Genomic DNA, 57671 nt, shown 5'->3' on the forward strand with positions numbered 1-57671 from the left:
AGAAGAAAAAAAATTGCTATTTGTTCTAGGAACAATTACCCCCACTAGTTTACTTTTTCCACTTCTAAGAGCACTTGCTAGGTGATTTGGTTGGTAGTTTAGGTTTTTTGCAACTTGTCTAACGGCTTTTTTTGTTTTCTCACTTATTCGAGAATCGTTATGTAATGCCTTAGAAACAGCTGCTGGAGAGATGTTTAAAACACTTGCAATATCTTTTATGGTAGTTTTCTTTTTGATAATACTTTTTTTTATATATTTGCTTAATCGATTAAGCAAATGTAATTCGATATTTAATATAATCAAAACGATAGTTCATTTCTTTCCTTTTGATTTTATTTTGAAACATTGCTTAAACGTTTAACCAATTAACTATAATATTAAAAAAAGGATTAAAATGGCAAAAGTAGTAACATTTGGAGAGATCATGTTAAGATTAGCTCCTCAAGGATTTCTAAGATTTTCACAAGCAAATAATTTTGATGCAGTTTACGGAGGTGGAGAATCTAATGTAGCAGTATCATTAGCAAACTACGGAATTGATGTAGATTTTGTAACGCGTTTACCAAAAAATGATATTGGTGAGTGTGCAATGATGGAAATGCGTAAAAGAGGTGTTGGTGTAGATAAGATTGTTTATGGAGGAGACCGTTTAGGAATTTATTTCTTAGAAACTGGAGCTGTATCTAGAGGATCTAAAGTGGTTTATGATAGAGCGCATTCTGCTATTGCAGAAGTAGAGTCTGGAATGATCGATTGGGATGCAGTTTTTGAAGGATGTGAATGGTTTCATTGGACAGGTATTATCCCTGCAATTTCTCAAGGTGCAGCAGATGTAACTTTAGAAGCTTTAAAAGCAGCTAGTGCAAAAGGAATTACTATTTCTACAGATTTAAACTACCGTGCAAAATTATGGAATTTCTGTGATGATGCTCATAGAGAGTCTATTATGACTGAATTAACTTCTTACTGTGATATCGTTTTAGGAAATGAAGAAGATGCAGAAATGCATTTCGGAATTAAGCCTGATGGAGCGGCAGTTCAAACAGCAGGACATGATGTAAAAGCAGAAGCTTTCTTATCTGTTTGTAAGCAAATGATGGAGAAATTTCCAAGAGCTAAAAAAGTAATTACTACTTTAAGAGGTTCTATTTCTGCATCTCACAATACTTGGGCAGGAGTTTTATATGATGGAAATGAAATGTTACAAACGCGTCAATACCAAATTACAGATATCGTTGATAGAGTAGGTGGTGGAGATTCTTTTATGGGAGGTTTAATCTACGGATTATTAACATACCCAGATAACGATCAAAATGCATTAGACTTTGCAGTTGCTGCATCTTGTTTAAAACACACTATTAAAGGTGATGCAAACTTAGTTACAGTTGCAGAAGTAAATAAACTTATGGGTGGTGATGCATCTGGAAGAGTAGCTAGATAAATCTAGTTTTTTGTTTAACTGTTAAGTAGTTTACACTATTTAACAGTTAAATAAATTTATAACTGTACATATACTAACTTTAAAATCAACGATATAATATGAAGAAATCTATAGCTATAATGTGTGGAGGTGGTCCTGCTCCAGGAATTAATACAGTAATTAGTACTGTTGCTAAAACCTTTATGAAAGATGGTTATGAAGTTATTGGTGTTCATCATGGATATCAAGGATTGCTTTCGGAAAACCCTGAATTGGAGATTTTTGATTTTCATCGTGCAGATCGTATTTTTAGTAGAGGTGGTTCTAGTCTTATAATGAGTAGATTTAAACCTAAAGACAGTGATTTTAAAGCAGATTTTTTTAAGAAAAATAACGTAAAATTATTGGTTACTATTGGAGGAGATGATACTGCTTCTACTGCAAATAGATTAACCAAATATTTAAAAAGTGAAGCATTAGACGTTAGACATATCCATGTTCCAAAAACAATAGATAACGATTTACCTTTGCCAGATAGAAACCCAACATTTGGTTTTCATACAGCAAAAGATGAAGGTGTTCGTATTGGAAATACCGTTTATGAAGATGCTAGAACCAGTCAAAACTGGTTTGTAATGTCTGCAATGGGACGTTCTGCAGGACATTTGGCGTTTGGAATTGCTTCGGCATGTCATTTTCAAATGGTGATTATTCCAGAAATGTTTAACAAAACAACGATTACATTTGAGAAGTTAATCAATATGATTATTTCTTCTATTATAAAATGTAAGGTTATGGGGGTAGAATACGGTGTCGCTTTAATTAGCGAAGGTGTTTTTCACTTTATGGAAGAGAAAGAAATTATCAATTCAGGGATTAACTTTACTTATGATGATCACGGACATCCAGAATTAGGAAACGTAAGTAAATCGCATATATTTAATTACTTACTGCAAGTTAAATTAAAAGAAATAGGATTAAATATTAAATCTAGACCAGTAGAATTGGGATATGAATTAAGATGTTGCAATCCTATAGCGTTCGATTTAACCTTATGTACTTTGCTTGGTATTGGAGTTAAAAAATTATTTGATCAAGGTGTTACAGGTTGTATTGTAAGTGCTAATTCTAATGGAGATATTTCACCTTTATATCTAAAAGATTTTGAAGATGAAAATGGTAAAATTCCACCAAGATTAGTAGATATCAATTCTGATATGGCACAATTATTCATACAAAACTTATTCTTTTTAAAAGAAAAAGACTATGAAAATGCGAAAAAATATGTTACCAATCCGGAAGCATACGATTTCAAAAAAATATTAAACTGGGTATAATATTTAATTCGTGTAATTGTTTAATTGTTAAATTAATTGCAATTTTAAATTACGTAATTAAACAATAACCAAGTAAAGGATTAAACAAACAGTTAAAAAAACACAAAATAAAATGGCACAATTTTCAAGATTAGAAGTAGCGCAAGTAATGAAAGAAACAGGAATGATTCCTTTATTTTTTCATAACGATATAGAATTAAGTAAAAAAGTATTAAAAGCATGTTACGATGGTGGGGCTCGTTTAATGGAGTTTACAGCACGTGGAGATTTCGCTCACGAAGTTTTTGGAGCGTTAACTAAATACGCTATTGCAGAATTACCAGGTATGATTATGGGAGTTGGATCTGTAACAGATGCAGGAGCAGCATCTTTATACATGGCTTTAGGAGCAAACTTTATTGTAACTCCGGTTTTAAGAGAAGATATTGCAATTGCTTGTAACCGTAAAAAAGTATTATGGTCTCCTGGTTGTGGTACTTTAACAGAAATTACTAGAGCAGAAGAATTAGGATGTGAAATCGTAAAATTATTTCCTGGTGATATTTATGGACCACAATTTGTTAAAGGAGTAAAAGGGCCTCAACCTTGGACTAGCTTAATGCCAACAGGTGGAGTTTCTCCAACGGAAGAAAATTTAAAAGGTTGGTTTGATGCAGGTGTAACTTGTGTTGGAATGGGATCTAAATTAATTTCAAAAGAAATTATTGCAAATAAAGATTATGCTAAATTAGAAAAAGATGTGAGAGCAGCTTTAGCTATTGTAAAAGCAGTAAGAAAATAGTCTAAACTATTTAATACAAAAAGCTCCAGCTGAAAAGTTGGAGCTTTTTTGTTTTTACAATTAAATGTGGTCTATACTTTTTTGCATTTCGTCGATACTTTAACATTCCTGACCAACCACCTAAATAATGCTCAATTAAATTATCTTAGATTTGTATACATAAATTAAAAACCTCTGAAATGTCTAAGACCTTAAAAATATTATTAATTGAAGATAATCTAATTGAAATAATGAAAATGAAAAGAACACTTTCATTATTAAAATTAGAACATACAATTCAAGAAGCTAAAAATGGTGAGGAAGCATTAAAAATTTTAGAAGATAAAAGTAATTTTCCTGATTTAATTTTATTAGATTTAAACATGCCAAAAATGAGTGGTATAGAATTTTTATCTATTCTAAAAAAGGATGAAAGTATACAGCATATTCCTACTGTAATTTTAACCACATCAGATAATCAAAGAGATTTAGACCAATGTTATAAAATTGGGGTTTCTGGTTATATTTTAAAACCGTTAAAATATGATGATTATGTTCATAAAATTGAAAAAGTTTTATCCTATTGGAGTACAAATGAATTAAAAAAATATTAAAGATGAAGGGGATAGTTTTTACAGAGTTTTTAGATTTAGTTGAGGAAAAGTTTGGTTTAGAAATGGTTGATAAAATTATTTCTCAATCAGAATTAGCCTCTGAAGGAGTGTACACATCTATAGGAACCTATAGTTTTTCTGAAATGTTACAATTGGTAACTAACTTAAGTGGTAATACAGGTATCTCTACAGATGATTTACTTTTGGTTTATGCAGAACATTTTTTTTCCGTTATAAAAACGAGTTATCCTGGTCTTTTAGAAACATATAAAGACCCAATAGAAATGTTAGCTTCTATAGAAAATCATATACATGTAGAAGTTCAAAAAATATATCCAGATGCAGAACTACCAACATTTGTTGTAGAAGAAAAAACAGATAACTCTATTACAATGCTTTATAAATCTAGCAGAGCAATGCATCACTTTGGATTAGGTTTAATGAACAAAACTTTTGAACATTTTAATGCAAAGGCATCTATTGTTTTAGAGAAAATTAAAGAAGACGGAACAGAAGTAAGGTTTATTGTCCACAAAATTTAAAAAAGGTTTTATTTATATCAGAATTTTTTATGAGCTAAAAATAAATTAAATTTAAGAGCTATATTATAAAAGAAATATAAAATGAATACCCCTTTAAAAGAAAATCAAGACCAAATAGGAATATTACAGCGCGCTCTAAAACGCGAAAAAGCAGCAAGGAAAGCTGCCGAAAAAATTCTTGAAGATAAGTCTAGAGAATTATATTCTAAATCTGAAGAGTTAACAGAACTTTTAAACGAGAAATCATCTACACTAGAAGGAGTTTTTAAAAACATTAATGATGCATATTTAGTTATGGATTTATATGGAAATGTTTTAAAGATGAATGAAGTTGCTGTAGAAGTTTTTGGCTATGATATAAATAAAGAGGCATTTAATCTTTCGAAAATTGTTTATAAAGAAGATTTAGAATATACCGCTAAATCTTTTAATAAATTATACACAGAGGGTTCTTTTAATGATTATACCGCAAGAATTGTTGATAAGAATAATAATCTAAAGTGGATAGAAGTAAATTGTTCTTTAATTTATAATAAAGAAAATAAACCAATTGCTGCCCAAGGTATTATTAGAGATGTTAGCGAATGGGTAAGGATGAAAAAGCAATTAGAAGATCAAAAACACCAATTAAGTATTATTATTAATAACTCTCCTATTGGTATTACTTTATCTAGAAATGATCAAAAAGGATTATTATTAATAAATAATTCTTTAAAAGAAATGTTAGGTTATTCTTCAGAAGAATTTGATAATATTAAAGTTGGAGACTTAACACACCCAGATGATATAGAAAAATCTAAAAAACTAACAGATCAACTTTATAAGGGAGTAATAAGTACTTACAATTTAGAAAAAAGATATATAAAAAAGAATGGCGATGTTTTATGGGCAAAAGTTACAGTTACTGCCGTAAAAGATGACAATAATATTATTAACTATAATGTAGTTACCGTAGAAGATATTGAGAAAGAAAGATTAGATAAAGAAAAAATTATAGAATCAGAAAATAGATTATCTGCGCTTGTTTTAAATTTAAATAGTGGTATTATTTTAGAAGATGAAAATAGAAAGATAGTTTTATCAAATACCAAATTTTGTCAACTATTTAATATAGATGTACAACCAACTGATTTAATAGGTATGGATTGTAGAGAAGCATCTGAACAGAATAAAGTGTTATTTAAAGACTCTTCTAATTTTGTTCAAAGAATGAATGAAATTGTAGAAAATAAAGTAGCTGTTTTTGGTGAAGAACTAGAAATGGTTGATGGTAAAATTTTAGAACGAAATTATACACCTGTTATTGTTAACGGTAAAATAAAAGGTTATTTATGGGCATTTAGTGATGTAACCTTAGAGAAGAAATACAACTTAAGTTTAGAGGTAGAAAAAGAAAAATACAGCAATATTATAGCTAATATGAATTTAGGATTGCTAGAGATTGATATAGATGATCAAATTTCGATGGTAAACCAAAGTTTTTTAGAAATGTCTGGTTATGCCAAAGAAGAATTATTAGGAAAAGTAGGTCGTGATATTTTTACATTAAAAGGTAGTCCGGAGGTTTTAAAAAATCAAAAAGAAAAACGACTTAGAGGTGAGTCTACTTCTTATGAAATTAAAACGGAAAATAAAAAAGGAGAAACTAAATATTGGTTGGTAAGTGCTGCTCCTAATTACAATTTATTTGGAGAAAATATTGGGTCTATTGCCTTGAGTCTTGATATTACAGAAATTAAAAAATTAGAATTACAAAAAGAACAAATTTTAAAAGAATTAGAAAACAGTAATGAACATTTGCATGAATACGCACATATTGTTTCTCATGATTTAAAATCTCCGCTTAGAAGTTTAGAAGCTTTAATTTCTTGGATTAAAACAGATAATGAAGGAAAATTTGATGAAATAACACTTCAAAATTTTGACCTTTTAGAAACGACACTAGAAACTATGGAAAAATTAATTTCTGATGTTTTAGAGTATTCGAGTGCAGGTTCTATTACACAAGAAGATGAAGAGGTAGATTTAAATACTACGCTATGCGATTTACAAAAGGTTTTATTTATACCAGAAAATATTTCTGTTAATGTCTTAAAAATATTACCGATAATAAAAGGAGATAAAACAAAATTTCAGCAGTTATTTCAAAATTTTATAAGTAATGCAATTAAATTTTGTGACAAAGAAATAGGGATTGTAGAAGTAGATTATATAGAAGATACTACTTTCCATCAATTTTCTATAAGAGACAATGGTATTGGAATTGAAAAGAAATATCATGATAAAATTTTTGAAGTTTTTACCTCTTTAAATAAAAGAGAAGATTCAACAGGAATAGGGTTGTCAATTGTAAAAAAAATAATTGACTTACATGAGGGAGCTATTTGGTTAGAAAGTGAACCAAATAAGGGAACTACTTTTTATTTCACCATTAAAAAAACTTAAATGAAAACCGTACAACTTAAAAAACATAAAAATGCTGATTGGAAATACTTATCGGAAAATATAACTTTAAAAGCACCGTTAGTACTTGTATTTGGAAATAGATATTTATTAGAAGATGAAATTATTTTTGAAGAAATTAGAGACAAATTTAAAGACGGACATATAGTTTTTGGTTCGGCTTGTGGAGATATTTCATCAGAATCTATTGATGATGAAAGTATTACTATTACAGCTATAGAGTTTGAAAAAAGTAATTTTATTATTAAAACTACAAATGTTTTAAATGCTGCTTCTGATGCTAAAGTAGATAGTTTTAAAGTTGGAAAGGATTTAATTAGCCAATTTTCTGAAGAAGGTCTAAAGCACATTTTTGTAGTTTCTGAAGGTAGTTTTATAAACGGTAGTCAATTAACAGAAGGCATGAATTCGGCTACAGATAATAACTTATTAATTACTGGAGCTTTGTGTGGTGATGATGCTAGATTTGAAAAAACAATAGCTTCTTATAACGAAAAACCAAAACCAGGAGAAATAGTTGCCATTGGTTTGTATGGAGAATCTTTGGAAATAACATTTTCTATTAATGGAGGTTGGACTCCTTTTGGACCAGAACGAATTGTAACAAAATCTGAAGGAAATACGTTATATGAATTAGATAACTTACCAGCATTAGATTTATACAAAAAATATTTAGGAGAAAAATCTAAAGAATTGCCAGGAGCAGCCTTATTGTATCCATTAAATGTAAAAACAGAAAATGGACACAATACGATTGTAAGAAGTATTTTAAATATAAACGAAGCTGAAAATTCTATGATTTTGGCTGGTGATATCTTAGAGAATTCTAAAGTACAATTAATGATGACCAATGTAGATAATATTGTAAATGCAGCAGAAAAAGCGGCTAAAAGTGCGCTAGAGTTTAGAAATAAAAAACCAGAATTAGCAATTTTAGTAAGTTGTATTGGTAGAAAATTGGTTTTAGACCAAAGAGTAGAGGAAGAGGTAGAAGAAGTGATAGAAGTTGTAGGATATACAACAACAATAACAGGCTTGTATTCTTATGGAGAAATTGCTCCTTTTATTGGAGAAAATAGTTGTCAACTTCATAACCAAACCATGACAGTTACACTAATAAGCGAATAATGAATTCTTTATTAAAAAGACAAATAAGAAAGTATCTACCCCAGGAATTGCAATCTAATGAAGATTTAGAGCGGTTCTTAGATGCTGTTGATAAATCTTATACTACTTCAGAAGAGCAGTTTTTAATGCTTCAGAGAGCTACTAAATTTAGTTCTGAGGAGCTATTTTGTGCAAATGAGCAACTTAGAGAAGAATCTGATTCTCAGAAAAAAGTAATCTCAAAATTAGAAAGTGTCATAGACAAATTACAGTTTTATGATTTAAAAAATAACCGTCCTAAAGAAAGCGTAGATTCTTTAAAATTGGTTGACTTTATTGATGATCAAACTAAAGAAATCATTAAAATTAATCAGCAAAAAGATAAACTTTTAAGAAATTTAGAACGCCAAAATCAGGAATTAAATGATTATGCTCACATGGTTTCTCATGATTTAAAATCTCCTCTACAAAGCATTGAAGCTTTGACTGCATGGGTCTTAGAAGATTATTCTGGGGTGTTAGATGCTGCCGGAAAGGAAAATTTACAATTTATTAGAGACAATGTAGAGAAAATGGATACACTTGTAAAAGGAATTTTAGAATACTCTACAATCGGTAGAATGGAAAAAGATATTTATGATGTAAATTTAAATGATTTAGTAAATAACTTAAAAAAGAAAGAAGAAAAATTAAATAGCGCTACTTATATAATTCCTGAAAGATTACCTACCATCAAAGGTGATAAATTTAGATTAGAGCAATTATTTTTACATTTATTAGATAATGCTGTCAAATTTAATGATAAAAAAGAACCTACGGTAGAAATAGGTTTTACTGAAGATTCTGATTTTTGGAAATTTTACATAGAGGATAATGGAAATGGAATTGATAACAAATATTTTGATAAAATATTTGTTGCATTTCAAAAATTAGAAGATGATTATAAATCTACTGGAATAGGATTGTCTATCGTAAAAAAAATTGTTGAAGTATATAATGGAGAAATTTATTTAAAATCTGAGCAAAATGTGGGTTCTACTTTTTACTTTAGCATAAAAAAATAAAGATGGAACAACCAAACTTAATATATATAGAACAATTAGCAAGAGGAGATGAATCTATTAGAACAGAGCTTATTGGGGTGATTAAAACAGAGTTTCCTGAAGAAAAGAAAGAATACCATAATAGCTTAGAGCATAAACAATTTAAAAAAATTGAAGAAAATGTTCATAAGATTAAACATAAAATTAGTATTTTGGGACTTGAAAAGAGTTACGAAATGGCAAATAAGTTTGAACATAATCTTAGAGAACAAAGTTTAGAAGGTCAGGAAGATTTTGATAAAATTTTAAAAGCAATTTCAGACTATATAGAAACTATATAAGTTTTATGAATTGTATTATTATTGATGATGAAAAAATGGCAAGGGCTATTATAAAAACCCTTTGTAATGAAGTTAAGTCGTTAAACGTTGTTGAAGAGTTTTCTGGAGCTATTGAAGCCATGAAATATTTGATAGAAAATACGGTAGATTTAATTTTCTTAGATATCCATATGCCTGGTTTTAGTGGATTAGACTTTATAAAAACTTTAAAAAACCCACCTAAAATTATCTTAACAACTTCAGATCCTAAGTTTGCCATTGAAGCTTTTGAGTATGATTTTATTATAGATTATTTATTGAAACCGTTAGAATTTCCTCGATTTAAGAAAGCTATTCTTAAAGCAGAAACTAAAACGATTTCTATTAATGAACCTAAAAAAGAAGTTGTTGACTCTAAAAAAGTTGATAACGATTTTTATATTAATATCGATCGTAGATTAATAAAAATAGACTTACCAAGTATTTACTTAATAGAAGCTAAAGGAGATTATATTAAAATAAAAACAGAAACCAAAGATTATACGGTTCACTCTACACTTAAAAAGATAGAAGAGAAGTTGCCTGAATCCCTTTTTTTAAAAATACATCGTTCATATATCATCAATATTAAAAAAATTATAGATATTGAAGATAATAGTGTCTTAATCAAAAAAGATGTTATCCCTGTTAGTAGGTCTAAACGTCCAGAATTAATGAAAAGACTAGACTTACTTTAATGCTTGTCTAAACAAGTCTTACAGCTCATCTATAGTTAAAGTGTTAGTGGCTAAAAGTTTATAAACCACCTTTACTTTGTGCTTATTTTTGTGGTATAATGAAACATATCATAGAAAAAATAGTGCTAATTCTCCTTTTAATAACAATTGGAAACACAAATGCTCAAACAGACAAAAGTAATTTTGTTGGTGGAGATCGTGTGAAAAATAAGCAACAATTTTATAAAAAGAATTCTACAAATTCTTTTATCGATTATTTACCAGAAACAGGAATGAATCATACAGAAACAGCATTAGTTTCGATTCCTGAAAAACTTGTTGTAAATAAAAATATAAAAGATTTTTTGTCGGTAGTTTATTATCAAAGAGAACATAAAGTAGCTTCGGTTGTAGCAACAAAAACAGAAGGCGGTATTTATAATCATTTTAAAGCAATTTGTAATAGGTTTAATGGCGTTAGTTTAGACAGTATTAATACAATTTTAATTAAAGAACACAAATTAATAAAAACTAAAATTAGCAACGTCTCAGGTGAATCAGAATATACTTTAAGTTTTTCTATTAACACACATAGAAAAGAGCATGAATTGTTTAGTTTTTGGAACATAGACCAATATCCTTCGAGTAATTATCAAAATTATTTTATTTGGGGAAGTTCTTTCGCTCAGGTTTATTCAATAGCAGAGTATATTATAGAACAGCATACTGAAAAAAATAACTTAAAAAGTACTTTGGTACCTAGGGTATTACCTAATGTTTTTGTGAAAAAAGGAACTTATTCTAACGGTATTGTTCATTTAAATTTGGTAAATAGAACACAAGAGAAATCTGTTAATTTTGTTGGTAATATAGCAGAAACTGAGATTGCAGAGCATGTTAAAGTGGCTAATACGTTTTCTCTATCAGGAGCATATAATGAAGTTTTATCAATACAAACAGGCGTTTTATTTGATATTGGTTTTTATTTAGAAACTTCTTCTTCTTCTCAAAAAGATGATTTGTATTTGGCAGGTGGAACATGGGGTTTAGATTATTTAAAAGAATATGTAACGGTTTCAGACTTTGAAGTACATACTTTTGAAAGAGAATTAAAAGAGGATGTATATGAGGTAGAAAGAAGTGTTAAGGCTATTGGAGAGGTGAAAGGAAATATTAATTTATTTAGACACCTTTTACCTGAAAATAAAACTTTAAATGTAACTCAATATGACTTGATTAATTTTAATATTAAAAATAATGAGCCTGTAGAAATAGTACTTATGTCTGGTGAAGATAGAGCTTGGGAAAATAGGTTACGTTATACAATTCCTGTAAATTCAGAAGAAAAAAGGTATAGTATTTCATTCTTAGATTTTGTAGATCATCAAGGAAATCATGTAAATATTTCAGATATTAAAACTATTGTATTTTCAATTATAGGTGATTATACCAATTACAAACCTTTTAATTTTGATATAAATAAAATAGCATTTACAACAAATAGTAATTTAAGTACAGATGATCTTATCCTAGAAAATAATAACAAATTAATAAATTACCCTAATCCTTTTACGAGTTCTACAACAATTCAACTTTCAGCAGCTTCTAATGATATTCAAATTCAAGTTTATGACTTAATGGGTAGAGTAGTAGATATCCAAAAAATAAGCAGCCGTTCTTCTTTTACAAAAGTACAATACAATGCTCCTCAATTAAAAAAAGGAGTTTATAAATATAATTTGATTGACGATGAATACAAGCAACATTCCGGAACCTTTATCGTCAAGTAGTCCCCCAATTTCTAGAAGGAATGTTATTAGGCGAAAGAGAAATCTTTTGCCTTATTTTTTATATAAAGGTTTTCTTAAAAAAATCCATTTAAATCTTACACCAAACTCTGTATATGTAAAACCAACAGAACCTGCAGTGGCAACAGCAGAAGCAATATTACTTTGTAATCCGTAGATATTTAAGAGTGCGCGTTCGGAAAACTTATAGCCTAATTTAGCTTGAACCCTATAGGTGCTAAGAGCGTCATCATCTTCTATGTACTGCAAACCAGTAGCCGCCGTTAATCCATAAAACCACTCCTTGTTTTTTGCAGCCGCTTCATCTTTAATAAGATTAACAAAAATCTCTACAGCATTAAATTTACTAGGACTAAAATAATTATCTCTAGATTCTTTAAAAGAGATGTTCTGGTAATTAAATCCTGCTTTTATAGAAGGTTTTGCAAAAATATTATAGTAAAGAGAAGTAAATAATAGGTTTCTAGCGTTGTCATCACTTTGCCAAGTGTAATAATACTGAGTAAACCAACCTAAATTAAAGTTGGTATTTAAGCTATAATTTAAAATAAGATTATTTTGCACAATTTCATCATTCAATAATGCTGCATTAAAATTCTGAACATCTCTTTTGTATCCTAATTCTAAGCTTTGAAGCTTAAATGGTTTTATATTAAGTGAAATATCTGTTAATAGTTGATTGTATTTTTTTGATTCTGAATCAGAAGAAGTAACACCAAAACTACCTTTTAAGGTTAGGTTATTTAGTAATTGATAAGAAACACCTAACAATAAGTTATTTGTAGTGGCTTTTAATGAGTCAATTTGATTATTAAGAGTTGTTCTAAAGTTATAGTTTGCTAAAATTTTAAACTTTGTAGAAAACGGAACTTCAGCTTTTAGGTCGTATGCATTTGCTTCGTTATTTCCATTATCATAAGAATAAGAATATTTGGTTTCTACATACGGAGTAAAACTTAAATCTAGTTCCTTTATAAAATTAGAGGCATCTTTTTGTTTTTCATAAAAAACTAAAGTGTTTTCTGCACTTTTATAAGCATTATTATAATAGCCAGATGCTTTTAAAGCATTTGCTTTTCCTAAATTACCATCAAAAGAAGCACTGTCTTTTTTTAAGATTAAATTATAATCATTAATACTTTTCTTAAAATCACTTTTATAAATATTAAGTGTTGCTCGTAAAGAAAGCATCCAGTTTTCTGGGGTTTTATTATCATCTAATAGTTTATCAATTTCAGTTTTGGCAGACGTATATTTTTTATTCCAAATTAAAGCTTGAATGTATCTTTCTATCGTTTGATTTTTTAAGGTTTCAGAGGTGTTTTTATCAATACTTTTTAGCGCTGTTTTGCTTACAGTTAATGCTGTTTTATCATCACCATCTAAGTGATGTGCTAAAGCTATTCCATTTAACGAAATAAGTTTATCTTCTGGCTTTTTACCTATAATTTCATAAGTGTTTTTTGCTTTTTCTATTTGTTTAGAAATTAAATATAAATTAGCAAGGTTTAGTAATGTTTCTTTATCGTCTTTAAATGAAGTGAAATTTTCTTTTAAAATGGTTTCTGCTTCCTTATATTTTTGATCACTTACTTTCTTACTTGCCAATCCTAATCTCATATATTTTTTAGAAACCAGTGCATTCGGGTTTCCAGGCAATACTTCTAAGGCTTTATCTACATTGATTAATGCATCTTCAAATTCTTTTAAATTAGATAGCGTATTTGCATATCCTAATAAAGCAGCAAAGCTTTTATCATTTTCTTTTAATAATGTTTGATAATAAATTTTTGCATCAGGGTAATTTTTACTCCAAAGCAAAGACTCTGCATAATTAAGTTTTACTTCAAAATCTGTAGGGTAATCTTTTAATAAGTTGGTAAAAAGTGTTACGGCAGCAGTAGCTTTCCCATTTAAACCAATAGCTCTTCCGTAACAAAGTCTGGCCGTTTTATTTGTAGGATACTCTTTTAATATGTCTTTAAAAAAAACTTCGGCCTCCTTGTATTTACCTGTTTCTAAATAGGTAAAGCCTTCTTGCATGTCTTGACTAAAACTTTGTATACTAAAGAAAAGAAAGAAGATCAGTGTTGAATATATAAATTTCATAGATTTTGATTTAGCTTTGGCAAGTTAAGCATTAGTAATTAATCATTAAACTATATAAAAGTGTTTTTCAACCTAGAAATGTATTATTTTTAAAGGATCTAGATGATATTTGTCTAAGTATTACTTAAAAATTGAATGTTACTAATATCAGTAATTTTTGACTAATTGTAAAATAATAAAAGAATACTAGTGATTGTAAAGAAATTTATAATAATTTTAAAAGCCTAAATAGGATCATAAATTAGCAAAAAAATGCAAGAAATTATAAGGTTTGTAAAAAAAGGTATAAAACCTGAACAATTATTTATGCTAAGTGTGCTCTTAGTAAACGGAGGTAATTATATATATAATTTAGTTTTAGGAAGGGTTTTAGGTCCTGAGAAATTTGCAGATGCTGCTATTTTAATTACTTTTTTATTGGTTTTATCTTTTGTAGCCATGACTTTTCAGTTGGTAACAGCTAAGTTTTCTGTACTTTTTGAGGATAGTATTTTTTCGGGTTTTATTTCTAAAATTTATAAAAATGCTTTATTTACAGGAATTATTTTAGGTATTGCAATCATTGTTTTTGCTACACAATTACAACATTTTTTTAAAACGACCTCTTCTACAATGTTTGTTATTTTTGGAGTTGGTGTACCATTTTACTTTTTAATGAGTGTAAATAGAGGTGTTTTTCAAGGAAAGCAGGAATTGAAATCACTGTCTGTAACTTATCAATCAGAAATGATGAGTAGGTTATTATTAACATTTGCCTTGTTGTATTTTCTAGACATAGATTCTTCATTGATAATTGCTATTGGTATTTTTTTCTCCTTTGTTTTTGGGTTAATTCCTTTTAGAACGAGTAACTTTTCTTTATTCAAACCTTTTAAATTAGACAATGTCAATAAGAAATTGGTAAAGAATTTTTTTATTATTACGGCGTTTTATGAGTTAACTCAAATTATTATAAACAATAGTGATATTTTGCTAGTAAAACATTATTTTGATTCTTATGAAGCAGGTTTGTATGCTTCTTTAGCTTTAATAGGTAGAGTTGTTTATTTTATTGCTTGGATGTTTGTAATGTTACTTTTGCCAACAGTAGTTCAACTTAAAAAAGAAGGAAAAGATACGTTACCTATCTTATTAAAATATGTAGCATATATTGGCTTTATAGCTGCAACTATTGTAATTAGTTGCTTTTTCTTTCCCAATGAAATTATTAATATTTTATTTGGTAATGAATACGTGTCTGTAGCGTCATTACTATGGAAATATGCATCAGCAACAGGTATTTTTGCAATTTCAAACATATTTGCTTATTATTATTTATCATTAGACAAGTATGTGCCCGTTGTTCTGTCTGGTATTTTTGGAATGTTACAAATTGTTTTAGTTGTACTTTTTCATGAAAGTTTAGAACAAGTTGTACATGTGCAAATTATAGCAATGGTTTTATTATTAATAGTACAACTTAGTTTCTTTTTTTTTAAAGATTCTAAGTCATCCAAAAACCCAAAAGAAATAACCTAAAAGCAATGTCTATAGATATTTTCCAATCAACTATATATAATGGCGTTTGAGCAGTTTATTTAATTAAAATTGCTGCAAAATTTTGAAATTTGTAGTACCATAAAAAAACAATATGAAATTAGCAATCGTAACAGCGTATCCACCAAGTAAAGTAACCCTAAACGAATATGCATATCACTTAGTTAAAAGTTTTAGGTTGAAAGAAAAGGTTACAGAATTAATTCTTTTAACCGATGAAACTCCAGGTGAAAAAGAGATTCAGTTTGAAGCAGATGGTTGTAAAGTTACGGTAAAAGAATGTTGGCAATTTAATAGCTACGCTAATACTAATAATGTTATAAAAGCAATTAATGAAACAAAGCCAGATGCTGTTTTATTCAACTTACAATTTATGAAGTTTGGAGACAAGAAAGTTGTTGCTGCATTAGGATTAACATTGCCATTAATTTGTAAGGTGAAAGGAATTCCTACCATTGTTTTATTACATAATATTTTAGAACAAGTAGATTTAGAAAGTGCCGGATTTACCTCAAATAAATTGGCTCAAAAAGTATATAATTTTATTGGTACTTCATTAACAAAGTTGATCTTAAAAGCAGATTTAGTTGCGGTTACCATGGATAAATATGTAACAACTTTAGTAGATAAATACAAGGTTGATAATGTGAAAATGATTCCTCACGGAACTTTTGAAATTCCAGAAAATCCATCACAAAAATTACCTGAAGGTCCTTTAAAGATTATGACTTTCGGAAAGTTTGGGACCTACAAAAAAGTAGAATCTATGATTGAAGCTGTAGAAATTGTAAGAAAAGAAACAGGTTTAGATTTAGAAATTGTAATTGCAGGAACAGACAACCCAAATGTACCTGGTTATTTAGAGAATGCTCAAGAAACTTACAAACATGTACCACAACTTACGTTTACTGGGTATGTAGAAGAAAATGAAGTAGCACCGTTGTTTACAGAAAGTGCTGTAGTTGTTTTTCCTTATACGTCTACAACCGGAAGTTCTGGAGTATTACATCAAGCTGGAAGTTATGGTAGAGCAGTGGTAATGCCTAATTTAGGAGATTTAGCAACCTTAATTGAGGATGAAGGTTATAGAGGTGAGTTTTTTGAACCAGAAAGTGTAACAAGTTTGGCAAATGCAATTAAAGCAATTGTAACAGATGATACATATAGAATAGAACTTGGCGAAGCAAATTACAAAGCAGCAACGGCGTTCCCTATGGCAAGAATTACAGATATTTATTTAGAAGAATTTGATAAAATTATAGCCCAAAAGAAGTCATAATTATTCTTTAGAAATGTATTTATAAGATAATTTTTTTTCTCCTTTATTATTGATAAAACCAAATTTCTTCTGCGGATTAGTTCTCCAAGGCAGTCTACCTAAAACCTCTTTAGGAACCACATCAAAATCATATAAAGTCCATGACATAAAAGGAACAGAGTTCTTTGTTAGGACTTTTTGTATTTCTTTATAATAGTTAGCTTGTTTTTCTTCAGAACCAACAAAAGGTCTCCAAAAACCACCATAAGATGATAGCCCAAACTCTTGTAATACAATAGGTTTGTCTTTTATTTCTTCTTTTAAGGCTAAGTATTCATCCTCAAAATTAAGTAAGTCTTCATAATAGTGAAAAGAAACAACATCTACTTTGTCTTTTAAAATAGTGGCACTTTTTGTGTTAGACCAACCAATGGTTACGGGATGTTTTTTATCAATATTTTTTATCAAAATAATCATAAAATCTAACCAAGCGGTTACATTTTCTTTACCTCTAGAGTTAAAATCTAAATTAGGTTCATTTTTTACGTCCCAAGCTAAAATAGCTTCATGTTCTTTAAAAGTTTCAACAATTTTTTCTGCATGTCTTTGGTTCAATGTCCAGTCTAAAACATCATAATTTCCATAAAAATCAAACAAAGTAACCACAACTTTTAGGTTTTCTGCTAATGCGGTGTCTAATACTTTTTTTAGTTTTTCTAGTTTTTCTGGTTTCACATTTGCTTTACCAAAATCTTCATAAGGCACAAAAATTCGAATAGAATTTAATGCAGCCTCTTTTATAATTTTAAAATCGTTTTTTATAATATCAATATCAAATTCATCACCGTACATATTCCAAGGGGTTGCTTGTGGGTAATAATTGATCCCTTTAATATCTGCAAATTCTAAGGATCTTTTTACAGGAGTATTTTTAAAATTTTCCGAAGCTTCTTTTACCATGTGTCTTACGCGCCAAAAGCCATCTTCTAATAATAATACATATTTGTAAGAAGTAACTTCGGTAGTTTCTAAGATTAACTTTTCATCTTTAAAAACCTTTTTATACTCGATTGCATTGGTGTCTTTTAAAACAATTAATTGTCCGTCTTCACTAAAAAACTCGATGTCTAAATTATGTTCTAATGTAGTAGCTTCTATAGAAGTGTTGTTCAGCTTGTTGTAATCTAAATTAGCATAGATGTTTTTTCTTGCACTTTTAGTAAAGTAATCTTCTATACCAACTCTTGTGTTTGTTTTGTAAGCAATTTGCTTTACATACCACGCGTCTAAATAATCGTTTTGCACGGCAGCAATTTTTTGAGCACTTATTTTTCTGCCTTCATTACCATCATCTTTCCATGTTACTTTAGGTAAGTATTGTTCTACTTTTTTAACTTCTGTATGCAACATTTTGCTTCTATCTGCACCAGTGTTTAAAAAACTGTATAGAGAGCTTACCAAGAATAAAAGAACGCCAATTATTGCTAGGTAAGTTAGCATTAACACACCTCTAAGAATTTGTTTATTTATTTTTACCATAATTTAATACTTTTAAAATCTTTTTTAAGACCTGCAGTTTCAATACTAAAATCATAAACATCATTTTCAAAAATATTGGGATCTAAGTAAAAAATTGCTATCCCGTTTAAAGACTCATTATATTTTTCTTTGATAAGTACGTTGTTTTTATAAATAGATAGTTTTACAGATAAACCATCTGGAATGATTTGATCCATAAAACTTTTTAAAGGACCAATTTTAATACTTCTATTCTTGTCTAAAAAGGAAACGATATAATCTTCAACAACTTTTTTATACTTTACTGTTATTGTATTGCTTTCTGCAATACCAATAAAATAGGCTTGCACGTTCCAAGTATCTTCAAAATCTGGATGTATAATTTTTGCGTGTGCGACTCCGTTTACAGTAGTACCAGCAGTTTTTAAAATATTTCCTTTTTTATTCGTAACGTAAAATTCAATATAACTACCATCACTAACAATATTTTTATTTTTGTCTTTTATTGTTGATGTAAAAAATGTTGTTATTTGATTTCCATCTGCATACTCATGATTTCTACGAACATATAGTTTAAAGTTAGTAGCAATTGCTGGCATTACATTTACATCAAATTCTTTAGAATTTAAACCGAAAGATTCTGAAGAAATAATCATTCTACCACTTTTTTTAGGAGCATAAATATTTTTATAACTAATTAGCTTATCTGTAAAAATAGCTTCGGTTTTTTCAGATTTTAGAAATTGATACTTTACATCCACCTTACTTTTATTCGGTATAGGATTGTCTAAGCTATCTGTTGGTATTACCACCAACATTGTGTAATCGGTATCACCTGCATCTATACTTGGCGGACCTAAATAAGTTTCTATGGATGTTGGTTCTTGCAGAGGTGAAATAGAAATGTTCCCTGAAATTATGGTATCTGTTTGTGTAGTTTTCCAAGAAAGTATTCCTCTTTTTCTTGTTAAAAAATCGGGGATTTTAAATGTAACTTTTTTATTGATACTTTTAGATTCTATTACTGTAGCTCCATAACTGTTAGCACAATATAATTGAAATGTGGTATCTTTTTTAACTTTAAAATCGAGTGATATTTTATCACCAACCAGATAATTTGTTTTTGTTGATACTAATAAAACAGCAGGTTTTTTAGTTGTTGTTTCTTGTGAAAAAAAAGAAACAATAACCAATTGAAAGAGAAGTAGAAAAAATACTTGTTTTAATTTCATTATTTAGGATTACCGATATACATACTTAATTCTATTCTAACATAGCTAAAAAGTGGATGGATTACTTTTTGTAGTTTACCAATAGTATGGTTTTTTATTCTATTTGGCATTATTTTAGAAGCAATATCTTTATTTGGTAAACCGTTTACAAAGCAAAAATCCATATTTTTACTTATTGTTTTAATGGTTGGGTTTAGAGGAATAGCATAGTTAAAACGAATTTTTCTTTCTTGTCGTATCCCTTCTTTTAAAAATAAATTATCTACCCAAATCATTTCTTTATCCTTGTTATAAAATGTAATAATTAATTGAGGAACCGTAATTTCTTGAATTCCACTATTAAATAAAGTTCCGCTTATGCTAGTTGGTTTTATATTTACCTCACTTAAAACAATATCCTTAAACAAGTCCGAATTGGTTGTGTTTCCTGCAGCTTGTAAGTTAAATTTTGTGGGTTGCTCACTGAGTTCTATAGGTGTAAATTCGTCAGGATTAAAAGTTTTAGGAATAGAATCTTTTGTTTTAGACCAAGCAATACCTTCAAAATTAATTCTAAAAGCACTAATCTCTTTTGGCATTAATTTGTGTTTTAAAATGTGTTTAGCATTATAAGTAGCCAATTCTTTATTCTCATCATTATAAAGTGTCCCTTTTAAGACTACGTCTGATGGAACATTATCTATATTTTGTACTTCTCCAATAATAGCATAACGTTTGTTAAACTTTATTAGTTTAGCAGAAACAATTTCTAAAACGGGTTGTTTTAAAACATCTTCGTGATGGGTTTGTTCTGTAGTAATTCTTCTTCTTCCTTGATTAAAATAACCTGTAGAATTCTTAGAATATAATTGATCTGGTGGTAAATCTATCGATTTTCTTGTTGGTTTTAAATACCATTTACTGTTTCTTTTAACAGTTGTTTTAAATTCAGTTTTTGATAATTTTTCTAATGGAGTAATCCATTTTGTTTCTACCTTTAAAGTGGCCAAACTATCTGTCTGCTTTATAATCTCTGTGGTTATAGCGTCTAACTTTGCATAAGAACTTAACAAGCCATCTGTAACAGATATCTCTAATAAATATTGTGCTCTTGTAAGCTCGTCTTTTGGATCTATGTAGGTATAACTTTTATTCAACTCTTTAAAATCGACAGCGTCATAATATGCTTTTACTACATTTTCTGGAGATCTTTGTGTATCGTTTTTAATATAAAACATATAGCATGCATAACCAATTGTAACTATTAAAATAACTGCCCAGATATGAAATGCTTTTAATACAATTCTCGGAAACTTATTGTAATCTACTTTAAATTTAAAGTATACAGGAACAGCTTTAAACTTTGTTTTTAAACTATGAACAAATAAGGACTGTATATTTAAAATAAATGCAATAAGTACAGTTAAAAAAGGAATGATCCCCCAAATTATTTTTACCCAAGCAGGTACATCTTCTTTGGGTAAAATAGATGAAATAGGGGGTACGTTTAATTTTTCCCAAACCATAATACCGTTCTCTAATTGCGATAAACGCTGCCATCCGCAGAAAAATAATACGGGGTCATAAAATTTATCATTAGAAAAAATATATTTTAAATTATACTTTTCTGGTGTTGTTAAAAATTGTTGCAGAGAACCAATACCAGCAACTCCTTTAAACTTTGAGTTTTCTAAACGCTCTATAGGTCTTGTTGTTAGCTCTGGCAAACGTCTAGCAGAATGATAATTACCATCTACACTCATTGCGTTTGTTTGGGCTGCTAACCACGCCATTTGATCTCCAAACCCTAACGTTAAATACCTCCAATGGTCATGCGAATCTTGGCTTAGAAAGTTTACAATAGGAAGCATTTTTATCTTTTGAGGTTGAGAAGGTCTAAAATATCCCAAACTCATGGTAAAAATTACCATAGAAATATAAAAAGCGGCCAAAAGGCCTCCTAATAAACGGTGATAAACGGCACCAAATCGTTCTTGTATTAGAACTTTTAAATCTCCTTCTACAAACCTATAGATAAACTCTCCAAATATAGGAATAGACATGATTGAACCCCAAAGTGTAAACCTGTCTAAGGTTAAAATATTAAAGGCCGTTTCACCTAAAATCATTTTAGGTATTGGTGTTGTGCCACCCGTTCCCAAAATAACTAACATGGTAAAAGACAATCCGAAAAATAAATACCTTTTACTAAAGTATCTGTAAAAGATATAAGGAAAAATGAATAGTAAAATTCCCCATGGAATTGTGAAAAATACTAAACCCGAAGATGTTATATCTATAAAGCTGTCTCTAGATCCGTGAGGGATAGGTACTTGTGTTATTGGGTTTAATTTTGAATTCATCCAATAGGGAAAAATACAAAATATTATAAGGAACAGTGAAGAGAACCCAAACGCAAGGTTTTTCTTCAGTTGTTTCATAAATGTTTTTAGAAATAAAGATAAAGTAACTTCTTTATAAGAGTTAACTTCTTCTCTAGCAACATCCATAATAACTGTTCCTATTAAAGGAAATATAAAAAATAACATTCCAAAGATAGGGGTAACATGATGAGAAGTAACGGTAACAGCGATTAAGGAAAGAGAAGTAAAGAAAAATTTATATTTTCCCGTTTTAAGCCATAGGTATATTTCGGGTAATGAATGCATTAAAACAGAAACTCCTATAATACTGGGTAATTGACCAAATATATGCAAAGTCTCTACAAAAGAAGACGAAAAAACAGCTAAAATAGCAGCATAACCAGCAACAGTTCTATTAGATGTTATTAATAAAGAATATCTGTAAGCCCCAGTAACAAATAGAACAATGGCTATTAGAGCCACTGTAAACATCCCAAATTTTAAGCCTCCGATTAACGATAAAGCTCCAATTGTTTGATGTACCAATGGAGGATAACTCTGCACTGTAAAGCCAGTATACCATTTATAATTCCAGGGTTCAAACCAACTAGTTGCATAATGATCTGCAAAAAATAAATGAATTAAAGCGTCATAGGTAGTTTCTAATGTAAAGAAAATAGTAGAACCATGAAAAAGAACTGCCAATAGAATTGCAGTAATTAAGTATTTATTAGATTTTTCTTTCATTAATAGATATCTGACTTAGAATCATGTAAAGGTAAAAATTTTAAGCTTAGTTTTTTTTATTTGTCTAAAGTAACTTACCTTTCATCCTAATTAATCAACCTTTAAAGATCATATTATAAAATAAAAATAAAACAAAAGTATTTTTGAGGTGTAAATAAGTAATATAAAAATATCGTTATGAGAATTTTAGCTATTGATGATCAAAAATTAGTTCTAATACCTTTAGAAAGTAGGTTAAAAGAAATGGGGTATGAAGTATTAACAGAAACAGATGCTTTAAAAGGAATTGAATTATACAATTCTTTTAAACCAGATTTAGTGATTGTAGATATTAATATGCCAACTATTTCTGGTTTAGAGGTTGTAAAACATATTAGGGAAGTTAAAAAATCTAATACACCAATTATGATTTTATCTGGTAATACAGATGATGACATGATTACAAAAGGCTTTGATTTAGGTGTAAACGATTATATGAAAAAACCTCTAAGTTTAACAGAGGTTGGGTTAAGAACAAAAAGATTAATTGGTCTTCCTGAAAATACAGATACTACAAAAAAATATAAGAACACTATTATACAACAAAGATGTGTTGGGGTTGTAATACCTTGTTATAATGAAGAAGAAAGATTGCTCAGCAAAGAATTTACAGATTATATAGATAAAAATACCGGATATCACTTATGTTTTGTAAATGATGGAAGTAAAGATAAAACTTTAGAGGTTTTACATAAGTTAAGAAAAGGTAGAGAAGACTTTATTACTGTTTATGATTGTGAAAAAAATGGAGGTAAAGCAGAAGCTGTTAGGCAAGGTATGTTATATATGGCTAAGCAAGAAGATTTAGACTATATAGGTTTTTTAGATGCAGATTTATCAACAGATTTAGCCGATTTTGATGATTTAGTTTCAACTATTGAAAAATCTAATTATAAGATTGTAAGTGGTTCTAGAATTAGTAGAATGGGCGCAAATATTACAAAAGAGTCAGCAAGAAAGATTATTAGTTTGACCATTAATTATATCATTAGAAAAATTCTTTCTATGGACTTTAAAGATACCCAATGTGGTGCTAAAATTTTTCATAAAGATGTGATAGATATTTCTTTTAAAGAAAAATTTGTTACCCAATGGATTTTTGATGTTGAAATTTTTAGAAGAATAACGCTTCATTTTGGATTAAAAAAAGCGAAAGAAATATTATGTGAACAGCCATTAAAAAGATGGATTCATGCTGATGGCTCTAAACTATCAATGAAAGATTCTGTTAAAATAGTTGGTCAACTAGGGCAAATTGCTTGGCATTATAGAAGTGGAAAAAAAGATTATAAAAGTACTGTTGTTGCATAATCTTTTTTATCGAAAAAATATGAAAAAAGGAATCATAATAATATGTAATAAGAATGACCTTGATGTTTTAGAGGAAATCCGTTTTAAATCACTTTTTAATAAAGAGTTTAAAATATGTATCGTTAATAATGGTAACAATAATAAAATATTAAATTTCTTACTTAAGTTAAAAGAATCTTCTAAATTTGATATTTCTATTTTAAACTTGAGAAAAGAAACAGCTTTAAAGTTAGCAATGAAAGCAGGAGTGCGGTTTTTGTCTAACTTATATGATGTTCAGTTATTTGTGCATACTACCCCAAAAAGTGTTTTTAAACACAATTTAAAAAAGAAATTAGAAAGTATTAAGGATGAAAATTTCATAAATAAAAAAAATGAAAGGGTTTTGTTGCGAAGCGTGTATTCGTTAAACGAAATTACTAGTTTATAAAAAATATATAATGAAAAACTTAGAAAACAAACTACTTAGAATTGAAGGTAAAGTGCAAAATTATGATTGGGGAGGAGAAAGCTTCATTCCTAATTTAGTTTCAGAAACTATAGAGCCAAACACTACATATGCAGAATATTGGTTAGGAGCACATTTAAAAGCACCTTCAAAAGTTATTACAGAAGAAGGTAGTGTTTCATTAGATGAGTTTTTAGAACAAAATATAACAGAAAATTTAGGCGTTGAAGTAGCAAAAGACTTTGGTAAACTACCATATCTATTCAAAGTTTTAGATGTTAGTAAAATGTTATCTATTCAAGTACATCCAAGTATTGCTGCTGCTAAAATAGGGTACAAAGAAGAAAATGAACAAGGAATTCCTTTAACTGCTGATAATAGAAACTATAAAGACGAAAATCATAAGCCAGAAATAATGGTGGCTTTAACCGATTTTTGGTTGTTACATGGATTTTTAGAAAGTGAAAAACTAGCAAAAAACTTAAAAGAAACTATAGAGTTAAGTTTCTTATTAAATACTTTCTTAGAAGAAGGTTATTTAGGGCTTTATAAAAAAGTGATGGAATACTCACAAGAAGAAGTAAATACAATTTTGAGACCTTTGGTAAAAAGAATTCTTCCAAAATTTGTAAATAATGAATTAGAGAAATCTTCACCAGCATATTGGGCAGCAAAATCATTAAACAATAAAGATTCTGAAGATATTGATAAAGGTATTTTTTCTATTTACTTTTTTAATATTTTAAATTTAAGTAGAGGAGAAGCAATTTTTCAAGATGCAGGAGTGCCGCATGCGTATTTAGAAGGTGTAAATATGGAGTTAATGGCAAATTCAGACAATGTGTTAAGAGCAGGGTTAACTAGCAAACACATAGATGTTGAAGAACTTATAAAAAACACAAAATTCGAAGAAACGATTCCTATTATTTTATTCGGTGACGAAAATAAAGAGAATGGAGAAGTTATTTTTAAAACCAAAGCAAAAGACTTCGAATTAAGTAAAATTGAATTGATAAAAAAAATGTCTCATACTTCAACTTCAAATTCCGTAGAAATATTAATGGCTTTAAAAGGAGCTGCTGTTGTTACTCAAGAAAATGAATCGATCTCTTTAGATAAAGGGCAGTCTGTGCTTATAAAAGCAAATACTAGGTATAAAATTACTACAACTTCTGAAGTAGAAATTTATAAGGCAAGTGTGCCAAAATAAATTTATAAACTAATTTAAAATTGTTTTAGAGTGCTTTACTCTAAAACAATTTTCTAATCCCAAGAATTTAGAATCTCCTGCTTCTTCAGACCAAAATCCTTCTAGAATATCTTTATTCAAGCATTTGTAAACCACTACTCCTTTATAAACTTTATCTTCAAAACCTAAATATTTAAAGTTGATAACAAGAATATTATTCTTAAAGAAACCTACTCCTGTTTGCTCTTGAGAGTCACTAATATTCCACTTAGCAACAATTCTGTCATTTTCATCTAAAGTTAGTTGTAGCTCTCCTTTATACGAATTTTCATTAGCATCTTGGTTGCTTCCTATAATTGAAAATGTACCTACTAAATCTTGAATTGTCATTTTTTTTGAAAGGTTTAGACTTTTAAGTTTACAATAATAAGCTATTTTATAATTTCATAATTAATTTTACTATTTTATATACTAAATTATGGTTTTAAAATATTATGTAATTTAAAAAATAAGCCGGATAATTCTGGTTGAGGAGCTTATATGGCTAAGAAATTGGAATTAGAGGTCTGTATAATTATTGAAAAGTTAGGAATAAGTATTGTTGAAACAAACATAGTTTAAATTTTGATGTGCAAATAAAAAGCACCCACAATAAAAATTAAGTTTTTATTTTCTAATTTTATCAGAAGAAGAAAAAAAACAATATAGATGGGCACACAAAACATAAAATTAAGATAAAATATGTCTCAAACATTATTTGATATTACAGGAAAAGTTGCCTTAATTACGGGAGCTACACATGGTTTAGGAATGGCGATGGCTATGGGGTTAGGGAGAGCAGGAGCTACTATTGTTGTGAATGGAAATTCATCACAAGAAAAAGTAGACAATGCAGTTGTTGAATATCAAAAAGAAGGAATTATAGCTTTTGGTTATCAGTTTAATGTTGCAGATGAAGAAGAAGTTATTGCTGCCGTTAAAAAAATAGAAAAAGATGTGGGGGTTATTGATATTTTGGTAAATAATGCAGGAATTATTAAAAGAACTCCTTTGGTAGACATGGAGATTGCTGATTTTAGGCAAGTAGTAGATATCGATTTGGTGAGTCCTTTTATTGTTTCTAAACACGTAGTTCGTGGAATGATGAAAAGAAAATCTGGTAAAATTATTAATATATGTTCTATGATGAGCGAGTTGGGTAGAAATACAGTTGGGGCTTATGCAGCAGCAAAAGGAGGCTTGGTTATGCTAACCAAAAACATGGCAACTGAGTGGGCGCGTTTTAATATTCAAATAAACGGAATTGGTCCTGGTTACTTTGCGACTTCACAAACAGCTTCTATTAGAATGGAAGGGCATCCGTTTAACGATTTTATTGTAAACAGAACTCCAGCAGAAAAATGGGGAAATCCTAATGATTTGGCGGGAGCAGCAATTTTCTTATCATCTAAAGCAAGCGATTTTGTAAACGGTCATATTTTATATGTAGATGGTGGGATTTTAGCAACCATAGGAAAACCATTCAACGAAGATTAAAAAAATATAGTTTATTAATAAAAAAATAAAGATATAATAAGCTGAAAAAAATAGAATTCTTTTAACACGAGTATATGAGTGAGGTAAAGGGAATTTCTGTATTGTTTATTAATAAGGTTTATTTTCTAAATAAAAACCATACAACTTATTAATTTTAGTCTTATTTAATGATATTTAATGTAACTTAGTAACCAAACATATTACAACAAGTTATGTATAGACTTTTATTTTTTATTTTTTTTATTAACGTTGTTACTACTGCTCAAGAATTACCGCCAATTAAAATTTTTACAGCAGAAGATTACAATGCTCAAAATCAGAATTGGGAAATTTCACAGTCTGAAGATAATCTAATATATGTAGCGAATAATGGAGGTCTTTTAGAATACAATGGTGAGCATTGGCAATTGTATACTCATTTTTCAAATCCTATTTTAAGATCTGTAAAAGTAAAAGATAAAATAATCTATACGGGGTCTTTTATGGATTTTGGTTTTTGGAAAAAAAATAAAAAAGGCCAATTAGAATATAATTCATTAGTAGAAAAGTTACAAATAAAATTAAAAGAAGGAGAGGAGTTTTGGGAAGTTGAATTTTATCAAAACTGGATTCTTTTTAAATCTAAAACAAGAATTTATTTTGTAAATACCATTTCTAATGAAGTTAAAATAATTGATTCTGAGGAAACCATTTCTGGACTTTTTATAATAAACAACACCATTTTTTTTCAAAAAAAGAACATTGGTTTGTTCACGTTACAAAATGGAGAAGAAAAAATTTATTCAGATGATGTGTTTTTTAAAAACAATAATATTATCAATTGTTTTTATTATAATAAAGAGCTTGTTTTTTTATCTGAAGAAAAAGGTTTTGTTTCAGTAAAAGGAAGTAAAGTTGTGTCTCAAGAAACAGACTTAAATAATGAGAGCTTTTTAATTTTTAGTGCAATTCAATTAGAAGATAAAAGTTTTTTGCTTGGTACAATCTCTAATGGAATTGTTTTTCTGAGTAAAGATGGGGAAATTACGTCTACTATTAACCGTAAGAATGGATTAAGTAATAATACAGCGTTGTCTTTGCTTCAAGACAATTCTGGTAATATTTGGATTGGTTTAGATAACGGTATAAATTATTTAAATGTTTCTTCAGCATTTAAAATTTTTGAAGATGAAGAAGGTACTTTAGGTACCATTTATACCTCTTTGTTTTTTGAAAATGAACTTTATTTAGGGACAAATCAGGGACTGTTTTTTAAAGATGAAAATTTAAAATTTAAATTAATAGAAAATACAGAAGGACAAGTTTGGTTTTTGAAAGAAATTGATGGGAATCTTTTTTGTGGGCATGATAAAGGAACTTTTATTATTAAAAACAAAAAGGTAATTAATGCTATAACCGAAGAGCTTGGAACCTGGAACATAAAAAAAGTACCAGGAAACAATAATTATTTAATTCAAGGGAGTTATCAAGGCTTGTCTATTTTAGAGAACGACAATGGGGATTGGCAGTTCAGAAATAACATTGATGGTTTTGATGTTTCTAGTAGGTTTTTTGAGTTTTATAATGATAGATTATATGTAAATCATGAGTTAAAAGGCTTATATGAATTACAAATTGATAATAGTTATGCTAAAGTTCAGCAAAAAGAGAAAATTATCATTCCAAAAGTTGGTTATGGATCTAATATTTTTTCTTTTAGCAATAATTTATTTTATTCATCATCAGAAGGTGTGTATAAAAAACAAGACGATGGTAGTTTTAAAGTAGACTCATTGTTTACAAAAAATTTAAAAGATTTAGATAACTTAACAACGATAAGGAAATTAGCTCAAATAAAGAACACTTTATACAGTTTCTCTAAAAATAATATTCTTTTTATCACCTCTAACAGTATTAGTTTAAGTCCGCAAGTAAAAGCGATTCCTATTGATGGTGCCATAAGAAATAATGTTTTGGGGTTTGAGAACTTAACCCAAATTAGTGCAGAGAATTATTTAATAGGTACCTCTCATGGGTATTTACTTTTAAATGATGCTCTTGTAAAAAATGAAAAAAACGTAGATATTTCTTTTCAACAAATACTTGTCAATAAAATAGATAGTGATAAGATTCATCTTTCATTAACAGAAGCCGTAGAATTAGAAAATAAGCAGAATAATATATCGTTTTCATATAGTATTTCTAAATATGATAAAATGATAAAGAATGAATATCAATATCAGTTAGAAGGATTGACTAATAAATGGTCAGATTGGACAGAGGACTCTACGCAATTGTATGAAAACTTATCTTATGGAGATTACACTTTTAACGTAAGAGGTAAATATGGAAACCAGATGACGGATATTAAATCTTTTGAATTTTCTATCAAGCGTCCTTTTTATTTAAGCAACTTATATTTAGTTTTTTATGTAATATTTATGGTGTTTATTATTGTATTGATAAATATTTATTACAGAAGAAGGTATAAACGTAAAAATAAGATTCTATTAGAGAAAGCGCAGAAAGAGTTAAAGTTAAAAGAGTTGGAAAGTGCTCAAATAATTATGAAACTTAATAATGATAAATTAAAAGTAGATATAGAAAGTAAGAGTAGAGAGTTGGCTAGTTCTACAATGAATATTATAAAGAAAAATGATTTTTTAAACACAATTAAAACAGAATTGACAAACGGAGAAAGTAAAGACGTCTCAAAAGTGGTTAAGATTATTGATAAGAACTTAAACAATACAGACGATTGGAAAATGTTTCAAGAAGCATTTAATAATGCTGATAAAAATTTTCTAAAAAAGGTAAAAGACAAGCACACTAGTTTAACTCCAAATGATTTAAGACTTTGTGCCTACCTTAGGTTAAACCTATCTTCTAAAGAAATTGCTCCTTTATTAAATATTTCTCCTAGAAGTGTAGAAGTTAAAAGATATCGCTTAAGGAAAAAAATGGGGTTACCACATGATGAGAACTTAACAAATTATATATTGGAAATTTAACACCCCTACATCTTCTTTTTTCACCACAACAACACCTATACATTGGTAATTTAATTGTGTTTTAGGTTAATATTTAACACATGTTTAAAGTCTTGTGTTTATTAGGGATATGGTATTTTTTAGCTGTTTTATTTGTGATGTATGTTTTTTGTTGTGGTTGTTTTTATCATTTAACTATAATTTAACTATAATTTTATAATCAAATAATAAATACCTTATTCATGAGAAAACAAATCACATTATTACTCCTTTTATTTGTAGGTTTTTGTGCTTCTGCACAAACTATAAATGTAAAAGGTGTTGTTAAAGATGCTAAAACGGGTGATCCATTACCGGGAGTAAGTATATTAATTAAAGGAACAACTGTTGGAACTGAAACTGATTTTGATGGACTTTTTAGTCTTGCTAAAGTTGAGAAAGGAGCAACTTTTGTATTTAATTATTTAGGATACGCTGTAAAAGAAGTATTGGTTAATCAACAAACTTTAAATATTTCTTTAGAAGAGTCGGCAGAGGCTTTAGATGAAATTGTTGTTGTTGGTTATGGTAAGCAAAAAAGAAAAGATGTTACGGGTTCTGTATCTATAGTAGGAGAGAAAACCTTAGAAGCATTAAAACCTATTGATGCAACGAGTGCATTGCAAGGAACAACTTCTGGAGTTGCTGTTAATCTTTCGTCTGGATCACCAGGTGCAAAAGTGAATATTTTAATTAGAGGTGTTAGTTCTAATACCAATAATCAACCGTTAACAATTGTAGATGGTTATGAAGGAGATTTAAATAGTATCAATCCAAATGACATTGAATCTATTACCGTTTTAAAAGATGCACAAGCAGCTATTTATGGTATAAAAGGAGCAAATGGTGTTGTTTTGGTAACTACTAAAATTGGTAAGAAAAATAAAAAAGCAACTGTAAAATATGATACGTATGCTGCTTTTCAACAAACTACCAAAAAATTAGATTATTTAAACGCAACTGAATATGCTTTAGTTTTAAACGAAGCGTATGCAGCAAGTGGGCAAACATTACCTTTTAGTAATGTAGGAGAATTAGGTAAAGGTACGGACTGGCAAGATGAACTTTTTAATGATGCCATGTTAATGAATCATAATATTAGTGTATCTGGTGGTGGAGAAAGTTTTAGATACTTTGTAAGTGCATCTAGAACAGAGCAAGATGGTATTATTGCAAAAGATAAGTCTAATTTTATTAGAAACAATATCAAATTAAACTTAGGTATAGATATTAGTGAAAAATTAAATTTCTCTGTAATAGCAAACTACTACACAAGTGCTTCGCAAGGTTTTGACGCTTCACTTTTATTTAATGGTTTAAATTATGCACCAACTTTTGGGCTAAATGAAAATGATACAAATAACTTTTTAGGGATAGAGGTTGTAAACCCTTTATCATTGTTACAAAATACTTTTGGTGAAAATAATGGTAATGGAATAGAAGGTAATTTTAAGCTAGAATATAAACCAATAGAAGGTTTAAATATCGTTTCACGTGTTGGTTATAAGATTTATAATGAAAAGCAACGCTCATTTACACCTATTCAAGAATATGGTTTAGCTAAAGTATACAATAAAACACAAAGTTCTGTTTATCAGTTTAAAGCAACTTCTACAAGAGTAAATTGGGAAACATTTGCAACGTATCAGAAAACATTTTTAGAAAACCATAATACTACTTTTACTGTAGGTACAAGTGTACAGAATGATTTGTTTGATGGTATCTATGCTACAGGATTTGATGTGCCTAATAACTCGTATGAATTTGCGGACATTAGTTTAACCAATAAACAAAGTGAACAAAGAAGTTTAAATACTGGGAATGGAGATATTAGGTTAACCTCTTTCTTTGGTAGAGCTCAGTATGATTATAAAGGTAAATATTTATTTTCTGGATTAGTTAGAAGAGACGGAGCTTCTGTTTTTGCAGAAGATCAAAGAGTAGATAATTTTTGGTCTGTAACTACAGGTTGGAAAATTTCTGATGAAAACTTCTTAAAAGATAATAAAACGATTAACTTTTTAAAATTAAGAGCAAGTTACGGTACTTTAGGAAACTTAGTTGGAGATAATCTGTACAGATCTTTATTAGATGGTGAAGGTGAGTATGTTTTTAATGGAAGCTTAGTAGATGGTACTGCACAAGGTGCTTTGTCTAATCCGTCAGCAACTTGGGAAACGGCAGAGAAATTAGACATTGGTTTAGATATGAATCTATTTGATGATAAACTGACAATTGTTGCAGATTATTTTGAAGAAACAAGAAAAGATTTATTAATTGAAGACTTCCCAGTTTCTGGTTTGTTAGGTTCTGGTGCAGCAGGAGGATCAAACCCAACAGTAAATGCAGGAACTTCTAAAAATACAGGTGGAGAATTGGCAATTAATTATAATGCTATTTCTAAAGAAGATTTTTCTTTAAATATTGGATACAATGTTACCTATGTAAAAAACAAAGTAACAGACGTTTTAGACGACGCTATTGTAGAAGGAGGTGATTTTGGAATCGGTAACCTTCCAACATCAAGAATGGAAGTAGGACAACCAATTGGTTATTTCTTAGGCTTACAAACAGACGGAATTTTTCAAACACAAGCAGAAGTAGATGCACATCCTTCTCAAACAAGGCTAGGAGCAAGTGTTACTTCTCCTGGAGATATCAGATATAAAGATACAAATAACGATGGTGTTATAGACTTTGACGACCGTGTGAACATTGGTAATCCTCAAGCAGATTTCTATATGGGATTCAATATTTCTGCAAAATATAAAAATTGGGATTTTACTTCTTATTTATATGCAGAGCTAGGAAAAGACATGGTTAGAAATTTTGAACGTTTTTTACCAAATGTGAATAAGCCTGCTTATTATTTAGATAGATGGACAGGTGCAGGTACAAGTAACTCGGTACCGAGATTAACTAACGATGCTACAAATAACAGACTTTTTTCAGATTTCTTTGTAGAAGATGCTTCTTTTTTACGTATGCAAAACATACAAGTAGGATACACTTTTGCACCAGATTTATTAGAAAAAGTAGGGTTGTCTAAATTAAGATTATATACTTCTATCAATAACTTATTTACGCTCACAGATTACACTGGTTATGATCCTTCTATTAATGACGGAGCAATTGGTGCAGGTATCGATTCTGGTAACTACCCATCAGCTAGACAATTCTTGTTAGGTTTAAATGTTGAATTTTAAAAAATAAAAGATGAGAAATTACAATCAAATAATAAAATTAGGATTCATCTTTATGGCAAGCTTATTTATTTTAAGCGCTTGTTCTGATGACTATTTAAATAATTCTAAAATTTACGCAGAAGATTCTGAATCTTTTTTCAATTCAGAAACAGATTATTACAATGCTTTGGTAGCAGCTTATGATCCTTTACAATCTACATTTAGAAATGTATTAATGGGAGAAATAGCTTCTAACAATACTTTGTGTGGTGGAGAAACAGCTACAGATGTTCCTGGATATCAGCAAATAGATGATATGACTCATACTCCTGTTAACGATCAACTTCAAGACCTTTGGAGCCTAATGTATGGTGGTGTTAATAGAGCCGCTTATATAATAGAATTTAAAGATAAAACAGACTTTACAGGTAAAAATGTAATTCTTGGGGAAGCTTATTTCTTAAGAGCGTATTATAATTTTGAATTGGTAAAATGGTTTGGAGATATTCCTATTAAAGCAGACGGTCGTTTTGTTTTGGGTGATGAAAAAACAATACCAAGATCGCCAAAAGCAGATGTATATGCTTTAATTGAAGCAGACTTAGAATATGCAATTGCAAACATGACGTATACAGCGCCTCAAGTTGGTAGAGCAACAAAAGGTTCTGCACAAGCATTATTAGGAAAAGTTTATTTATATCAAGATAAATTTGATGAAGCTGCAAGCATTTTAGAAAATGTAATTAATAACGGAGGATACGTATTAGAGTCTGACTATAACAAAATTTTTGAATTTGACGGAGAAAACGGTACAGGTGCTGTTTTTGAAGTGCAATATACAGATACACAAGGTGCAAGTTTCGATTGTTTACAGTGTAGTGAAGGAAATGTTGCCGTTGGGTATCAGGGTGTAAGAGGTTATGAAGGTAGTTTGTTTACTTCTGGATTTAGTTTTAATGTACCAACACAAGAAGTGGTAGATGAATTTGAAGATGGAGATAACAGAAAAGAGGTTGCTATTTTAGATATTGATGCATGGGCAGCTTCTACAGGTGCAAAATTTACTACAGGTTATGAGCATACAGGTTATTTTAATAGAAAATATCTTCCTAGAAAAAGAAATGAAGAGGCAGCAGGAGATTTAAACTTAACAAACCCTAATAATTATAGAGCTATTCGTTTTGCAGATGTTTTATTAATGGCAGCAGAAGCTTTTAATAGAAAACCGAGTCCAGATGATGCTAAAGCAAAAACATATTTAAATAGGGTTAGAGAAAGAGCTTTTGGTGATGCAGATCATAATATTGTTACAACAGGTTCTAATTTAACAGCTGCAATTTATAAAGAGCGTAGAGTGGAATTAGTAGGAGAAGGTCATCAATTTTTCGACTTGGTAAGAACAGGTAGAGGATCTCAGATACCAGGTTTTACAACGGGTAAAAATGAGGTTTTTCCAATTCCGATTGAAGAAATACAATTTGCACAAGGAAATTGGGAACAAAACGATAAATACTAATAATTATGAAGAAATTAAAAATAATATACAAAGCATTAGTAATACTTTTGATCATTAGTGCTTGTACAGAAGAAGATAGATCTTTAGACTTCTTAGATAATGTAGTACCTCCATCAAATGTTGCAGCTAGTTATAACTTATCTCAAGATAATTCAGGTTTGGTTACTATTTTACCAACAGCAGTTGGGGCTACCTCATTTGATGTGTATTTTGGAGATGCATCGGCAGAAGAAAAGGGTGTTGAAGCTGGTAAAATGGCACAACATACCTATGGGGAAGGTACCTATACAGTAAAAGTGGTAGCTTATAATACTAAAGGAGATACAACAGAAGCAACACAAGAATTAATAGTTTCTTTTAAAGCTCCAGAAAATTTAGAAGTTACTTTAGAAAATGATATTGCTATCTCTAAACAAGTAAATATTACAGCGAAAGCAGATTATGCTGCCACTTATGACTTTTATTCAGGAGAAGCAGACGTAGCACAACCAGCAGCATCAGCTAATATTGGTGATGCTATAAATTATCAATACTCTACAGCAGGCACGTATACTGTAAAAGTGATTGCAAAAGGTGGTGCCATCGAAACAACAGAATACACGAGTGAGTTTGAAGTTACTGCTATTTTAGCACCTTTAAAATCTGCAAGTACACAACCGGCAAGAGATGCTGTAGATGTTATTTCTATTTTTAGTGATAAATATACAGATGTTGCGGGTACAGATTTTAATCCAAACTGGAGCCAATCAACTATTTATACTCCTTTTGAATTAAATGGAGATGCAATGATTCAGTATAGTAATTTAAACTATCAAGGAATTCAAATAGGTTCAATGCAAGATGTTTCTACTATGGAGTTTCTTCATTTAGATGTTTGGACAGCAGATGCTACGGAATTAGATACCTATTTAATTAGTGTTGGCAGTGGAGAGAAAATGGTAAAAACTGCATTAACAAAAGATGCTTGGACTACGATTAACATTCCTATTTCAGCATTTACAGATCAGGGATTAACCTTAAATGATATTCACCAATTCAAGTTAGAAGGTTCTGGTACTGTTTTTATAGACAATCTTTATTTTTACAAAGTGAGTTCAACTCCTGTTTCTGGTGTAACACCATTAACTTTTGAAGTGGATTACGAATTAAGTTCTTTTGATGGTGGTGCAGCTGATGTAGTAGCAAATCCAGATACAAATGGTAATAGTTCTTCTTCAGTTTTAGAGCTTGTAAAAAATGCAGGTCAACCTTGGGCTGGTTCTAAAGTTACAATTTCATCAACATTTGATGTTTCTAATGCAGTAATAACCGCAAAAGTTTGGTCACCAAGAGCAGGTTTAAATTTATTATTAAAGTTTGAAGATGCTACACCATGGCCAAATACGGTAGCTTCAGAAGAAATTACAGCTACAACAACTACAGCGAATGCTTGGGAAGAATTAACGTTTGATTTTTCAGGAATAAGCACAACTGTAGATTTTAGTAATCTAGTTTTAATAATGGATAATGGTACAGAAGGAGATGGATCTGCTAATTATACTATTTATTTAGATGATATTTCTACAACTCCTCTTTTAGATTTTGAACCAGAATTTATATTAAGTTCTTTTGATGGTGGAGCAATTTCTGTAATTGCAAATCCAGACACAGACGGAAATGCATCTGCAATGGTTGCACAAGTTGTTAAAAATGCGGGTCAGCCTTGGGCAGGATCTAAAATTACAGTTCCTACACCATTTAGCTTTACAGCTGGAACAAGTGTAAAAGTTAAAGTTTGGTCTCCGAGAGCAGGTTTAAATTTATTATTAAAGTTTGAAGATGCTACCGCATGGCCAAATACAGTTGCTTCCGAAGAAATTACAGCAGCTACAACAACAGCTAATGCTTGGGAGGAATTAACATTCGATTTTTCTGGAATTAGTACTTCTGTAGATTTTACAAACTTAGTTTTAATAATGGATAATGGTACAGAAGGAGATGGTTCTGCTAATTATACTATTTATCTAGATGATATATCACAATTTTAAAATAATGATTATGAAAAAACTTAAAAATATTTATATAATCTTATTTTCTTTAATGACAGTACTTTATGGCTGTCAAGAGAATGAGCACGAATTTGGAGAAATTGTTTCACCAACAGACATCGTCATTACTGCAGAAATTGTAGGTGCAGATGTAGACAACCCTTATGGAGACGGAAGCGGTTCTGTAAATTTTACAGCTACTGCTGCCAATGCTTCTTCTTATGTATATTATTTTGACGGAGTTGCAGAAGCTGCACCTTCAGGAATCTTCACAAATAGATTTTCTAAAGTAGGTGTAAACTTGTATACAGTTGTTGTAAAAGCAAATGGTACAGGTGGGGTTTCATCAACAAAAACAATAGATGTAGAAGTTTATAGTTCTTTTTCTGATGTTGATGCAGAAAACTTTTTAAGTGGTGCCAATGTTGGTGACAGTAAAAAATGGTATTGGCAAGCAGATGTGGCTGTTCATGTAGGTATGGGACCAGCTACAGATGATTATGGAAATGGAGAGTTTGCTTACGAAGCTTGGTGGAATGGAATTAAAGCATGGGATGATGAAAAATCTTGTATGTATGATAATGAGTTTGTATTTACAAGAACAGCAACCGGACTTACTTTTGAACAAACTGTTGGACCTGCTTTTGTGCCAGGAACGTATGCAGGTGTATTAGGTGTAAGTGGAGATCAATGTCATGATGAAACTGTAGTAACAACAATGTTTGGAACTAAAAATGTTTCTTTTGGACCTTCAACATCTAAAGCAGGTACAGAAGGTTCTTATAACAATGTGGAATACAGAGGTACTGAATTTGAAATTTCTGATGGTGGATTTATGGGATGGTATGTAGGTGCTAGTACGTATGATATTATTTCGATTTCTAATGATGAAATGATTGTTAGAATTATAGAAAATTCAAATTCTGGTAGTGGTGCAGCTTGGTATCATAAATTTACATCAACTAAACCTGTAGAAGGAGCAAGTACTCCAGATTATACCTACAATAATTTAGTATGGGAAGATGATTTTAATACAGATGGAGCACCAGATGCAGCAAACTGGACTTACGACCTAGGTGCAGGTGGTTGGGGTAATGGAGAATTACAAACTTATACCAATACAACAGAAAATGCCAAGGTAGAAGGTGGTTCTTTAATTATTACAGCAAAAGCTGATGGTAGTGGAGGTTATACTTCTGCTAGGTTAAAATCTCAAGGATTGTATAAATTTAAATACGGTAGAGTTGAGGTAAAAGCAAAGTTACCAGCTGCGGCAGGTACTTGGCCAGCAATTTGGATGTTGGGTTCTAACTTTCCAACTGTAGGGTGGCCTCTATGTGGTGAAATGGATATTATGGAACAGACAGGTGCAGATAAAAATACGTCTTTAGGTACTTTACATTGGTTAGATAGTGCTAGTTCTACCAACGCAAGTTATGGTGAAACAACTTCTGTTTCTAACGCATCTTCAGAATTCCATTTATATACTTTAGAATGGTCGGAAGAAAAAGTAAAAATATATGTAGATGATGTTCCTTTTTATGAGTTAACAAACAATGCAGATTTACCATTTAATGCAGATTTCTTCTTAATTCTTAATGTAGCAATGGGAGGTTCACTTGGAGGAAGTGTAGACGATGGATTTACAGAAGATACTATGGAAATAGATTATGTAAAAGTATTTCAATAATATTATTGGGTTATTTTTTAATAAGGTCAGTTTTATATGGCTGGCCTTATTTTTCTATATTTTTATAACTACAATACTTTAAAATTTATGTCAAAGTTGATATTTATGAAATATATTTTCTTACCAATTATACTATTAGTTTTTATTTTAAATTCTTGTGATACAAAAACAGATAAAGTATCTATCTTAAAGAATAAGCAAGGAATGAAATTAGTTGTAAATGGAGAAGATTTTATAATTAATGGTATGAATTGGGATTATTTTCCGATTGGTACAAATTTTTCTTACAGTTTATGGGAGCAATCAGATGCGTTTATAAAAACGGCATTAGATGCAGAAATGAATTTATTGAAAGAAATGGGCGTTAATACAATTCGTGTTTATGAAGGTATTCAACCCAAATGGATTACTTATATCTATAAAGAGTATGGTATTTACACTATGTTAAATCATTCTTTTGGTAGATATGGTGTTGCTATAAATGGAAATTGGAAACAAGAAACAGACTACAGTAATGCTAAGGCACAACAAAGCTTGCTAACAGAGGTTAGTGAAATGGCAGAAACATATAAAAATACTCCTGGATTATTATTATTCCTTTTAGGTAATGAAAATAACTTCGGACTTTTTTGGGCAGGATCAGAAACAGAAGATTTTCCTGAAGGAGAATCTGAAAAAAATGAGATAGGAGAGTTAAGAGGTAGAGCAATGTATAAGTTAATGAATGAAGCTGCCATTAAAATGAAGGAGATAGATAAAAATCACCCGGTTGCTATTTGTAATGGAGATGATTTGTATATAGATATCATTGCAGAAGAATGTACAGACGTAGATATTTATGGAACAAACATGTATCGAGGTAAATCTTTTGGAGATGCTTTTGAAAGAGCTAAAAAAACATTGGATATGCCCATATTATTTACAGAATTTGGAGCTGATGCTTTTAACTCAATAACGCTAAAGGAAGATCAAAAAATGCAAGCCTATTACATGTTAGAAAATTGGAAAGAGATTTATGAAAATGTTTCGGGTTTAGAAAAGGCAGGAAATGCTATTGGGGGGTTTACGTTTCAATTTAGTGATGGCTGGTGGAAACTTGGACAAACAACAAACTTACATATTCATGATAACCAAGCTTCTTGGGCAAATGGAGGATACGCTTTAGATTATATAAAAGGAGCCAATAATATGAGTGAGGAGTGGTTTGGTATTTGTGCAAAAGGACCAACTGATACAAAAGGTTTTTATACGTTAACACCAAGAGCTGCTTATTTTGCTTTACAAAAAGCACACCAATTAAATCCCTATTCAAAAGGGATTACGACAGATTTAATTTCTAAACATTTTAGAGAAATTAAAATTTAAAAGCTTTTAGCTAATTAATAACAAAAACGTACAAGGTTAAAAAAGCCTTACAGGATAAATAAATAACAACTTCTTTAATTAAGAATAAGAGGTTAAAAAAATAATTTTGATGACAAAAAAAACTGTTTTTTTAGGAAATAATAAGGCCGAGTTTAAAACGCAAGAGGTAAAAGGGGAAATGATCAACTTCGAAAATGAAGTATATTATAAAATTTCGAATAGTAATGAAATGAGACCTTTTTTTATGAGTATTGTTTCAGACTCTAATCATTGGATGTTTATTTCTAGTAATGGAGGTTTATCTGCTGGTAGAAAAAATAGTGAATACTCACTTTTTCCTTATTATACAGATGATAAAATTACAGAATCTGCAGATGTAACTGGTAGTAAATCTATTTTTCAAGTTTCAAAAAACGGGAATATATATTTATGGGAACCTTTTTCTCAAAGACAAATAGGGTTATATAAAACAAAACAAAACTTATATAAAAACAGTTTTGGAAATAAAGTTGTTTTCGAAGAAATTAATGAAGATTTAGGAGTTACTTTTAGATATCAATGGAGTTCTTCTGATAAATTTGGATTTGTAAAAAAATCAACTTTAATAAATAATTCTTCAGATAAAACAGTTGTTACGTTTTTAGATGGTTTACAGAATATTTTACCTTCGGATGTAGAAACAGACTTACAAAATTCTAGAAGTAATTTAGTAGATGCTTATAAAAAGAGCGAACTGCAAGTAGAAGCTGGTTTAGGTATTTATGCATTAAGTGCTATTATTGTTGATAAAGCAGAACCTAGTGAAGCTTTAAAAGCAAATATAGTTTGGTCTTTAGGTGTTAAGAATCCTACGTATTTGTTATCATCATTACAATTAGATAATTTTAGAAGAGGTATAGAATTACAGCAAGAGGTGGCAATTAAAGCCGAAAAAGGAGCTTATTTTATTAGTGCAGAGGTAACTTTAGAAGCAGATGAAACGAAAGAATGGATTTTTATAGCCAATGTGAATCAAACTATTGGAGATATTCAAAGAGTTTCTAAAGCAATAAAGGATGATGAAAAATTATCAGAAATTATTCATAAAGATATAGCATTAGGAACAAAAAAGTTAATTGATTTAACAGGTGCAGCAGATGGTTTGCAAGTATCTAATGATGCTTTGGTAAACACAAGACACTTTGCAAATACACTTTTCAATTTAATGAGAGGTGGTACTTTTGATGATGATTATAAAATTGAAAAAGATGACTTTATAAAATATATTGGTAAGGCAAATAAAAAAGTTTTAAAATTAAAAGAGGCTGTTCTAAATGAGTTACCAGAATTATTTACACTAGATACCATTATAGCTATTGCAGAGAAAGATGAAGATAAAAACTTTAAAAGACTTTGTTTCGAATATTTACCATTAAAATTTAGTAGAAGACATGGAGACCCAAGTAGACCTTGGAATAAGTTTTCTATCAACACAAAAAATGAAATTGACGGTTCTAAAGTTTTAGATTATGAAGGTAATTGGCGTGATATTTTTCAGAATTGGGAAACATTAGCACATTCATATCCAGAGTTTATAGAAAGCATGATTCATAAGTTTTTAAACGCCACAACTTTTGATGGTTACAATCCTTATAGAGTTACAAAAGATGGTTTCGATTGGGAAGTTATTGAAGAGAATGATCCTTGGTCTTATATTGGTTATTGGGGAGATCATCAAATTATTTACTTATTAAAATTCTTAGAATTTATAGAGAATCACTATCCAAATCAATTAGAAAAACGTTTTTCTGAAGCTGTTTTTGTATATGCAAATGTGCCTTATAGAATTAAAAAGTATGAGGACATTCTAAAAAATCCTAAAGATACTATTGATTTTGATTTTGAAGAGCAAGAAAATATAGAAAAAAGAAGAGAAAGATTAGGTGCTGATGGTGCTTTATTAAGGGATGAAAACTACTTTATTTATAAAGTAAATTTAATTGAAAAATTATTAGCTACAGTTTTAGCAAAAGTTTCTAATTTTATTCCTGAAGGTGGAATTTGGATGAATACTCAAAGGCCAGAATGGAATGATGCAAACAACGCTCTGGTAGGAAATGGTGTTTCTATGGTAACACTAAATTACTTGAATCGTTTTTTAAACTTCTTTGATAAAGTAGTTTCAAAATCAGATACTGAGCAATTTGAGATTTCATCAGAATTATCAACTTTCTTTAAAGAGGTAGTTGCTACGCTTAAAGAAAATAAAAATATTCTTGAAGGAAAAGTATCTGATAAGAATAGAAAAGTTGTTTTAGATGGATTGGGTTTTGCAGCAAGTACTTATAGAAGTACTGTTTATGAGGTTGGTTTTTCTAGTGATAAAACAATGCTATCTAAAGCAGGTCTTTTAGAATTTTTATCAGTTACAAAACAATATTTAGAGCATACTATAAAAGCGAATAAGCGTTCAGATAATTTATACCATTCTTATAATTTAATGACTATTGAAAATGATGCAGAAGTGTCTGTTTCTTATCTATCTGAAATGTTAGAAGGTCAAGTTGCTGTATTAAGTGCTGGGTATTTGGCACCAAAAGAAGCTTTAAAAGTTTTAGACGGAATGAAAGCTAGTGCGCTTTTTAGAGAAGATCAATACAGTTATATTTTATATCCAAATAAAGAATTACCAAGTTTTGATGAGAAAAACGTAATTCCGAAAGCTTCGGTAGACGGTTCTCAATTATTATCAAAATTAATTGCTGATAATAATACTCAAATTATCAATAAAGATGTTTTAGGTAACTATCATTTCAATGCCAACTTTAACAATGCAAATAGTTTAAAAGCAACTTTTGAAAGTTTACCAGAAGTATATGCCGATTTAGTAGAAAAAGAAGCTAATTTATTAGCTACTATTTTCGAAGAGGTTTTTAACCACAAGGCATTTACAGGTCGTTCTGGAACTTTCTTTGGTTATGAAGGTTTGGGGTCTATTTATTGGCACATGGTTTCTAAATTATTATTGGCAGTGCAAGAAAATTGTTTACTAGCCATAAAAAATAATGAAGATGAAGCTGTAATTGGTCAGTTATTAGATCATTATTATGAAATTCAGGCAGGAATTGGAGTGCATAAATCGCCTCAATTATACGGTGCTTTTCCTACAGATCCGTATTCTCATACACCAGCAGGAAAAGGTGCGCAACAACCAGGAATGACGGGGCAGGTAAAAGAAGATGTGTTAAGTAGAATAGGGGAATTGGGTGTTTTTGTTAAGGATGGAAAAATCAACTTTAATCCAAGATTATTAAAAGGAAGTGAGTTTGTAGAAACTGCTAAGGTTTTTAAATATAATGCAATTAATAAAGAACCAAAATCTATCAATTTAGAAAAAGGTACCCTTTGTTTTACCTATTGTCAGGTACCAATTATTTATAAAAATTTAGGAGGTGAAGGTGTTACAATCTTTTTTACAAATGCAGAAACAGTCACATCAGAAAGCTTAATTCTTAATGCGACTATTTCGAAAAAAATGTTTGAGAGAACAGGAGAAATAGATCGTATAGAAGTTGCTATTAAAAAATAATTTAAAGAAGTATTTAAAATTATAATGTATTACGCATCTGCAAGGTCTTTTTACTTTGTAGGTGTGTAACATTAGAAAAAAATATAGAAAGAATATGTTTAGTATCAAAAATAAAAGAGAAAATTATAAAGGAGAGAGTACTCAATCTGATTTTCTAAAGATTACTTGGTTACAATTTCTGGTTATGTCTATATTACTTACGAGTTGCTCACAAAAAAGTGCTTATCAAGAGTACGTATCAGATGTGTATCAAACATCTCAAGCTGGAGACAACCTAAAATTAATAGCAAGTGATGTCGCTAAGACAACTTCTTCTGAAGTAAAGAAAGTAAGAATAGAGCTTCTTCCTAATCAAGAATTTCAAAAGTATTACGGTTTTGGAGCTTCATTTACAGAGTCCTCTGCATGGAATTTAGCTACTATTCCGGTTGAATTACGTAAAAATGTTTTGACCAAACTTTTTAGTCCTACAGAAGGTGCAGGATTCACCCTTACACGAACGCACATTAATAGCAGTGATTATTCAAACACGCACTATACGTATATTGAAGAGGGAGATGAAGATCTTTCAACATTCAGTATTCAAGAAGATATGAAAGGGTTTTCTGGTGATGAAAATGATCAGGTACGTGGTATTGAATTGATAGATCCAAATTATGATCTTATCCCAATGATTTTAGAAGCATCTAGCATTCCTGGTGCAGATTTTAAAATTATTGCTTCGCCATGGAGTCCTCCATCATGGATGAAAACAGGAGAAACAGCTAAAATGACTAACGGAACCTTGCTTCCTAAATATTATGGTCTGTGGGCTAAATATTTATCAAAATATGTAAGTGCTTATAAAGAAAAAGGGATTACTCTTTGGGGGCTAACACCACAGAATGAGCCACTACATGCTCATGATGCAGCATGGGATAGTAATGGGTTTACTCCTGAACAAGGTAGAGACTTTTTAAGAGACCATCTTGGTCCTCAACTTGTAAAAGATGGCCATCTTAAACTTGATGATTTAGATGCTGGATTACGCGTATTGATTTATGATCATAATAAATCGACAATGAATGATTATGTTGCAGCAACCTACCGAGATCCTGAAGCATCTAAATATGCTTGGGGAACTGCTTTTCATTGGTATACAAATTCTGAATTAAAAGAAAATAACTGGTATGCGAATGAATTAGCTGAGTTAGAAAAAACTTGGCCTAATAAAGGGATGATTCATACGGAATCAAGTATAGATATTGATGCTAATGACCCGATTGGGCAATATTGGAGAGCAAGTACAGACTATGCAGGTACTTTTGTTCCTTTCGAGACGTATGCTTACGATATTATTACAGATTTAAATCATGGAACTCAAGGATACATTGAATGGTGTAGTATTCTTAGTAACAAAGGACAACCAAATCCTTACGACAACTTTAATAGTGCTCCGGTACTTATTAATCCTGTTACTGATGAGATAACATACACGCCACTTTATTACTTGCTTAGTCATTTTAGTAAGTTCATTCGCCCTGATGCACATAGAATAGGTGTAAAAGGAGAAGAGGTAGATGGATTGATATACACTGCTGCTAAAAATTCTGATGGTTCAATTGCTGTTGTTATTTTTAATAAAAATGAAGAAATTAAAGAAGTATCGATTGCATTAGAAACAAAGACTTTTATATCGAGAATTGCACCTAGATCTGTTCAAACTATTCATTTACGTAGTAAGTAAAGAAACCCGAAACATAAGATTAGCTTAAGTGCTATGTTTCATTACAAATATTAGACAATAAAGACATTCAAAGTTTCAGCTTTGGAGTATAAATAGCATTTAATCATCAAAAATATGAATTCAATTTTTAAAATATCTTTTGTAATTATTGTGTTAATTTCTGTTGTTAGTTGTAATTCTAAAACAGCAATTAAAAAAAAGGAACTTACTGCAGAGCATATTTTAGGAAATCCTGATTATTTAGCAATTTCTTATGGAGGTTATAGAGGAAAATCAAGAGAAGATAATCAGCCAACAATTCTTCAACTAAAAGAAGATTTAAAGTTGATGCACGCAATGGGGATTCGTATTTTAAGAACTTACAATGTTCAACCAGAATTACCACATGCAGCTAATGTTTTAGAAGCCATTCATCAACTTAAAAATGAAGATGCCAATTTTGAAATGTATGTAATGTTAGGTGCTTGGATAGATTGTTTAAATGCATGGACAGACAAAGAGCCAAATCATAATCTTGAAAGTCCAGAAAATGAAGGAGAAATAGCAAGAGCTGTAGCCTTGGCAAATAAATACCCAGACATTGTAAAAGTAATAGCTGTTGGTAATGAAGCAATGGTAAAATGGGCGGCAAGTTATTTTGTGCAACCGAATGTGATTTTAAAATGGGTAAATTACCTTCAGAATTTAAAGAAAAAGGGAGAGTTGTCTAAAGATGTTTGGATTACAAGTTCAGACGATTTTTCTTGTTGGGGTGGCGGAGATTCTTTGTATCACACTAAAGATTTAGAAGATTTAATAAAAGCGGTAGATTATATTTCAACACATACATATCCATATCATAATTCTCACCACAATTCAGAATTTTGGAAAGTACCCGATAATGAGTTTCATTTATCAGACAAAGATAAAATTGATGCAGCCATGTTAAGGTCTAAAAAATTTGCCATAAAGCAATATAATGCTGTAAAAAGCTATATGAAAAGTTTGGGAGTAAACAAACCTATTCATATTGGTGAAACAGGTTGGTCAACTATTTCTAACGGATATTATGGTGTAAACGGTTCTAGGGCTAGTGATGAATATAAGCAAGGATTGTATTACAATCATCTTAGAGAATGGACGAATAAAGAAGGTATTTCTTGTTTCTATTTTGAGGCTTTTGATGAACAATGGAAAGATGCGGAAAACCCAAATGGATCGGAAAATCACTTTGGATTGATCAACCTAAAAGGAGAAGCAAAATTCCCAATTTGGAATTTAGTAGACAAAGGTGTTTTTAACGGATTAACAAGAGGAGGAAAGTCAATTACAAAAACATATAATGGAAATAAAGAAGCATTAATGAATGATGTTTTGGTTCCGAATACAGAATATAATAGATAAAAATAATAAAAATGAAAACAAACTATTTTTTTTACACGCTATTTTTAGTAGTGATGATTAGTTGTAATCAAAAGGATAATAAATTATCTGTAGAGGTTTATGAAACTTCGGAAGCAGGGAATAAGTTAACCCAAATTACAGATTTTGTTGCTGTTGAAAATGCAGCTACCATAACACTAAATCCTAAAAAAACTTTTCAAACAATTACAGGTTTTGGTGGTGCATTTACAGAATCATCTGCTTATTTATTAAATAAATTGAGTCAGAAAAACAGAGATACCATTATTCAGGCTTATTTCTCAGAAGAAGGCGCAAATTACTCATTAACAAGAACACATATGAATTCGTGTGATTTTTCTTTAAGTCAGTATTCATATTCACCAGTAGCGGATGATGTAAAATTAGAGCATTTTACAATTAAAGATGATATGGATGATTTAATTCCGATGATAAAAGATGCCATGAACGCGTCTAAAGATGGATTTAAAATATTTGCTTCACCTTGGACAGCTGCTCCGTGGATGAAAGACAATAATGAGTGGGTTGGAGGAAAATTACTACCAAAATATTATGATACATGGGCATTATTTTTCTCTAAATACATAGATGCTTACGAGGCAGAAGGAATAGATATTTGGGGGTTTACAGTTGAAAATGAACCACACGGAAATGGGAATAACTGGGAGAGCATGCATTTTACGCCTAAAGAAATGACCGATTTTGTAGAGTTTCATTTAGGTCCAAAATTAGAAAAAGATGGGTATGGTGATAAAATTATTTTAGGTTATGACCAAAATAGAGAAGGTTTAAAAGAATGGGTTGATGAAATGTATAGAAGCGAAAGTTCATCAAAATATTTTGATGGAACTGCTATCCATTGGTATGAAAGTACGTATGAAATTTTTCCAGAAGCGTTACAATATGCGCATGATAAAGCACCAGAAAAATACTTAATTGAAACAGAAGGATGTATCGATTCTGAAATACCTGTTTGGCAAGATGATGCTTGGTATTGGAAAAAAGAAGCAACAGATTGGGGATATGACTGGAGAGAGCCAGAGAATAAATATTTACACCCAAAATATGCTCCTGTAAATAGATATACAAGAGACATTATTGGTTGCCTTAATAATTGGGTAGACGGTTGGGTAGATTGGAATATGGTTTTAGATACAAAAGGTGGTCCAAATTGGTTTGAGAATTGGTGTGTGGCTCCGGTAATTGTAGATCCAGAAAAAGATGAGGTGTATTTTACACCACTTTATTATACGATGGCTCATTTTAGCAAATACATTAGACCAGAAGCAAAAGTTATAGGGCTAGAAAATTCAGATAAAGATTTACAAGTTACAGCAGCACAAAATACTGATGGTTCTATAGCTGTGGTGGTTTTTAATGAAGGAAAAACAAAGAAAAGTTTTAAAATCTCTTTAGGAGAAAAAGAAACCCTTATTAATATTGATGCCCAAGCACTGCAAACTATTATGATTGCAACAAATTAAAAATATAACAATATGTCTACTTATAAAACGTCTTCTAAAGTTCCATTGAGCCAAAAAATAGCCTTTGGAGTTGGAATGCTTGCAAATCAAATGTTTCCAGCTGTAATTGGTATTTTTATAGTCGTTTTGGTAAAAGATTTAGGCTTTCCAGGATGGATGTGGGGAGTTATTTCTTTAGTTCCAAGAATTTTTGATGCTGTCACAGACCCTATTATGGGATATATTTCAGATAACACAAAATCTCGTTGGGGTAGACGAAGACAATATGTGTTTATTGGGGCAATTGTAATGGGAATTTCTTTTATAATTATGTGGCAATTGTTTAGAGAAAACTCGCTTGATTATAATTTTTGGTATTTCTTATTAACCTCATTTGCATTTTATTTAGGTCTTACCATTTTTAGTGTTCCTTATGTAGCTATGGGTTATGAAATGAGTGATGATTTTCATGAGAGAACAAGTATCATGGCAGTTGCACAATGGATTGGTCAATGGGCTTGGGTTATTGCACCTTGGTTCTGGGTTATTATGTATGATCCGGAATGGTATATAACTGCGGACGTTGCTGTAAGAGAATTGGCCGTTTGGGTAGGCGTTATTTTTGCAATTTGTGCAATGATACCAGCAATTTTTATTGAAAGTAAATCTACTGTAAATGAGAATTATGCCTCTTTAACATTAAAAAATATTGGAAAAAGTTTAAAAGAAATAGGAGATAACTTTGTGGAGGCTTTTAAGTCTAAACCTTTTAAGAAATTATGTTTTGCTACCTTTTTTGTTTTTAATGCATTTAATACTGTAGCAAGTTTTACCTTTTTTATTATTGTGTATTATCTTTTTAAAGGAGATGCCGCTGCCGCGGGAATTTGGCCAACGTTATTTGGTAGTATAGGTGCTTTAGTAACTACTTTTTTAGTAATTCCTATTGTGGCTAAAATGTCTAAGATGTTAGGGAAAAAACAAGCTTTTATGGTTTCTCAAGGGATTTCTGTAGTTGGTTATATTATGCTATGGTTTTTATTTATTCCTGGTAAACCTTATATGTTTCTATTTGCATTGCCTTTCTTTTCTTTTGGTATTGGTGGCTTATTTACATTAATGATGTCTATGACTGCAGATGTTATCGATCTAGATGAGTTAAATACAGGAAAACGTAGAGAAGGTGTTTTTGGTGCTATTTATTGGTGGATGGTTAAATTTGGATTTGGAATTGCAGGTGGTTTAAGTGGTGCAATTTTATCTGTAGTAGGTTTTGATTCTGCAGTTAATATTCAGACAGAAGAGGCACTTATTGGATTAAGATTATTCTTTTCAGGGTTTCCTATAGCAGGAACTCTTATTGCAATGTACATCATGAGAAATTATGACCTTTCTGAAAAACGTTCAGGTGAAATTAGAATAGAATTAGACAAACGTAAAGAAGACTAAATTAGAGAAATGGATGATGTTTAAGTTTCTATGGATAACAGTTAACAGGTTAAGAAAGGAAAATTAAAATATTAAGAAATAAGATAAGTTACTTTTTAAATTATTTTTTTAAACGCTATGAATATTAACTATTTATAGCGTTTTTTTTTGTAGAATCTATATTACATAAATAAAGGAGTTTAAGTTGATGTTTTAATGGTTATTGATGTCAAATTAGGGGTTGTAATAGTTATACTTTTTGTGTAGGATGGTGTAACAGGTTTTAATCCTTATTTTACTTTAAGAACATAAAGGGGATTCAAATTGCATAAAAGTAATTAAGATCTTGATAAATGAATTGTTTATTTTGTGTATAGTCGAAAGTTATCCGTTTTATTTTGGTTTAGAACAATCTCAAACAAAAATAGAACTCTAATTATGTTTCTTTAGCTATACATTACCAATACAAATAAATATATCTGTTTAATAATTAGTGATTTAAAGTGAGAAATAAAACGTTGTTAAGTACTTATTTCATTGATAAGTAAACTTAAAATCCATAATATTTTTTGGTTGTATGTTTTTTGCTGTAGTGTTTTATGTTAATATAGTATACAATAGGGTTAATATTGTTTTGTAAATTTAAAACACAAACAATTATGAAAAAAATTACTTTACTACTAGCCTTTTTAATTACTTCAATAGGCTTTTCACAACAACAAGAATATCATTTAGATTTTGAAGAAGGTACTCCGTCAGGATTAGCGTCTAATTGGTATACCTTTGATAACGAACCTGCTCCAGCAGAAATAGTAGACAATCCAAATTTAAATGGTGTAAATACTACCGCTTCTAAAGTAATGAAGGTTGTTATGGGACCTGGTAATGCTTTTTATGCAGGTGTTAATAATAAATGGGAAGACTCTAAATTTGGTACTTGGAAAATTGATATGAGTGTTGCAAATAACTTAACCTTAACTATGGATGTACATAAAAATTACGTAGGTACTGTAGGTATTAAAATGGGAACAAATAGTGCAGGAACATCATTTCAAATTACAGACCAAAATGTTGGTAATTCAGTTGTAAATGAATGGCAAACTTTAACATTCGATCTTTCTGGTATAAATCCTAATGGCGATTTATCAAATATTAGTCAAATGGTTGTTTTTGTAGATTGGAGGCAAGATATGGCTGATAGAGCAGAAGGTAATACCATTTATATTGATAATATAAAATTTAATGCAGAAAAATTAACAGATGCACCAGCAGCTCCTGTTGCAGGTACTGCTTCGTTACCATTAGATTTTGAAAGCGAAATAACTTGGTCAGATTTTGATGGAGGAGTTGTATCAACAGAAACAAACCCTTATAACAATGCAGACAATACTTCTGCTAAAGTTGGTAAGATGGTAAAATTTGAAGGTAAAACTTGGGGAGGAAGTGCGTTAACCTTAAGTTCTGCAATGGATTTTGCTAATAATGATACTTTTACAATGAAAGTATATTCACCAAGAGTAGGAGCAAAAGTATTATTAAAAGTAGAAAATTCTGGAGATGCAGGAATTAATTATAGTAAAGAAGTTCTAACAACAATTGCTAATGGATGGGAAACTTTAACTTTTGATTATGCAGCAATAAGTAAAACGGCATCTTATGAAAAATTAGTTATTATTTTTGACAATGACATAATGGGAGATGGAAGCGCAAATTATACTTTTTATATAGATGATATTACGTTGTCTTCTTCAGGCGTTGTACTACCTACAGTAGCATTACCTCTAGATTTTGAAAGTGCAACAACATGGACCAATTTTGACGGAGGAGTTGTAACCACAGAAACAAACCCTTATAACAATGCAGACAATTCTTCTGCAAATGTTGGTAAAATGGTGAAAAATGCAGGTCAACCTTGGGGGGGAAGTGTCGTCAAATTAAGTTCAGCAATGGATTTTGCAGCGAATGATACTTTTACAATGAAAGTATATTCTCCAAGAGCAAACGCTAAAGTATTATTAAAAGTAGAAAATTCAGCAAGTCCAGCTACTAGTTTCGAGAAAGAAGTAACCATATCTACAGCAAATGCATGGGAAACAATTACGTTCGATTATTCAGCAATTCCAAGCGGATCTTATGACAGTGTTGTTTTAATTTTCGATTTAGGAACCATGGGAGATGGAAGTGCAAACAATACCTTTTATATTGATGATGTTGTTTTATTTAATTCTGCAACAGCAGATGTAAAAGATAATGAATTAATAAAAATTTCGATGTTTCCTAACCCTACTACAAGTAGATTAAACATTTCAGCTCAAAACCCTATTAAAAGTGCCGTTATCTATAATTTATTGGGTAAACAAATAATGAATTTGGAAATCAATAAAAATAACGAATCTATTGATGTTTCTAATTTATCCTCTGGAATTTACTTAATTAAGTATTCTATAAATAACGTATTTGCAACAGCAAAATTTATTAAAGAATAATTAATATTTTTATTTAACTTAAAAAGGATACTATTTTAGTATCCTTTTTTTTGTCCATTATATAAAATAATTTATAAAAGTTTAACAAAACGTCTGAATGACTAACTTTTTACATAAAAAAATCCTATATTTTTTATATAATTTAGTTCTAATGAAGATTTGTATTTTTGCTTTTCAATATCATTATAAATAACGATAATTATTTATAATAATATTGAGTAAGTTACCCTCGGCTTTAAAATTATAAATCAATTTAGAATGGATATTGTTATTATTGAAGATGAAGATTTGGCAGCAGCATCTTTAGAAAAGTTATTATTAAAAAGTAATTATCCGATACGTATTAAAAAACGATTAGAAAGTGTTGCACAATCTATAGAATGGTTTAAAAATAACAGTTGCGATTTAATTTTAAGTGATATCCATCTAGGAGATGGAGAAAGTTTTGAGATTTTTGAAAATTTAAAAATTAAAATTCCTATTATTTTTACAACCGCCTTTAATCAATATGCAATACAATCGTTTCAGTTTTTTGCCATTGATTATTTATTAAAACCTTACGATAAAGACAAATTAAATAATGCTTTAGAAAAATACACCAACTATACAGCAAAACCAGTTACTGATTATAGTGATTTAGAAAATTTGTTATCTCATTTAAACACTTCTAAAGAAAGTAAAACAAATCAAAAAAGATTTTTAGTTTCTAGAGGAGAAAAATTAATTTCGATTAGCGATCGTGAGATAGCCTATTTTATGGCAGAAAATAAATCACTTTTTTTATTTACTACTAAAGGAGAAAGTTATTTGTATGACGATACTATATTGAATTTAGATTTAAAATTATCTAAAAAGGATTTTTTTAAAATAAATAGAAAATTCATTGTAAGACATAGTGCTATAAAAACAATTATAAAATACAGTCAGAATCGATTAAAAATAGAATTAGAACCTTTTTCTAAAGGCAACGATTTTATTTTAATTAGTTCTAAAAATGTTCGAGAGTTTAAAGAATGGTTAAATAATTAATATGCGATCATCTAAATTTAGTACCCGATTAAAAAAGAATCAGCAATATTTGTATATCAGTTTATTGTTGATCGCTATTTTTTTTGTTGGTAATTCGTTAATCACTCCTAAAATTACATCAGTAACAGAAGAATTAATTCAAGATATAATTCAGGGGAATTTAAAATCTAAAGAGAATATTGTTGCATTCGAATTTAATCAACTGAATAATTCTTTTAAAAATTCACAAAAAATCTTACAAAATTTAGAAAACAACTCTTTCGAGTTTGTAAAGGAGAAATTACTTTTTACTTCAGATTTAGCCTTAGAGCATCACAGTATTCATAATAGTTTTGTGTCTATAATAAGCTCTAATGATGTAAATGAAAATTATTTTTCTAATAAGAAAGATAGCTTGTATCAAAAAGAAATAAAAGCATTACTAAAAGAGATTCAATTTATAAATAAAGATGTTTTAATTGATACAATTCTAACTAAGAAAGGTAACGTAATTAATAGAAAAATATATGCAAAAAAATTGCGAAACAATAAGATTGTTTATACAGGGTACGATGTAGATTTAATCTCATTATGGAGTTATTTTTCTGAAACTTATAAAGGAGACGGAGGTTATACGGTAGTTGCCAATAAAGACGGTATTTGTATGCTACATCCCGATACAAAATACATCGGTAAAAAAATAGACATGTATTTTAATACCATTTCTGTTGAACAAATTTTAAAAAGTTCCCTTAAAATTAATGGATATTATGTGCCTGATAATGTCAATTCGTTAAAAGATAAAGCAATATCAGAATTTCTTGGGTTGGAAGTTTTACGTTATTTTGATACCATAATGACTGGAAATTCACCTTTAATAGTCGTTATTAGTTTTCCTATAGATATTCATTTAAAAGAAACCACAAAAAATATACAAGGGTATTTCTCTTGGATTAGTTTTTTAGCTTTTTCTACATTTATGTTAATCTTATTGGTTTCTAGATTACAGTTAAAAAAAGAATATGTAGAGAATATAAAGGTTGTAGAAGAAAAAGAACATTTAATAAATAGCAACGAGAAGTATCAAAAAGAAAATGCTATTCTGCAATTAAATCAACTTAAGAAAAAAATAAATCCACATTTTTTATTCAATAGTTTAAATTCTTTGCATGTTTTAATTGATTTAAATCCAGATTTATCTCAGCAATTTGTATTAAAACTTGCTGATGTATATCGATACCTTTTAGAAGAGCGTGAAGGAAATTTAATTTCTGTGAAAAAGGAAATTACTTTTTTAGAACAGTATGTCTTTTTGCAAGAAATTAGATTTAATAAAAGCTTAAGTGTATCCATCGTTAATAATTGTGATGCTGAAATTTTGGGAAGAAAGATTCCGTTTCTGTCTTTAGAAACCTTGGTAGAAAATGCAATAAAACATAATGAAATCACTAAAATAAAGCCTTTAATTATAGAGATTATTATTGATAAAGATTTTATTACTGTAAAAAATAATTTTACACCAAGAAAGCATAAAGCTAAAGATAGCCATCATATTGGGTTGAATTATTTAGAGAATACCTACCAATATTATCAAATTGCTACCTTTAAAACAGGTGTTGTAGACGGTAAATTTGTCTGCACATTGCCTTATATAACCTAAAGATAGTATTTCACTCCGTTTTTTATAGAGTTCACTCTATTCTGTTTTGCTAAGTTGTTGATATCATGCAAATTTGATGTTTTAACACTATTATTTATGAAAACATCCTCTTTTAAAGGTGCTTTATTGGTTCCATTTTTAATGACTTCTCTTTTGATATTTACCTCTTTATCTGGTTTTTCTCAAGATAAAAAGGAAACAGCTAAAGACGAAAAAAAAGATTCTATAAAATCTACTGATGATAAAAAACTTTCCTATCAAAAGTTTTTAAAAGAAGGGAATATTAAAAAGGGGTTATTTAATGTATACACTATAAAAGAAGATTATTATTTCGAAATTCCAGATTCGTTATTGTCTCGAGATTTATTAATTGTAAACAAGGTATCTAGTGTTCCTTATGCTTTAAACGGACATGGTTTAAATAAAGGAATGACTTTTGAAACCAAGCTTATTCGGTTTTATAAAGATACTATTCTAAACAAGGTTTGGGTTAAAACGGTGAATCCAAGAGTTCAATCTCCAGAAAATGATGCAATTACTTTATCTGTAAAAGATAATTTTGGTGAGTCTATTATAGAAGAGTTTAAAATAGAAGCAAAAAATACAGATTCTACATCCGTATTTATTAAAGTAAATAAAATATTTAACGGTAAAGAACAGAGTTTTAGTGATTTGTTAACCAATATAGGTTTGGGCGGTAGTTTAAAAACAAACTTATCTATTTTAGAAACAATTAAATCTTTCCCTAAAAATATTGTTGTAAAATCTTTATTAACTACTTCTGTTAAAGAGGGCGGAAGTGCAGCTTTACCTTTAACAATTGGAGTTACTACTAATATTGTTTTATTGCCAACAGATGTAATGAAACCTCGTTTTTCAGACAAACGTATTGGGTATTTTGATAAACCAATGGATTATTTTTCTGATGATCAACAAGAAGTTGAGTCTAGAGGAATGATTACAAGATGGAGGTTAGAGCCTAAAGAGGAAGATGTAGAAAAATATAAACAAGGAGAATTGGTACAGCCCAAAGAACAAATAATTTATTATTTAGATCCTGCTACGCCAAAACAATGGAGACCTTTTATAGAACAAGGTGTGTATGATTGGAATGTTGCTTTTGAAGCTGCTGGATTTAAGAATGTGCTAAAAGTGAAGTTTCCTTCGGATGAGGACAGGAATTTTGATGCAGATGATGTTCGCTATTCTGTAATTACGTATGCAGCATCAGAAAAACAAAATGCTATGGGACCTTCTGTAGTAGATCCTAGAAGTGGACAAATATTAGAATCGGATATTATTTGGTGGCATAATTTAATGAAAGGATTGCATTCTTGGATTCGTGTACAAACCGGACCAATTGATCCAAAAGCAAGACCTAATAAATTTTCTGAACAACATATGGGAGAGGCAATTCGTTTTGTTTCATCACATGAAGTTGGTCATACCTTCGGATTAAAACATAATATGGGCGCATCATTTAGCTACCCAGTAGATTCTTTAAGATCTAAAACGTTTACCGCTAAAATGGGCGGAACAGCTCCTTCTATTATGGATTATGCTCGTTTTAATTATGTAGCGCAACCAGAAGATGAAATTACAGATATTACGCCTAAAATTGGTGTTTATGATAAATATGCAATTGATTGGGGATATCGTTGGATTGAAAATACATCTGCTCATGAAGAACTTCCGGTTTTAAACCAATGGATTCGTAAACATGAAAATGATCCTTTATATTTTTATGGACCGCAACAAGCTCAAGTGATTGACCCAAGATCTCAAAGTGAAGATTTAGGTGATAATGCTGTAAAAGCGAGTGAATACGGATTGAAGAACTTAAAAAGAATATTGCCAAATATTTTAGATTGGACAGCAGCAGAAGGACAAGATTATTACAAAGCTTCAAAATTATACAAAGCGGTAATAGACCAATGGGGAACCTATAATGGTCATGTAATGGCAAATATTGGTGGCGTTTATGTAAACAATACGGTTTATGGAGATGGCAAAAATACTTTTGAACCAGTATCTGCTAAAAGGCAAAAAGAGGCATTGAGTTATATCATAAAAAATGCTGTTTTACCTCAAAAATGGTTATTTATGCCAAAAATTATCAATAAGGTTTTTGCAGTAAGAGATGCGCCAGATGGAGAACGCTTTTATTCGCCTGTTTCTATGTTACGCATTCATCAAACCAATGCAATTTATGCGCTGATAAAAACAGATAGATTGATGAGGATAACAGAGAATAAGGTTTTATCAAAAGACAATAAAGACGTATTTACAGAACAATATTTATTTGATAAATTATTTGAAGCCATTTTTAAGAAAACAGAAAAAGGAAAGTCTTTAGATATGTTTGATAGAATTACTCAGAAAAATTATGTGGATGTATTAACTGTAGATCGAAATAAATTATTAGAAAAAACGAAAGAAAACACCATTTCAGAAGATGCTAATACCTTTAAAAATGTACACTTTTCTTACCTACCAAGAGTAGCAGATATAGGTACCAATAAAAGAGCTGCATTAGAAAAAATATTAAAGCTTTTAAAGAAAAAAGAACATAGAGGAGATAGAGCTACTCAAGCACATTATAGTGACTTAATAGCAAGAATTGAATATAATTTGAAAAACTAAATCATGAATAAATTAATATACATATTAATTTTTATTCCGAGTTTACTTTTTGCTCAGCAAGAAAAAGTAATTAAGGGAAAAGTTATGGATGCCGCCTTCCAA

Annotated in this window: 39 protein-coding genes (2 of these 39 cut by a window edge); 33 read left to right on the forward strand and 6 right to left on the reverse strand. The window is 29.8% G+C overall.

The genetic code is table 11. The features are described 5' to 3' along the window. Positions 1 to 240 carry the 5' end (the start) of a LacI family DNA-binding transcriptional regulator gene (locus H0I28_RS03510; RefSeq protein ID WP_218761573.1) on the reverse strand. The gene continues 789 nt to the left of window position 1, outside the view, so 240 of the gene's 1029 nt are visible here — the first part of the coding sequence; the start codon lies at positions 238 to 240; its stop codon lies off the left edge, out of view. A gap of 154 nt (positions 241 to 394) precedes the next feature. On the opposite strand from H0I28_RS03510, the gene H0I28_RS03515 reads away from it, so the two are divergent. The 11 genes from H0I28_RS03515 (at position 395) to H0I28_RS03565 (ending at position 12112) form a co-directional block, all read left to right on the forward strand. Next, positions 395 to 1441, forward strand: a complete 1047-nt coding sequence (locus H0I28_RS03515; protein ID WP_218733404.1) for a sugar kinase — start codon at positions 395 to 397, stop codon at positions 1439 to 1441. Between the two features lie 98 nt (positions 1442 to 1539). Then, complete coding sequence (locus H0I28_RS03520; RefSeq protein ID WP_218752866.1) at positions 1540 to 2757, forward strand: 6-phosphofructokinase; 1218 nt, start codon at positions 1540 to 1542, stop codon at positions 2755 to 2757. Positions 2758 to 2869: 112 nt separating this feature from the next. Beyond that, positions 2870 to 3538 carry a bifunctional 4-hydroxy-2-oxoglutarate aldolase/2-dehydro-3-deoxy-phosphogluconate aldolase gene (locus tag H0I28_RS03525; RefSeq protein WP_218733408.1) on the forward strand — a complete coding sequence of 223 codons (669 nt, stop codon included), beginning with the start codon at positions 2870 to 2872 and terminating at the stop codon, positions 3536 to 3538. Between the two features lie 179 nt (positions 3539 to 3717). Continuing rightward, complete coding sequence (locus H0I28_RS03530) at positions 3718 to 4131, forward strand: response regulator (protein ID WP_218760504.1); 414 nt, start codon at positions 3718 to 3720, stop codon at positions 4129 to 4131. 2 nt (positions 4132 to 4133) lie between these two features. After that, positions 4134 to 4673: a heme NO-binding domain-containing protein gene (locus tag H0I28_RS03535; RefSeq protein ID WP_218760506.1), complete on the forward strand. Its 540-nt coding sequence runs from the start codon at positions 4134 to 4136 to the stop codon at positions 4671 to 4673. 81 nt (positions 4674 to 4754) lie between these two features. After that, positions 4755 to 7118, forward strand: coding sequence for a PAS domain S-box protein (locus tag H0I28_RS03540; protein ID WP_218752868.1), 2364 nt, complete (start codon positions 4755 to 4757; stop codon positions 7116 to 7118). Further along, positions 7119 to 8264 carry an FIST signal transduction protein gene (locus H0I28_RS03545; RefSeq protein ID WP_218760508.1) on the forward strand — a complete coding sequence of 382 codons (1146 nt, stop codon included), beginning with the start codon at positions 7119 to 7121 and terminating at the stop codon, positions 8262 to 8264. It begins immediately after the preceding gene. Beyond that, positions 8264 to 9307 carry an ATP-binding protein gene (locus tag H0I28_RS03550; RefSeq protein WP_218760510.1) on the forward strand — a complete coding sequence of 348 codons (1044 nt, stop codon included), beginning with the start codon at positions 8264 to 8266 and terminating at the stop codon, positions 9305 to 9307. The genes H0I28_RS03545 and H0I28_RS03550 overlap by 1 nt, the downstream gene beginning before the upstream one ends. Before the next feature lie 2 nt (positions 9308 to 9309). Further along, positions 9310 to 9627 (forward strand): Hpt domain-containing protein, encoded by a 318-nt coding sequence (locus tag H0I28_RS03555; RefSeq protein WP_218752874.1) that lies wholly within the window; start codon positions 9310 to 9312, stop codon positions 9625 to 9627. Between the two features lie 5 nt (positions 9628 to 9632). Next, entirely contained in the window at positions 9633 to 10343 is a 711-nt protein-coding gene (locus H0I28_RS03560) for a LytTR family DNA-binding domain-containing protein (protein WP_218733422.1), read from the forward strand. Positions 10344 to 10441: 98 nt separating this feature from the next. Further along, the gene (locus H0I28_RS03565; protein ID WP_218760512.1) at positions 10442 to 12112 is read left to right on the forward strand and encodes a T9SS type A sorting domain-containing protein; all 1671 of its coding nucleotides are present in this window, start codon (positions 10442 to 10444) and stop codon (positions 12110 to 12112) included. A gap of 51 nt (positions 12113 to 12163) precedes the next feature. On the opposite strand, the gene H0I28_RS03570 is transcribed toward H0I28_RS03565, so the two are convergent. Continuing rightward, positions 12164 to 14239: a lipopolysaccharide assembly protein LapB gene (locus tag H0I28_RS03570; RefSeq protein ID WP_218760514.1), complete on the reverse strand. Its 2076-nt coding sequence runs from the start codon at positions 14237 to 14239 to the stop codon at positions 12164 to 12166. A 252-nt stretch (positions 14240 to 14491) separates the two neighbouring features. Between H0I28_RS03570 and H0I28_RS03575 the strand changes: the two genes are divergently transcribed. Beyond that, positions 14492 to 15757, forward strand: coding sequence for an oligosaccharide flippase family protein (locus H0I28_RS03575; protein ID WP_218752880.1), 1266 nt, complete (start codon positions 14492 to 14494; stop codon positions 15755 to 15757). A 112-nt stretch (positions 15758 to 15869) separates the two neighbouring features. Then, complete coding sequence (locus H0I28_RS03580; protein ID WP_218760516.1) at positions 15870 to 17054, forward strand: glycosyltransferase; 1185 nt, start codon at positions 15870 to 15872, stop codon at positions 17052 to 17054. Here the strand turns inward: H0I28_RS03580 and H0I28_RS03585 are convergent, their stop codons facing one another. From H0I28_RS03585 to H0I28_RS03595, 3 genes are read right to left on the reverse strand one after another with little or no spacing between them, the layout of a single operon-like run. Continuing rightward, on the reverse strand, positions 17055 to 18572 hold the full coding sequence (locus H0I28_RS03585) for a glycoside hydrolase family 2 TIM barrel-domain containing protein (protein ID WP_218760518.1): 1518 nt from the start codon (positions 18570 to 18572) through the stop codon (positions 17055 to 17057). It abuts the gene before it with no gap. After that, positions 18566 to 19783, reverse strand: a complete 1218-nt coding sequence (locus H0I28_RS03590; protein WP_218760520.1) for a hypothetical protein — start codon at positions 19781 to 19783, stop codon at positions 18566 to 18568. Before H0I28_RS03590 ends, H0I28_RS03585 begins: the two co-directional genes overlap by 7 nt. After that, positions 19783 to 22872 (reverse strand): hypothetical protein, encoded by a 3090-nt coding sequence (locus H0I28_RS03595; RefSeq protein ID WP_218760522.1) that lies wholly within the window; start codon positions 22870 to 22872, stop codon positions 19783 to 19785. The genes H0I28_RS03590 and H0I28_RS03595 overlap by 1 nt, the downstream gene beginning before the upstream one ends. Before the next feature lie 177 nt (positions 22873 to 23049). Between H0I28_RS03595 and H0I28_RS03600 the strand changes: the two genes are divergently transcribed. The 3 genes from H0I28_RS03600 to manA are packed head-to-tail and all read left to right on the forward strand — an operon-like array spanning position 23050 to position 25880. Then, complete coding sequence (locus H0I28_RS03600) at positions 23050 to 24222, forward strand: response regulator (RefSeq protein WP_218733438.1); 1173 nt, start codon at positions 23050 to 23052, stop codon at positions 24220 to 24222. A 19-nt stretch (positions 24223 to 24241) separates the two neighbouring features. Continuing rightward, positions 24242 to 24652, forward strand: a complete 411-nt coding sequence (locus H0I28_RS03605) for a hypothetical protein (protein ID WP_218733440.1) — start codon at positions 24242 to 24244, stop codon at positions 24650 to 24652. Positions 24653 to 24662: 10 nt separating this feature from the next. Continuing rightward, entirely contained in the window at positions 24663 to 25880 is a 1218-nt protein-coding gene (manA, locus tag H0I28_RS03610; RefSeq protein ID WP_218760524.1) for a mannose-6-phosphate isomerase, class I, read from the forward strand. A 9-nt stretch (positions 25881 to 25889) separates the two neighbouring features. Here manA and H0I28_RS03615 read toward each other — a convergent pair whose 3' ends face one another. After that, positions 25890 to 26249: a hypothetical protein gene (locus H0I28_RS03615; protein WP_218760526.1), complete on the reverse strand. Its 360-nt coding sequence runs from the start codon at positions 26247 to 26249 to the stop codon at positions 25890 to 25892. Between the two features lie 351 nt (positions 26250 to 26600). Between H0I28_RS03615 and H0I28_RS03620 the strand changes: the two genes are divergently transcribed. The 17 genes from H0I28_RS03620 to H0I28_RS03700 all read left to right on the forward strand — a co-directional run. Next, positions 26601 to 27395 (forward strand): gluconate 5-dehydrogenase, encoded by a 795-nt coding sequence (locus H0I28_RS03620; protein WP_218760528.1) that lies wholly within the window; start codon positions 26601 to 26603, stop codon positions 27393 to 27395. Between the two features lie 212 nt (positions 27396 to 27607). Next, positions 27608 to 30385 (forward strand): triple tyrosine motif-containing protein, encoded by a 2778-nt coding sequence (locus H0I28_RS03625; RefSeq protein WP_218760530.1) that lies wholly within the window; start codon positions 27608 to 27610, stop codon positions 30383 to 30385. A gap of 221 nt (positions 30386 to 30606) precedes the next feature. Further along, positions 30607 to 33609, forward strand: coding sequence for a TonB-dependent receptor (locus tag H0I28_RS03630; RefSeq protein ID WP_218760531.1), 3003 nt, complete (start codon positions 30607 to 30609; stop codon positions 33607 to 33609). A 52-nt stretch (positions 33610 to 33661) separates the two neighbouring features. Next, positions 33662 to 35104, forward strand: coding sequence for a RagB/SusD family nutrient uptake outer membrane protein (locus H0I28_RS03635; protein WP_254712872.1), 1443 nt, complete (start codon positions 33662 to 33664; stop codon positions 35102 to 35104). A gap of 5 nt (positions 35105 to 35109) precedes the next feature. Then, positions 35110 to 37131 carry a PKD domain protein gene (locus H0I28_RS03640; RefSeq protein ID WP_218760533.1) on the forward strand — a complete coding sequence of 674 codons (2022 nt, stop codon included), beginning with the start codon at positions 35110 to 35112 and terminating at the stop codon, positions 37129 to 37131. Positions 37132 to 37141: 10 nt separating this feature from the next. Further along, positions 37142 to 38821 carry a family 16 glycosylhydrolase gene (locus H0I28_RS03645; protein WP_218760534.1) on the forward strand — a complete coding sequence of 560 codons (1680 nt, stop codon included), beginning with the start codon at positions 37142 to 37144 and terminating at the stop codon, positions 38819 to 38821. A gap of 105 nt (positions 38822 to 38926) precedes the next feature. Further along, positions 38927 to 40186, forward strand: a complete 1260-nt coding sequence (locus H0I28_RS03650; protein ID WP_218760535.1) for a glycoside hydrolase family 2 TIM barrel-domain containing protein — start codon at positions 38927 to 38929, stop codon at positions 40184 to 40186. A 109-nt stretch (positions 40187 to 40295) separates the two neighbouring features. Beyond that, a complete protein-coding gene (locus H0I28_RS03655; RefSeq protein ID WP_218760536.1) occupies positions 40296 to 43754 on the forward strand; it encodes a hypothetical protein in 3459 nt (1152 codons plus the stop codon). Positions 43755 to 43848: 94 nt separating this feature from the next. Continuing rightward, positions 43849 to 45480, forward strand: a complete 1632-nt coding sequence (locus H0I28_RS03660; protein WP_218760537.1) for a glycoside hydrolase family 30 beta sandwich domain-containing protein — start codon at positions 43849 to 43851, stop codon at positions 45478 to 45480. 114 nt (positions 45481 to 45594) lie between these two features. After that, positions 45595 to 46863: a glycosyl hydrolase family 17 gene (locus tag H0I28_RS03665; RefSeq protein WP_218760538.1), complete on the forward strand. Its 1269-nt coding sequence runs from the start codon at positions 45595 to 45597 to the stop codon at positions 46861 to 46863. An 11-nt stretch (positions 46864 to 46874) separates the two neighbouring features. Then, positions 46875 to 48365 carry a glycoside hydrolase family 30 beta sandwich domain-containing protein gene (locus tag H0I28_RS03670; protein ID WP_218760539.1) on the forward strand — a complete coding sequence of 497 codons (1491 nt, stop codon included), beginning with the start codon at positions 46875 to 46877 and terminating at the stop codon, positions 48363 to 48365. Positions 48366 to 48377: 12 nt separating this feature from the next. After that, positions 48378 to 49793, forward strand: a complete 1416-nt coding sequence (locus tag H0I28_RS03675) for an MFS transporter (RefSeq protein ID WP_218760540.1) — start codon at positions 48378 to 48380, stop codon at positions 49791 to 49793. 638 nt (positions 49794 to 50431) lie between these two features. Then, complete coding sequence (locus H0I28_RS03680) at positions 50432 to 52258, forward strand: T9SS type A sorting domain-containing protein (protein WP_218760541.1); 1827 nt, start codon at positions 50432 to 50434, stop codon at positions 52256 to 52258. A gap of 258 nt (positions 52259 to 52516) precedes the next feature. Further along, positions 52517 to 53287, forward strand: a complete 771-nt coding sequence (locus H0I28_RS03685; RefSeq protein WP_218760543.1) for a LytTR family DNA-binding domain-containing protein — start codon at positions 52517 to 52519, stop codon at positions 53285 to 53287. Position 53288: 1 nt separating this feature from the next. Next, positions 53289 to 54926: a histidine kinase gene (locus tag H0I28_RS03690; RefSeq protein WP_218760544.1), complete on the forward strand. Its 1638-nt coding sequence runs from the start codon at positions 53289 to 53291 to the stop codon at positions 54924 to 54926. Positions 54927 to 55022: 96 nt separating this feature from the next. Further along, positions 55023 to 57569 (forward strand): zinc-dependent metalloprotease, encoded by a 2547-nt coding sequence (locus tag H0I28_RS03695; RefSeq protein ID WP_218760545.1) that lies wholly within the window; start codon positions 55023 to 55025, stop codon positions 57567 to 57569. 3 nt (positions 57570 to 57572) lie between these two features. After that, positions 57573 to 57671, forward strand: the beginning of a protein-coding gene (locus H0I28_RS03700) for a SusC/RagA family TonB-linked outer membrane protein (protein ID WP_218760547.1). It continues 3195 nt past the right edge of the window; 99 of the gene's 3294 nt are visible here — the first part of the coding sequence; its start codon is at positions 57573 to 57575; the stop codon falls past the right edge of the window.

This window comes from Polaribacter sp. AHE13PA, from assembly GCF_019278505.1.
GTDB lineage: Bacteria > Bacteroidota > Bacteroidia > Flavobacteriales > Flavobacteriaceae > Polaribacter.

Excerpts from the sequence above, each read along its gene's own strand:
- H0I28_RS03515 (WP_218733404.1), top strand. The coding sequence starts at position 395 with ATGGCAAAAGTAGTAACATTTGGAGAGATCATGTTAAGATTAGCTCCT.
- H0I28_RS03520 (WP_218752866.1), top strand. The coding sequence starts at position 1,540 with ATGAAGAAATCTATAGCTATAATGTGTGGAGGTGGTCCTGCTCCAGGA.
- H0I28_RS03525 (WP_218733408.1), top strand. The coding sequence starts at position 2,870 with ATGGCACAATTTTCAAGATTAGAAGTAGCGCAAGTAATGAAAGAAACA.
- H0I28_RS03530 (WP_218760504.1), top strand. The coding sequence starts at position 3,718 with ATGTCTAAGACCTTAAAAATATTATTAATTGAAGATAATCTAATTGAA.
- H0I28_RS03535 (WP_218760506.1), top strand. The coding sequence starts at position 4,134 with ATGAAGGGGATAGTTTTTACAGAGTTTTTAGATTTAGTTGAGGAAAAG.
- H0I28_RS03540 (WP_218752868.1), top strand. The coding sequence starts at position 4,755 with ATGAATACCCCTTTAAAAGAAAATCAAGACCAAATAGGAATATTACAG.
- H0I28_RS03545 (WP_218760508.1), top strand. The coding sequence starts at position 7,119 with ATGAAAACCGTACAACTTAAAAAACATAAAAATGCTGATTGGAAATAC.
- H0I28_RS03550 (WP_218760510.1), top strand. The coding sequence starts at position 8,264 with ATGAATTCTTTATTAAAAAGACAAATAAGAAAGTATCTACCCCAGGAA.
- H0I28_RS03555 (WP_218752874.1), top strand. The coding sequence starts at position 9,310 with ATGGAACAACCAAACTTAATATATATAGAACAATTAGCAAGAGGAGAT.
- H0I28_RS03560 (WP_218733422.1), top strand. The coding sequence starts at position 9,633 with ATGAATTGTATTATTATTGATGATGAAAAAATGGCAAGGGCTATTATA.
- H0I28_RS03565 (WP_218760512.1), top strand. The coding sequence starts at position 10,442 with ATGAAACATATCATAGAAAAAATAGTGCTAATTCTCCTTTTAATAACA.
- H0I28_RS03570 (WP_218760514.1), bottom strand. The coding sequence starts at position 14,239 with ATGAAATTTATATATTCAACACTGATCTTCTTTCTTTTCTTTAGTATA.
- H0I28_RS03575 (WP_218752880.1), top strand. The coding sequence starts at position 14,492 with ATGCAAGAAATTATAAGGTTTGTAAAAAAAGGTATAAAACCTGAACAA.
- H0I28_RS03580 (WP_218760516.1), top strand. The coding sequence starts at position 15,870 with ATGAAATTAGCAATCGTAACAGCGTATCCACCAAGTAAAGTAACCCTA.
- H0I28_RS03585 (WP_218760518.1), bottom strand. The coding sequence starts at position 18,572 with ATGGTAAAAATAAATAAACAAATTCTTAGAGGTGTGTTAATGCTAACT.
- H0I28_RS03590 (WP_218760520.1), bottom strand. The coding sequence starts at position 19,783 with ATGAAATTAAAACAAGTATTTTTTCTACTTCTCTTTCAATTGGTTATT.
- H0I28_RS03595 (WP_218760522.1), bottom strand. The coding sequence starts at position 22,872 with ATGAAAGAAAAATCTAATAAATACTTAATTACTGCAATTCTATTGGCA.
- H0I28_RS03600 (WP_218733438.1), top strand. The coding sequence starts at position 23,050 with ATGAGAATTTTAGCTATTGATGATCAAAAATTAGTTCTAATACCTTTA.
- H0I28_RS03605 (WP_218733440.1), top strand. The coding sequence starts at position 24,242 with ATGAAAAAAGGAATCATAATAATATGTAATAAGAATGACCTTGATGTT.
- manA (WP_218760524.1), top strand. The coding sequence starts at position 24,663 with ATGAAAAACTTAGAAAACAAACTACTTAGAATTGAAGGTAAAGTGCAA.
- H0I28_RS03615 (WP_218760526.1), bottom strand. The coding sequence starts at position 26,249 with ATGACAATTCAAGATTTAGTAGGTACATTTTCAATTATAGGAAGCAAC.
- H0I28_RS03620 (WP_218760528.1), top strand. The coding sequence starts at position 26,601 with ATGTCTCAAACATTATTTGATATTACAGGAAAAGTTGCCTTAATTACG.
- H0I28_RS03625 (WP_218760530.1), top strand. The coding sequence starts at position 27,608 with ATGTATAGACTTTTATTTTTTATTTTTTTTATTAACGTTGTTACTACT.
- H0I28_RS03630 (WP_218760531.1), top strand. The coding sequence starts at position 30,607 with ATGAGAAAACAAATCACATTATTACTCCTTTTATTTGTAGGTTTTTGT.
- H0I28_RS03635 (WP_254712872.1), top strand. The coding sequence starts at position 33,662 with ATGGCAAGCTTATTTATTTTAAGCGCTTGTTCTGATGACTATTTAAAT.
- H0I28_RS03640 (WP_218760533.1), top strand. The coding sequence starts at position 35,110 with ATGAAGAAATTAAAAATAATATACAAAGCATTAGTAATACTTTTGATC.
- H0I28_RS03645 (WP_218760534.1), top strand. The coding sequence starts at position 37,142 with ATGAAAAAACTTAAAAATATTTATATAATCTTATTTTCTTTAATGACA.
- H0I28_RS03650 (WP_218760535.1), top strand. The coding sequence starts at position 38,927 with ATGAAATATATTTTCTTACCAATTATACTATTAGTTTTTATTTTAAAT.
- H0I28_RS03655 (WP_218760536.1), top strand. The coding sequence starts at position 40,296 with ATGACAAAAAAAACTGTTTTTTTAGGAAATAATAAGGCCGAGTTTAAA.
- H0I28_RS03660 (WP_218760537.1), top strand. The coding sequence starts at position 43,849 with ATGTTTAGTATCAAAAATAAAAGAGAAAATTATAAAGGAGAGAGTACT.
- H0I28_RS03665 (WP_218760538.1), top strand. The coding sequence starts at position 45,595 with ATGAATTCAATTTTTAAAATATCTTTTGTAATTATTGTGTTAATTTCT.
- H0I28_RS03670 (WP_218760539.1), top strand. The coding sequence starts at position 46,875 with ATGAAAACAAACTATTTTTTTTACACGCTATTTTTAGTAGTGATGATT.
- H0I28_RS03675 (WP_218760540.1), top strand. The coding sequence starts at position 48,378 with ATGTCTACTTATAAAACGTCTTCTAAAGTTCCATTGAGCCAAAAAATA.
- H0I28_RS03680 (WP_218760541.1), top strand. The coding sequence starts at position 50,432 with ATGAAAAAAATTACTTTACTACTAGCCTTTTTAATTACTTCAATAGGC.
- H0I28_RS03685 (WP_218760543.1), top strand. The coding sequence starts at position 52,517 with ATGGATATTGTTATTATTGAAGATGAAGATTTGGCAGCAGCATCTTTA.
- H0I28_RS03690 (WP_218760544.1), top strand. The coding sequence starts at position 53,289 with ATGCGATCATCTAAATTTAGTACCCGATTAAAAAAGAATCAGCAATAT.
- H0I28_RS03695 (WP_218760545.1), top strand. The coding sequence starts at position 55,023 with ATGAAAACATCCTCTTTTAAAGGTGCTTTATTGGTTCCATTTTTAATG.